We start from the raw sequence: 57671 nt of genomic DNA on the forward strand, positions 1-57671 counted from the left end.
CCCAATTCCCAATTCCCAATTCCCAATTCCCAATTCCCAATTCCCAATTCCCAATTCCCAATTCCCAATTCCCAATAACTTGAGTTATCATACAATCTGGACGTAAAGAAATGTAAAGGGATATGCAGGACAAAGTTGTGGTTGTGGTGGGTGCGACTGGCGGCATCGGTTCAGCCGTCGCCCGCAAACTCGCCGATGCGGGTGCGACGCTAGTGCTCGCCGCCAGAGACAGCAGTAAATTAGACGCTTTAGCAAGCGAACTTTCAACAACAGAGGTACTGTGCGTACCTACAGACATCACCGACTTGTCGCAAGTCGAGACGCTGATGCAAAAAACTGTCGAACATTTCGGACAAATTGATGCCCTCATAAACGCCGCCGGTGCCGGAATTCTCAAGCAGTGGAACAAGTTAGAACCCGCTGATTTAGATGCGATGCTTGACTTGAACTTGAAAGGCAGTTTTTACACATCTCAAGCCGCCGCGAATGTGATGAAAGAGCGCAAATCCGGTCACATCTGCAATGTCATCGGGATTTTGGGCAAGCATTCGATGGCGATGGGAACTGCTTATTGTGCTTCAAAGTTTGGAGTAGTTGGTTTTAGCAAGTGCATGGCAGATGAGCTGCGCCGCTACGGCATTAAATTTACACTATTCTATTTTGGCGGGGTGGATTCTCCGTTTTGGGATAATGTGAGTTTGAAGGTAGACCGCTCAAAAATGCTGAGTACCGAAACCGCTGCAAATGCGATTATGTTTGCTCTTTCGTCTGACCCGCAAGCTGTGCCGCTGGAGATTAATATTCAGCCGGAAAGTCATTTATTTTTCTAGTAGTTTGTAGGGTGCGCCGAGGCGCACCGATTCAGTTTTTATAATGTTCTTATCGCACCGATTGACCCCAAAATAGGTACAAACCCAGCCTTAATTCATAGATTATCCCAACATTTTAGACAAAACTTCAATGTTCCAGATTCATCTGTGGAGTAAAGCTAAAATCTCAAATCTACTGGGCTAAGGCATCGCCACCAAACTCAAGTTCTCCCCGACACCTATTTTTTTTTAGTGCCGATGTATTTATACCTTGAGAGGGAGTTATAATATTCAACCTTGAGGTTATTATTAGTAGCGCGCACGAGAAAAACATGAAAAATATCCCTTACTCTGTCTCTATCTTGCAGTTTTCCACTGAAAATCAGCCGATTTTCCATTCCTCAGTTTCCATTTTCAATTATTGATTATGGAATTCGATCGCATTCTGTTTTACGTTGAAAATGCTAAAGTATCCCGCGACTGGTTTGTTAGCCACTTAGGCTTTAAATCAATCGCAGGTTCTTCCAACAGCCACACTAGCACTGAATCTGTCAGCAGCGGTAATGTATGTTTTGTTTTATCTTCGCCGCTGACACTCGCTAGTCCCGCCGCTAGTTGGTTGAAGTTTCATCCTCCCGGAATTGCCGATGTGGGTTTTCGGGTAAAAAATATCGAATTAGCAGTAGCTAGAGCGGCTGCTGCAGGCGCTCAAATTCTGGAACCGATTCAAAAGAACCTAACAGCAGCAGGTTGTTTTAAGCGGGCAAAAATCGCTGGTTGGGGAGATTTAAGCCACACGCTGATTGAGCAAATAGAAGAAAATTTAGCGCTACCGGCTTCTGGTAAGCTGTCGCTGTTTACCTTAATCGACCACGTAGTTTTAAATGTTGAATCGGGCGATTTGTCAAGTGCTGTTAGTTGGTATCAAAAAATATTAGGTTTTACGCCGCAGCAAAATTTTGACATTAAGACTGAAAATTCGGCCTTGCGAAGCCAAGTTATGATGCACGCTGAAGGTGGGGCGCAATTCCCGATTAACGAACCGGCATCGACTAATTCTCAAATTCAAGAGTTTTTGACTGCAAATCGGGGGTCAGGAATTCAGCACATGGCTTTACAAACTGCTGATATTGTAGGGGTTGTTACCGATTTGCGATCGCGCGGTTTGCCTTTTCTACCCGTTCCTGCAACCTATTACTCCCAATTGCAAGAGCGGCAAAACTATTTGCCCGCAGATTGGCAAGCAATTGCAGCTTCTCAAGTTTTGGCAGATTGGCAAGAAAATACTCCCGCCGCAATGCTGCTGCAAATCTTTACTCAGCCAATTTTTGCCGAACCGACTTTCTTTTTCGAGATTATTGAGCGCCGAGTTTCTTTGATTAACGGCAAAAAGGTGCAAGCTGGAGGTTTTGGGGCTGGCAATTTTCGAGCTTTATTTGAAGCAATTGAACGGGAACAAATGAAAAGGGGAAATTTAATCGATAATTGATAAAACTCCCAATTTTGGGATCAAGCAAGCCTGTCTTTCAGCAATGCGAGATCGTTCCACCCGTAGGCAGTTTCTTTGACTGCAACTCCTGCTTTATTTGTTGGGTGTTCGTCCACTTTTTCACCTCCTAAAAACTCATAAAATTTGCAGGCTGAATTGTCTCCCAGTACCCAAACCAGCATCGAATTCAAGCTTGATTCAGTCAATTTTGTGACAACTGCTCGCACGAGTTGCTGTCCGATTCCCTGACGCTGATATTCCTCCAAAATATAGATAGCAAATAATTCTCCTTGATAAGCATATTTGCCAGTACGCTCGCAACCGCCGGCAGCAAAACCCACAATTTGCTCGGAGTCATTCTCAGCAACGCAGACAAAATCCCCAGTATTTTTGACGTTTGACAGGATTTCTTGCCAGTTGTTTTCTCGTTTTTGATATGACAGTTGCGCGAGGTAATCTGCTGGTAAAAATTTTCGGTAAGCTGTCCGCCAAGTGTCTAGATTAACTCGGGCAATTGCAGGTGCGTCAGCAATTTTAGCTTCTCTCACGATCATCAGAAAATACTCCTTTCGGGCCCTGAAATTCTTGATTGTATTCTAAGCAAACTATGCGATCGCGCCCTTCTAGTTTAGCTCGATACAGCGCGCGATCGGCTTCTCCAATTAACCCCTCAATGGATAAACCGACAGCAGGCACAACATTAGTGACTCCGATACTGAGAGTCACAAACTTACTTACCTTGGAATCAGCATGAAGAATTGCCGCAGCATTCAAATCGCTGCGAATTAATTCAGCTACCCGCATAGCTCCCTTAACCTCAGTCCGCGACAAAATTACCGTAAATTCCTCGCCACCGTAACGGGCTGATAAATCGCCTCCCCGCCTAGCATTTTTCTCTAAAATTTTAGCTACTTTTTTTAAACATTCATCGCCTCCTTGATGCCCGTAGCGATCGTTGTAAAGTTTGAAAAAATCGATATCCAGCAAAATCAAAGACAGGGGCGCTTTCTCTCTAGCCATCCGCTGCCACTCCGATTTTAATGCTTTGTCAAAACTGCGACGGTTAGCAATCTGAGTCAAACCGTCGAGAGATGCGAGTTCTTGCAATGTTTGGTTAGCAGCTTCTAACTCTAATTTCGCCTGTTCTAAAGCTAAGTTTTGCTGGGCTAATTCTTCGCTTTGCCGTTTTTCTTGCTCGTACAAAAATCGAATTGAAGCTTCGGCTTCTTGCAGTTCTTTCTCTGCATATTTGCGCTTGACAAACTGCCCTAATTGAGAACCGACAGCAGCCATCATCTCAAGCAAATCTTCATCGAGAGGCTGTTTTTCCTGGCAGAAAAAAGTCATTACCCCTACCACTTGACCGCTGGCGCGAATCGGGAAACCAAAAGCCGATTGCAATCCTGCTTTGGCTGCTAAGTGCGATCGCACAAAATTGCGATCTTTGAGAATATCCGTAATCCATTGCGGAAAACCAGTGTTCCAAACTATTCCCGGTAAACCCGCACCAGGCTCTAGATTAATCTGCTGGCAATTTTCCACAAACTCCCCAACTTCAGTCCCCCTGCGCCAAACTCCCACTCGCACCAAAAAAGGAATATTTTCAATAACATTATCTGGTGCAGCCAACAAAAAAGGTATTTTGTCGCGACTATTTTCCGCATCAAATTTACTCTCTTTTTCATCCACAGGCGTCCAAAGCTCGCCAACATCCCATCCCAAACTTTCACAAATAGCTTGCAAAAATTTCGGAGTGGCGCTCTCTAAAGAACCCGATTCTGACATAATACGAGCTACTGCATACTGTGCTGCTTGACGTTTTTTGATCCGCTGTTCCTCAGTGATATCCCTACCCACACAGACAAAATCTTGTATGCTTTTGTTGTCATAGTGCTTGCTGTCTATGCTTGTATCGATAGTAGAGCAGGAAAAAGCAACTGTCAGCTTTGAACTATTTTTAGTTGTACAAGTTACTTTTATTTGATGCCAAGATTCTGTTTTCAGTTCAGGAGGTAGCTGGCTAATTTGACGCAATAATTCCCCATCAGGGGTAATCATTGAGATTTGTTTACCGATTAATTCTGATTCGGTATATCCAAATAATATTTCGGTAGCTTTATTGATTTTTTTAATTTTTCCCGCTCCCGTTGTTACCAATAAAATATCGTTAAGTGAGTTAAGAATTTTATCAATATAATCACGAGCAGTAGCCAAATAATCGACTTTAATACTGTTTTCGTTGACTGCTTGAACCATAGTTTGCTGAAGAGAGGCACTGTCTGTTACGTCTTCGCAAAAAATAATTAATCTCTCAGGTTTAAGCTGCTCCTTATGACAAAAAATATATAGATCGAGATAGAAATAAGTTCCATCTTTTAAAATTCTGGTAACTGATTTTAAATGGAAACTTGACTGTCGTTGTTCTAGAATATCGTCAAGCAGTTCTTCAATTCCGATCAGTTCGGGAAAACAGTCGCGCACATCTTTGCCTTTTTCGATTTGATTGGGAATCTCGGCAAAGTCTTGCACGTTTAAGGATGTTTCTTGAATTTTCAGTTCTCTATCGACTGCGAGGAATTCTATGCGACGCAAAGATAACAGTTTGTCTAGAAGATTGTTAATACTTTTGGGGCATATCTGTAAATTCAATGGTGGCAGGATTTCGTTATTGTCTAACATTCAGGTCAAAGGTGAGTAGGAAAAATTATTTTTACGTTTTTTTTGCTGATGGAACTGTTAGGATAGATCGAGAGATTTCTGTTCTCACAGTTTGTAAGCAAGCAGGCTCTTAGCTGATTGCACAAGGGTATCATCTCAGTTTTACAAAAAGCATTTTTTTTATTATAGTGCGAGCTGTCGCGAGTTCGCGACAGCTCGCACTATAAATGCAAAACTGAGATGCTCCCTTGTACAAGCATTATTGGAGATGTCTGAGGTTTGTGAAAGCTTTTAGTGCTGGACGTATTACAGCCAAATAAACCGGGTTTTTTAACCTTACTGGGGGCCGGAATGAAATATTTTTGTAAAAAACCCGGTTTCTCACTATCCATGCGTCCAAGATTTACTTTGCTTTTCCTCGCAACGATCGATAAATACGCGCTGGATACGTAATATTATGCGCGATCCATTACCATACCAAAAACGTTTCGTAGTGCGGATTTTAGTCCGCTCTTGGGCTGCGGACTAAAATCCGCACTACGAACCAAATCTTATTGTTGTGAATTGAACGGACAGGATCTAATATCAAATCCGGTAGCATCGGAATGATTCAGATATATATTCTCGGACTCTGTGTACTCTGTGTTCTAGCGCCGGTTAAATCATTCCGATCCAACCGGAAACGATATAACTCCAGAGCTATTTATATGCGAGTTTTAACTTTTGACAGCAGACGATTAACAGTTATTTAATTGTCATTTATAACATTTTTTTTTGACAAAGCTAGCCGAATATAAGTTATAGCAAATGTGTTGAACAAGCATTTAAGCTCGGTCTGAATTAAGCGGTTAAGGGCTATAATGATTAATTAAACAAGCGATTTGCATTATTTATAGTGCAGTTTTCAATTGTAGACTTCCCGATATTACTAACAACTCTTAGAGTTGAGGATTGATACAATTCAATTCAACTGTTGCCTTTAATTAGCGCCATTGTTCTACAATTTACCTCCCCTAGGTATTGGTGTCAAGTTTGGCAAATAACCTGTTACCTTGAAGTGATATAATATTGAACAATTTGTATAAAAACTGGAAAATATTCTGCTAAATGCTGAGACTTATTACTGACTTTGACGGCCCGATTATGGACGTGTCCGATCGCTATTACCGAGTTTACCAGCAGTGTCTGGCCGAGACTCAGCGTGAGGGTCAAGCAGTGCGCGAACTCACCTTAGCCGAGTTTTGGGACATGAAACGGGCGCGGGTTCCTGAAACCGAAATCGCCCTCCTCTCAGGATTAGACGCAGATCAAGCTGTCGGTTTTGCCCTGAAACGCCGTCAAACTGTCCACACTCTCCCTTTTCTGATGTACGATCGACCCGCTCGGGGTGCAGTAGAAACCTTAGAGAAGTTGCAGCGCGCTGGAGTAGACTTAACGGTGATGACCATGCGCCGCGTCAGGGAACTAGACGAAGCCTTCACCCGCTGCAATTTGGCGCAGTTTTTCCCAGAAAACCGCCGCTATTGTCTCCCCAACGATTACGTCAAAACCGGGGATGTGAAGGATAAGCCCCTGCTGATGGCTAGAGCTCTGGCCGAACTGCCACCGGCTTCTGATTTTTGGATGGTGGGGGATACCGAGGCGGATATTGTAGCAGCAAAAACGCACGGTGTCAAGGTAATTGGTGTTTTGTGCGGAATTCGCGATCGCACCCAATTAGAAATGCACCAACCAGATTTTATTGCTAATAATTTGAGCGAAGCAGTTGAGATGGTTTTAGGGAGTCATTAGTTATTGGTTATTAGTTATTGGTTATTGGTTATTGGTTACTGGCTCTTAATTGTTGTTAGTTGTTATTAAGAATCAACAAATAACACTGAAGAACTAGGAACCAACAAATCACAAATAACTAATTACAAATAACCACTAACTACTGACTATCGCAAAAAACTGCTGACGAGCCACAGAGTTAAAAACGTAAACAAAGCAATCAGTTTCTCTGTTGAGACAAATGCTGTACTGAGCAAAGGGCCGAAAACACCTCCCAGCACCAAGCCTAAAACCAAGCCCGCCACAGTCAGCAGCACGGCCCGACCAAATTTTTGTTCCTTGCGATTAAGAAAATAAAGACAAGAGCCGACTCCAAGAGCCAGAGTCAACTGTAGCAAAGAATCATTAGCCGCCGGATAAATACTCAGTCCGCCCAACGCCACATAAACCCCAGCCGGCCACAAAATGTCCGATCGACTAGGAGTATCGATTAGCCGCTGCAACCAAGCAGGACTCCCCGACGGAGTAGACGGAGTAAAGCTTGCGGGTGGGGGAGTCAGCCGATCGGGAAAGCGGATGCCTTCGGGCACTTTAATTTTACCTTCCTGTCGCTGTCGCAAGCGATCCATGAGAATCGCGTCATAAGCAGCTTCGATCGATTCCAAACGTTTCTTGTCGCCACTGTGCTGCTCGGCTTGACGGGTGCGGGCCTCTTGCACTTCATCAAAGGAAGCATCTTCATCGACTTCAAGCAGTTGATAGGGAGTTGGCTCACTCATAAAACTTGTTGGTATGCGGAAAACTCAGCGTCTTTAGACCTGAGAGGGATGCGAGCGGGCGGTGTTAACCGCCGTGGTTTGAAAGTGTAGGATGATATCCTAAACCATTGGCGTCAATTTAAGTTTAAAAACCTTTGTTTCTCTCGTTTATAGCTGAGTCTCGATCCCGTGCTAATCTCCATTAAGAATGGGAGTAGGGTTGATGCAAGAGCGCTTTTTGTCCTCCCAAATAGTCGGGCGGCCAGGGGAGGTTCTAGGTTTTAATCGTCAGATAGTATACCTGTACTGCATTTGACTTGGTTGTTGACACCAATGATGGTTAACCTTGCGGTCGCTAAGCATTTTTTATCCACCAGTGCTCGGTCATTAAATTTAATAACCCGCTGAAGGCTCTCGTTAAAAATAGTGCAATTTTAACAAGAGATGAAAGCCGCGCCGCTTTCCCCAAAGTTTTACTGGTAGTTTTTAGTGCTTTGAGACAGAAACCAGCAAACATTAGGAAGGTAGAAGGCATTGGGCAACAGGAAATAAAAAATTATGAACCTAAAGATTTTTGTTTTTACCTTAGCTTAGCCGTCTACAATAATTTTACCTGTTGCCGAAGGCTTTCAACGGGGATTTGTCCCGCAGGCGCTGACAATTCCCGACCACTGGATTTTTTTTAGTCGATCGCGGCGGTAGGAAAAAAAGCGAGCCGAGTCAGAATAGGTACAGAAAGGAGCGATCGCCACTTGAGAAAGATCGATTCCCAATTTCTGCAATTGCAGAGCATTGCAGAGGCGAACATCCAAGCGTACTTTTCCAGGTTCTGGATCTGGTAGTACAGGAGATTCGGGCATTTGGTGCAAAAACTCTAGAATGCCCTCTGCTGTGGCACTAACAGCACTCTGGGGATTAATCGCGGCTAAGAGAGACGCGGCAACTTCCACAGATACCTGGTAAACCTCTCCAGAGATCGCCGGCCCCATAGCAATCTTGAGATTTTCTAGTTGACTGCCGACGGCCACAAGTCGATCGATTGCCTCTGGTAATATCTTAGCAGCAGTGCCGCGCCAACCAGCGTGAACTGCCGCAACCAGTCCAGTGCGATCGTCAGCAATCAGCACCGGCACGCAGTCAGCCGAGCAAACCCACAGCGCCTCACCCTCTAGTTCGGCCACCAACCCATCAGCCTCAACATAGCTTTGAGCCGCGCTTTCCGAAACCGGAGGCACAACCGGGGACAACTGACCGGTTTTGAGTACCGCATTGCCGTGTACCTGCTGAAGGCGGTAAACCTTGGCTCCTGGTTCGAGAATTTCCGTCAGTTCGATCGGGCCTTGGGGCGAGAAATCGCGAGTAAAAAAGCCGTGAGACCATCGAGAGAGCAAGCTACAAGTCAGATAAGGCAAACCTTGGGAGTTTTGCCACTCCCAACCGATCGCCGAAGGGGATCCAGTTGCCGGTGAGGAGTCAGGAAAATTTGTCAAGCGATCGCCAGCTACAGTCATTAAAGCCATCCATCCCCAAACGAATCAATTTGCATTCTATTCTAAGCAATCAACAATTTTGGCGGCTGAGGTTTAAATGCGCGATCGGCTTTCATCAAAAAAATCGGGATGAAAGAAGCCGCCCAGCGGCGGTGGACGCTGGCGAAATTTGGCATAACCCGAAAAATAGAGGCAAATAATTAACACAACAGATACTTGCTTGAAGACTCCTGTCGCCAGCAGCCCAAAACTTTAAACTTTAGTTCCGGCGACTGAGATTCACTCGTCTGCAAGTAAATCTAAAATCTAAAACTTGTTCGCTCGCGAAGTCGAAGAATCTAAAATCTAAAATCGACCGAGGCGGTGGAGGCTGGCGAAATTTGGCACGACCCGAAAAATAGAGCGAACTAACTAACACAGACGAACGTCAAAGCGCTATTATCAATGTGGCCTTCACAGACTCTGCCAGCCAGTGCGATCGTCGGCCAAAAAATCAGGGCATCGATCGCGAATCGACGCCACAGCATTCGAGCTGGTTCGACACGCCCAAAAATTGCCTCAAGCCCGGTAAAATCAGTTAAGTCTGTATTAAATATTGGGATTGCCATACAGTCGATCCAGGCCCCGCCAAAAAAAACAGATACTTGCTTGAAGACTCCTGTCGCCAGCAGCCCAAAACTTTAGACTTTAGTTCGGGCTCCTTTGATTCACAAAGTTGCAAGTAAATCTAAAATCTAAAATCTAAAATCGACTGACTTAGATATCCTTGCGTCCCCTGTTGAGTTGGGAAAAAAAATCGTGAAACCAGTTCCAGACAAGCAAATAGCAGCCCATTTGAACACCAAACATCACAAAAATAACCCGAAAGGCGCTCGGACTCGATCGCGCCTTTTGTCCGATCGCTCGCTGCTGGTAGGACTGGGCTGCATCGCCAGTCTGGGACTGCTCAGCAAAGGCCTAGTGTGGGCCCAGACCGAAACACCGCCAGCAGAACAAGCAGTCCCCGGCGCAGCAGAACTCCAGCCACTATTTGAAGCGCCTCTGGCCCCCCCGGAACCGGAAGTCAGCCAAGTAGAGCCAGAACCGTACTACCCACCGCAGGCAGAAGATCCGGCTCCCGAGCCTGTCTATGCCGAACCGCCTAGGGAGTCAGATTACGTCACCGAAGCACCTCCGGCCTATTATCTGCCGGAGCCTGCGCTGATTCCCCTGCCAGAAGCCACAGCCCAAGAGCCTCCTTTTGAAGCGCCAGTTAACCCAGTCCACGCTGAAGCAGACTATACAGACTACAACGCTGGCGCTGAGGGCGGCTACGAACCGCCGACCAGAATCGAGTTTGCAGAACGATCGAGCGGTTGCGAAGGTTCCGGTGGCGGTTCGTGCGGGCCTGCTGCTGTGGACGAGCCGGTCACTGCAGAAGCAGCCCCTCCCAGCTACAGCCCCCAAACCCCGATCGCACAAGAACCCAACGACAGCCCCCACAGCCCGATCGCCGGTAACTCGTATATTGCACCCCCGCCTCGAAATCTGCCACAAAACCTGGCGGAGAACGTTCCGAGCAATGTTCCGAGCAATGTTCGGGGAAATGCGGGCGATAACGATCGGGGTTATTCTGCCAATAAAGTCGATCGAGCCATTCAACAAGTAAGCAACAAGCTTTGGGGACAAGGAAGCAGCGGAGAATCTGCTTATGGGCCCAAGGGCTACTCGCCTAACTCTGGATATTCGGCTAACTCTGGATATTCGGCTAACTCTGGATATTCGGCTAACTCTGGATATTCGGCTAACTCTGGATATTCGGTCAACCCTGCATCCTACGGCGGCCCTCCCGAACCCAGCATGGGACTAGGGCCGGTGCAAGTCGGTGCAGTGAGTGTCAGCAGCGGCAGCAATACAGGTTTTGCTTACTACAATCTCACGCCGCGTCCTTTAGGAATGCCCGGAAACGGCAACACCAGCCTGTTGTTTCCCCTATCTATTGCTGCCGACATTACATCGCCCTTCGGGTGGCGGACTCATCCGGTTATGGGTTACGGCAGGTTTCACACCGGAACAGACTTGGGAGCTCCGATGGGAACGCCCGTACTGGCGGCCTATGCGGGTCAAGTGGCGATCGCCGATTGGTTGGGCGGCTACGGTTTGACGGTGGTTCTCGACCACAACAAACAGTCTCAGGAAACTCTCTACGGCCACCTTTCGGAACTGTTTGTCAAACCCGGAGAGTTTGTGAAACAGGGAGAAACTATCGGCCGCGTCGGTAGTACAGGAATGTCTACAGGGCCTCACCTTCACTTCGAGATCCGGCAAATGACCGATCGGGGTTGGGTGGCGATCGATCCGGGCGCTCAGCTAGAATTCGCCGTAGCCAAAATGATGGGCAGTTTAGAAACCGCCAAAGTACCCCTAATGCCGAAAATCGTGGAAACACTAAGCGCTAGGGGACTCAAGGATTTAGAAAGCGATCTGCCCATGCTTCCACCTCTGCCGCTGGGAATGGATATCGAAGTTCACAACCTCCAGCCGCCATTCCCAGAATTGTTAAAAGCTGACACTTCAGCACCCAAAGATCAGGAAGCTCTCAAACCCAAAACTCAGAAGCAAGCAAGTAGATAGGCTTTTGATAATGACTCGCATTCCTCACTACAAACCAGACAAGTTTGTAATGAGGAATGCGAGTCCTCTACCAAGAAGGCTCTCAATCGATTACCATCACAAAAACCACGAACCTGATAGATTTCTCGTTACCATTAAGAACCTGGTAGCTAGGAAAAACCCATAAAAATTGGTAAATAGTAGCTTATGCTAATAACGCAGCATTTGTGGGAATTAATTTTATTTCTAATAATTGTATTCGGGCCAATTCCCTTAAGCTTGTTTCTTGCTTTCGAGAATCAGAAAGCAAACAATAACTGTTCGTTTCCCCATTTTCTGCTCGTAATTCTGACGGGATGGAGCATCATACAAGTTTGTATCGGCTTGATTTTAGGAAGTGTCGATCGCCTAAATCTCGCTCAAGTAATTATAGCAGAAATTTTGATTTGCGCGATCGGCACAATCCCGATCTATACAAAAAAAAACAGAGCTTTTACCTTATCGCATTGGCAGATCCCCAAACTCAAACAACCCCTCAACAGCTCCGAAATTCTAATTATTTTGACAGTCGCTTTTGCAGGAATTGTACTGTGTTACACCCTAGCAACCAAACCCACAACCAATTATGACTCATTGTGGTTTCACCTGCCCGCGATCGCCCGATGGTATCAAACCCATTCCTTTACACTATTAGATGCCACCGGAAACTGGATTTTTGAACAGGAGCAAGCCCGAGTATATCCCTACAACTGGCACGTTTTATCTGCCTTGTGCGTGATCCCCTTCCGATCGGACTTTCTCGCAGCTTTTCCCCTGCTAATAGCCTGGGTGCTGGAAGGAATAGCCGTCTATCTATTAAGCGTAAAATTTGGAGCAACCAGAATTCACGCTATGGCAGCATCAACATTAGTATTGACAGTACCGATGGTGCTCAACCAAATTAACACCATTCACCCAGACCTACCGCTAGCTGCCATATTTACAGTAGGTTTGTATCTAGGTTTATCCTATCATAAAAGCCGATCCGTCTGGGAACTATCCCTATTTTTTGCATCTGTAGGAATGCTAGCCGGAATAAAAATTACTGGCCTAGTTTATGCAGCCTCACTCTTAGGAGGATTAGCAATATTAGAAATTACAAGATTCGCCCTTAATCAAGATTCCACACCAGCTAATTTTAGAATTCGCCACTTTCTCAAACCAGTCTTGCTGTGCGGTGTAGCTTGTTGCTTGCTTTTAGGATGTTTTTGGTATGCGAGAAACTTGCTGCAAATCAATTACCCTGTCGGCGAAGTCGGCGATATTAAAATTCCCTTAGAGCCTGTTCGCTTACAGTCTCCCATACCTGCACCAATACCTTCGGTAAAGCAGCCGCCCGCTTCGCCACTTCTAAAGATTTGGCAAAGCACTTTAGCAGCTCAATTTAATCCCAGCAATATTTCCCACTGGCAAACTTTCGGCTTACAAATCATTATTAGATTGCAACTGCCCTTTCTGGCGATCGCACTTCAAGTCTTAGCAGCACCTCTGGCTTTGTTGCAAACTAAAACCAGAACAATCAATCAAAATAATATCATTTTAATTGTACTTCTTGCCAGCACCGGAATTCTGTATCTAATTACACCTTACACCTCCGGTAGTGCTGGAGAGTCGATCGGTCAACTCAGCCCCATACTCGGTTTCAATCTCAGATACGGATTTTCCTTCCTAAGCTTGCTAGCTATAGCAGCAGCAGCTACAGCTAGCAAATTAAAAACTCCGAATCAACTTGTCGTAGCAGTTGTTTTAATTGGCAGTATTTCCGGCATTATTAGCAACATAATTTTTGACTTAATTAAAAATGCTTCTTTTACCGACAACAGTCTTGTTTGGGGAAGCGGGTTGATTGATCGGTTTAAATCCGAGCCTGTGGAAGCCCTCAATGTGGTGATGAAAATATTAGCTCCCTACGTGCTAGATTTAGCAATATACCTGTTAGCTTATATTGGCTTCATGCTGTTAGGTTGGATTTTGTTTGAGCAAAGTTCAAGTTTAACCGAGTTAAAAAATAAATTGGTAAACTTAAAAAAATCGATTTATATCATGATAATTTTTCTGTGTATAGCATTGATGGTAAGTGTTAGTTGGGTGGCGAGGGAAAAGCGAGATATTGCTAGAACCCAACTGTATCGAGGCATTTACGAGTATATCGATCAAAATACAGTACCGGATGAAAGAATCGGCTTCTTTCTGAGTTCCCGCAGCTACCTGTTTTACGGGAGAAATTTAGACAGAAAAGTTTTATACATACCCTTTAGAGCCGATAGACTTCCGGCATGGATTGACAACCTCCGAAAAAATAAAATTAGCATTGTAGGATTCGGGCCCATGACTGAGACAGACGAATACATCAAACAAGGTTTATCTTGGCTGACAAGTCCCGATGGCCCGCTACAACCAGTTTTCGGCAAAGATTTTAATACTGAGTCGGTGTTATATCGCTTGAAGAATTAAAAGTTATTAGTTATCATGAACCAAGCTAAAACTCTATTTTCAATTATTGTTCCAACGTACAATCGACCTGAGAAATTAGCGCAGTGTCTTCAGTCTTTTGTTGAACTAGAATATCCGCGCGATGGGTTTCAAGTCATTGTCGTTAACGACAGCACGGAAATATCTGTAGAAAGTACAATTTCTCCTTTTCAAAATCAGCTAAATCTCAGACTTTTGACACAACCAAATTCTGGCCCGGCTACGGCGCGAAATACTGGGGCTTTTGCAGCCGAGGGCAAATTTTTAGTGTTTACTGACGATGACTGTACTGTGGCGGTAGATTGGCTGCGAAATTTGGAACGGCGATTTATGGAAACACCAGATTGTTTGATTGGAGGTCGGACTGTCAACGCGCTGCAGGATAACATCTATTCTACGGCCAGCCAGCAATTGATCGACTATCTTTACAGTTATTACAATGCTATTGGCGATCGCGCGCAATTTTTCACTTCTAACAATTTTGCCCTTCCCGCTGAGGCTTTCCAAAAAATCGGCGGGTTTGACACGACTTTTTCGCTAGCGGCGGGAGAAGACCGGGAATTTTGCTTTCGCTGGCTCAATGCCGGAGGCTGCGCGGTCTACCGTCCTGAAGTTACAGTTTATCACTTTCACGCCTTAACTCTGGGCAAATTTTGGCGGCAGCAGTTCAATTACGGTAGAGGTGCTTTTTTGTTTGGGAAAATTATCTCGAACAGCGGGGCTAAGGGGAAATTGCAACATCCGTCGTTTTATTTGAATTTGCTAACTTATCCGTTTGGCCGCGCTGCGGGGTTTCAGAAACTATTAATTGCAGGTTTGTTTTTAGTTTCTCAGGTGGGAATTGCGGCGGGTTTGTTTTGGGAGAAAAACAATGTTGTTGAGGAATAGATTTGGATTTTTGAACCGCAGAGAGCGCAGAGAGCGCAGAGAGAGAGAGGTTAGTTTTAGTAAATGCGTCAGCTTTGAGTGGTCGATTATTGATGGAATAGTTCGCTGTCGAACCCTACAAGTTTATTCTTTAGTCCGCGGAGGCGGACTTCGTTTCTGTAGTAGCGGTTTTAACCGCCGAGTTCTGTCTGCCGAGTTATGCGATTACATGAATCCGTGTTCGGCTAAGAATTCTGGTGTAATTGTTCCTAAACTGTTAATGGCGGGGATTTCTTCCCAGGATTCGGGATGTATTTGCCGGCCGCTGCGGAGAAATTTTGCTACGTATTTGCCGAGTATATCTGCTTCTAAATTAACTAAACTTCCTGGTTGCAAATAACTGAGGTTTGTCTCACCAAAACTGTGGGGAATGACAGCAACTTCAAACCAATTGCCGTCAGCATCGCAATCTGCCACGGTTAAGCTGATGCCGTTGATGGCGATGCTGCCTTTGGAAACGATGTAGGGTGCGATTTGACGCTGCCATGCCGAATTGGCTGCTGGTGGGGCAGTAAAGCGCATCTCCCAAGCGTTGGCGGTTTGGGTTGATGTGGCTAAACTGCCGATCGCATCTACGTGCCCCGTCACAAAATGTCCGCCTAATTTGCTACCGGCGCGCAGGGAGGTTTCTAAGTTGACTAAAGCATCGGGGAACGATCCCAGAGTTGTGCGGCGCAGGGTTTCTGGCGAAGCGACGGCGACAAAACCTTGCGGCAGAACTTCTACTACTGTCAAGCAAACTCCATCCACGGCTACGCTGTCCCCAATGGCTAAATCTTGTAAAATCTGGTAGGAGTTGCTTGAGGTGCAGGAAATTTGGAAGTAGTCATTACCTAGCGACTTCAGTTTTCCGAGAGATTGAATTAGTCCTGTAAACATAAGTATTTTTCCTTAGTCGATCGCTTATTTCAGTCAAACCACAAACCAGACGCAGGAGCTTTTGCCGCCCCCTCTCCCCCCAAGTCAATCTAAAATCTAAAATCGACTCATGCCGATCCGTTGCAGATTCAGGCGAAGATCGAGTCATACTGGATTTAGCAGGTCATTTTTGTGTCCGAGTTCTTTACCGCCTTGCAGTGTCTTAATTCTGTCAGTAACCCAGCCCTAAAACCAGGGACTGAGCTTGTAAGAGCAATCGAAGCAAGCTGTGCTGACCAGCCTCAGCCTTAACTGGCTACGTTATTTGAGTCACGACACCGGAGAATGCGACGCTAGTTTTCCGCTCTGTCATTTGCAATTAAACAGTCTTAAGGTCACTGAGACAGTGTTGCAAGTCTAACAAGCTCTAATAACATTGGCGAAGCGAACATTACCCCGAAAGGGAGCCGGAGACAACCATATCTCCAAAGAGGGGCAACCATACCCCTCTACCCCCGAAAGGGGAAAGGGGATTCAAGGTGGTGCTCACTGAGCGTAGTCGAATGTGTTGAAACCGCCCATGTTGTTTCCCTCTCAGGACTAAAGTCTCTGAGTTTCCCACTTACCGAGCATTTTTATGATTGAAATGAAAGTCGCTGGAATTGCCTTAGATGCAGCCACGCGCAGCCCTATTGTCCTATTGAGAGACGCTACTGAGCGACGCGCTTTGCCTATTTATATCGGTCAGGAGCAGGCTAAGGCTATTATTAGCGCTCTCGAAGGCAACAAGCCTCCTCGACCCTTAACTCACGATCTGATGGTCACTTTTTTAGAGGCCTGGAGTGTTACTTTGGAGCGGATAGTGATTCACTCGCTGCAAGATAACACGTTCTATGCCGTGCTGATTGTCCGTCAGGGAGAAGTTAAAAAAGAGATCGATGCCCGACCCAGTGACGCGATCGCCCTCGCCCTGCGAACGAATAGCCCCATCTGGGTGATGGAAGAAGTTGTCGCCGATGCTTCGATACCGGTCGATCGAGATGCTGATGAGGCCGAACGCCGCGCCTTCCGGGAATTTATCTCAAACCTCCGCCCAGAGGATTTGATCAAGAGAAGCGGCTTTAGCTCCGGCGAAACTTCCTAAAATTTATGCGCTATCGACGGTTTGGCAAAACGCAGTTGCACCTGTCTGTATTTTCCTTGGGAACCATGCGCTATTTGGCTTCTGAGGAAATTGCCCGTCAGACTGTACAACAGGCGGTGTCTATGGGAATCAATCACCTGGAAACGGCGGCGGGTTACGGTTGCAGCGAGGAATATCTCGGTGTGGCCATCTCGGCTGGTTTGTCGATCGATCGATCGCGCTTCCACATCACTACAAAAATCCCCCCAACGGACGATGCTGCTGCAATGGAACGCTGCATCGATTCGTCTCTCAAACGCTTGAATCTAGACTATATCGACTGTCTGGCAATTCACGGTTTGAATGTTTGGGAACATTTGGCGATCGTGCGATCGCCCACAGGCTGCATGAGCGCCGTACAAAAAGCCCTCGCTGATGGCAGAATTCGGCACGTCGGTTTTTCGACTCACGGGCCTCTGGAGCTGATTTTGGCGGCAATTAATACAGATTTGTTTGAATTTGTCAATCTGCATTATTACTATTTTTTTCAGCGCCACGCCCCCGCAATTCAACTCGCCAAAGACAAAGATATGGGCGTTTTCATCATTTCCCCGGCAGACAAAGGAGGGCAACTCTACACGCCCCCGGAAACTCTCACAAAATTGTGTTCGCCTTTCTCGCCTTTAGAGTTGAACTATCGGTTTTTGCTGAGCGATACTAGGATTGGGACTGTGAGCGTGGGGGCTGCAAATCCGAGAGAATTGGAACAACCTCTGAAATATTGCGATCGCGACTTTCCCCTCACCGACAGCGAAATCGCTGCATTTGCGAAGTTAGAATCAGCTATGGTCGATCGTTTGGCAACCGACAAATGCAGCCAGTGCTATGCCTGTTTGCCTTGCCCGGAAAACATCAACATTCCCGAAGTGTTGCGCCTTCGCAATCTCGCCGTTGGCTGCGACATGACGGACTTCGGTAAATACCGCTACGCGATGTTTGAAAATGCCGGCCACTGGTTTCCCGGCAACAAAGGCAACCGCTGCACCGATTGCGGCGAATGTTTGCCCAGATGTCCCGAAGAGTTGGACATCCCAACTCTGCTAAAAGATACTCATCAACGACTAGGCGGTAAAGCAGGGAGGCGGTTGTGGGATTGAGGCGAAGCAGCCAAAACAGGGAAAAGCTCGATCGAGCCGATGTCGAGTGATGCCAGAATTAAGTTAGACTTTTTTTAAGTAAATTTACAATACAGTCGATCGCAAAAGTACCTAGTTTGGGGACTGCCTTCGCTAGTATCCCAATTTTGCAAAAAGCATTTTTGTTTGAGTGCGAGCATCCTACACAGCCCAGCCTACATCTAAGCGCAAACACTTTTGTGAAAGCGCCTGTTTGGATGCTTCCAACACACTTTAAATAAGAGCCAAAATAATATGTAAAAACAACTAAATAACACAATCAGATCGAACGAAAAAAACAACCATTTTCTGAAATACCGATTATTTTATTACTGGGTTAGGCAGGGCAAAACCGAAGAATTTTATGATGATTGATTAACCGAATTGGACTTCAAATCTCACGTCTCAAATTGATAATTCCAGATTAATGTATCGCGTGTCATCTAGAACCGATTCAGCATCTACTACTATGAATCAAACTCAGTTAAATGACAGTCAGCTAAATTGTCCGCAGCTAACTCAAGTTGCGACTTCTGAAAGATTTCAAGCAGGGTTTAAACCGTACACCTACAACTTATCTTTTACGAGAAAACAGCTAATCGGACTGCTGGCTTTACAAATAATCTTGCCAGTCGGATTAACGGGAGCAGCTTTTTTGCTAACATCAGCACTTAGCAGCAATCAACTGCAAAATCAAGCTAAATCAGAATTGAGCCTTAGTGAAATTAACGACAATCTCAAACTCGATCGCGCCGTCCACCATTTGCAAAACTCCTCTGACAGCAAAATTATCGCCCAAACAGCCTTAATTTATAACAGCGATAAAAACATTTCCAATTTACAAGAATCTGTTAAGAAGATTCTGGAAAATCAATTTAAAATAGGGGGGATAGACGGCGCGGTTTTAGTTGAAAAAAATCGGCAAATTGTGGTTAGTGTCAACTCCAACCTGAAGCTAGCAAGTTTTAACCTAGAAAAAATAGTCGATCAAGTATTTGCTGCAAAACAGCCAATTACCGCCACCGAAATTATTGCTCGATCGGAAATTCAGAAACAATTGGGATATTTGCCACCAGCGGGCGATCGCCCTGCGGTAGTCCGCTACACAGCAATTCCCGTAAAAGATCCCAAAAATCAGACAGTGATTGCTGCCTTAGTGTTGGGAAAAATTCAGAATCAAATGCCGGCAGTTGCTATCGGCGAAACAGTCAATTTACGCAGTGGCGGATATCGCGCTATCTACACAGCGCTGGCTGACGGTAAATTTGTTTTGGCAAGCGCGCAAACACTTACAAAAAATCAAGAGTTGCCAGATTTGCTGGCAGACAAATCTGTGCTAATATCTGCACTCGCCGCCGAGGGCAAACCAGTCGCCGCCCAGCTAAAAACAGGCAGTCAAACTTATACAGTAGCAGCCCGATCCCTGGACAATTTAGCCGGAAAACCGACAGCAATTTTAGTGCGGGGCATTCCCAAAACTTCTGAAATTTGGTGGGAGAACAATTGGCTGCTGCTGGCTTTGTCTGCGACAGTCGCCCCCGTAGTTTTGGCAGTTGCAGTCGCCCGCCGGATTGCCAAACCAGCTAACTCTGTTTTACTAACAACCGATGGGAATTGGGCATCTAATTCTAGGGCACAACCGCTGCTGCAATCGGGGAAGTTCGATCGCACTTCTGATAATTTATCCGATCGTATAAATTTGGCTGAATTTGGTTTATTTTCCAAAAAACCGAGTTTAGACGGTCAATTAGCGGTTGATTTTCAAGATAATTTTTTTTCGGGCGATGGAGGACAAATCGCCAATCCCGAAAGTCCGCTAACTTTCCCACCCGGAGAATTGCATGAAAACTGGATTTCTCAGCAGCCGTTGCTGGTAAGTACAGAACTAGAAAAAAGCGCGATCGCCTTAAATCAAGTCCAAGAAGCTTGGCAAGATTTAAATCGCCTCAACTGGGAATTGCAGCAAGAAATAGTCGAACGCCAAAACACTAAAAAAGCCCTGCGAAAGAGCGAAGCACTGCTGCAAGCGATTTTAGACAACTCAACAGCAATGATTTACATCAAAGATGTTGACGGAAAATACCTGCTCACAAACAGCCATTTTGACAGTTTGTTCCACAGGACAAAAGAACAAATAACAGGCAAAACTGACAGAGATATTTTTCCCGAAGACTCTTGGGCAGCCTTGCGAGAAAATGACCTAAAAGTTATCGAGACCTGTACGCCTTTGAGCATTGAAGAAGTCATCCCTCAAGACGACGGGCCGCACACTTATATTTCTCTCAAATTTCCCCTCTGCAACTCCAAAGGCAAAGTTTATGCAGTCGGTACAATTTCTACAGATGTCAGCGATCGCAAAACAGCCGAACTCACCCTAGAAAAAGCTAAAGCAGAACTAGAAATAGAAGTCGAACAGCGCACGCTATTCCTCAAACAAGCCAACCAACTATTGGAGTTTGAACTGGCGGCTAAAGTTCGCGGGGCGATCGCCGTCAGACAAATGACCGCCCAGGTAGCCCGACACGCCAGAACAGTTGACGGCATTCTCCGCGCTTCCCTCGATTTAATTTTTTTGGTCGATCGATCGGGAAAATACACCTATGTCAGTCGCATGGCCGCTAAAGCTGCCGGCATGAACGCCAGAGAAATGATTGGCAAAACCTGGCAGGAATTAGGCTGGTCGCCAAAAATTATGCAGCGAGTTCACCAAGAATGCGACACCGTATTTGCCACAGCCGAGTCGGTCAAAGGCGAAGTAATAGTCCCCACCGCCACCTGGGGAACCCGCGACTACGAATACATTCTCAGCCCGGTTGGGGGGACAGACGGCAGTGTGGAATCGGTGGTGGCGACGTTGCGGGATATCACGGATCGCAAAAATGCCGAGGAAGCGTGGCAGTTGGCCAAAGAAGCTGCAGAAGTCGCCAACCGCGCCAAGAGTGCTTTTCTGGCAAACATGAGCCACGAGTTGCGGACTCCCTTGAACGCGATTATTGGTTATAGCGATATGTTGGTGGAAGATGCCGAAGAGTTGGGCAATTTAGAAGTTGTCTCGGATTTAGACAAAATTCGCACTGCTGGCAAACATTTGCTGCGGCTGATTGACGACATTCTCGACATTTCCAAAATTGAAGCTGACAAGATGGATATTTACCTCGAAAGCTTTGATGTTGGCGGGTTAATTGAGGAGGTGGCGACAACTGTAAAACCGCTAATGGATAAAAACGGCAATACTTTGCAAGTGTTGATTGCTGAGAATGTTGGCGCTATGCACGGCGATTTGATGAAAGTGCGACAGGTAATACTGAATTTGTTGAGCAATGCGGCTAAATTTTCGACTGATGGGACGATCGTGCTTAATGTCGAAAGAATTACCAGCGCAGAATTAAAAAATAAATATCAACCGAGGGTTGCTCAAATGTTAATTTTGGATTCAGACTTTTTAGTTTTCCGAGTGACGGATACGGGCATCGGCATGACAAAACAGCAGCAAGATCGACTATTCCAACCTTTCACCCAAGCGGACAATTCGACTACTCGCAAGTACGGCGGTACTGGTTTGGGACTGACTATCAGCCAGCGTTTTTGTCAGATGATGGGCGGCGATATTGAAGTTAGCAGCGAGTTGGATTGCGGTTCTACTTTTACTGCTTGCCTGCCTGCTTCGCTGTTTAGGCGATCGGAATTTTAACTTTTTTGTCGCCATAAAATATGATGAATTACCACAAATTGCCCCACATAAATCAAGATTTCCCCCGCAGACCTAGCATTTTGACAAAAAGTTTATTTTTGTTCTCAATTGCCAGTTTTACCTGCATCACGGCCTTGCTGTGGGGACAATCTGCGGCGTATTCCCAGCAGCGGTTTTGCCCGACTGGTGACATTGCGAATTTCCCGTCGCCGCCGCTTTCGCAAGCCGAACCAAGCGTGCCGAGTCTGTGGTTAGCTGAAAAACTGTTTGGTGGCAAATTGCTCGATCGCTGGTTTGTCGATCGCGATAACGCTTTGGTAATCATCATCGTCAACCGCCAACTGTGGAGCTTGCTAGACTATATCGAACGCTATCAGTTTGTCAACCGCTTCGGCACGGTTTCGAGCGAATACGGTTACAATCTGCGAGTTTGCAACCGTCAAGGGAAGGCTTTGGCGGTTTATTCGTGCAAGGGCGATCGGCTTAACTGTAAAATTGATTTAGATTCTCTCTCAAATCCAGGACTTAGAGGCAAAAAGAAAGGCTTTTAGTAGGGTGCGGCAGCAGCGATTTGTTTTCGGGATAATCGATAAATCAAAAGCTGACGCACTCTACATTTTAGCTAACAAAATAACAGACAAAAAATGGCATTTCCTAAAAAAGCTTCACGTAGTATCACCATAAACGGGGAAAAATATCGTTGGCTTATTTCACGCGACGATTACGGCATTGGTTTGTACGTAGAGTTATATGATAATCCTGCTCAGAAATTGACGACAGGTTTTTCTGATGATTATCAAGCTATTACGCCTGTGCTGGTACGTGAGGTAATTCTCCATGCCTTAGCACAAGGATACACGCCTCACAAAAAAGGTCAGGATTTTTGTTTACCTGAAAATTCACCCTTAGTAGTAGTAGAGAATCTAAGAGCTGACGCACCATACAGGTACAACTGGTGACTGACGAACCCTACGGTTAAAGGTGTGTCAGTTTTGATGATTTTCTCGGCGCTTTTGGGCTGGCGACTGACGCACCCTAGATTTTAAGTTCTCACTACTTGCCGAATTTCTTGCCAGAGCGATCGATATTGCTGAATCCCCGCCTCCCCGAAAGGCAGCATAAAGTCGCTAGCAGCAAGAATTTTAGCAGGCGGCAACAGCACGGGATTAGCCCGAATATCCGCAGGCAAATCCTCGGGTTTCATGCCGACAATTATCGGCGAACTAGCCTTAGCCAGCAAAGATAACTGAGGCGCAATTTGAGGCTGCAAGCAAAAATCAATCCATTTTGATGCTAACGAAACTGCTTTTTTCGAGGCGGGTTCTACCCACAAATCCGTCCAAAGTGCAGTTCCCGAAACCGGAATTACTAAAGCAAGATCCTTTTGAGTTTGTAGCAGTGGCAGCAAGTCTCCAGAGGAACCGACAGCTAACCAAGTATCGCCTAAAACTAGCGGCTGCAGGTAAGCGTCGGAACTGTAAAATTTAACTTGTGCGTTCAGATTTGTGAGTTCTTTTTTGAGGTTTGGAACTCGATCTAATTGCTGCGTATTGTAAGATTTTCCCAGTTTTTTTAAGGTTAAACCGATAACTTCTCTGGCGCTGTCGGGTAGAGAAATTCGATCGCGCAATTCGGGCTTCCACAAGTCACTCCAATCTGTCGGAGTCCACCCCAAAGCCTTAAATTTGTCGGTTCGATAGGCAATTACCGTACTTCCCCAGCGGTAAGGTGCCGCCCAAATTTGACCTTTAGCGTCCAATTGTCCGTCATCGTTGCGCCGGACGAGTTTTTGCCATCTTTCGGGCAATTTTGACCAATTATCAAATTTAGCAGGATCGATCGGCTGAATCAATTTTTGCCGAATTGCCAAAGTCAGCCAATAATCTCCCAACATCACCAAGTCAGCTTGATTTTTGGCTTTCGGAATTCGTTTCCACTGCTGCAACAGCGCGAATAATTCTTTTAATTGTGCTTCCTGCGTTACCTGCAAAACCGGAGACGGTTGTAAGTCGCGGCTAAATTTGCTTGCGAGTTGGGCCGGAATACCGTTTTTGAGCGATCGAATTTTGAGAATGGGCTTCGAGTCGCATCCTGCCGCCAATTGACTTAAAGTTAGGGTGGCTGCACCCAATAGCAAAGACCTTCGTTTCACCTGTGAACCCGTTTTATCTAAATATTAAGCGATCGCGTTGTATTCAGCCACCAGAAAAATAATAGTTTATTGAGTCCGGTATTTGGCGCTGAGTTATTTTAGTCCAAGAGGCGCGGGCGTCCGTCACCTTTGTTTTTAGAGAAAATTATTCTCGCGCTACCCGCAGTCTGGGTAAAAAAACTCAGGTTTGAAGGTCTTCATGCGTCCGGGAGCGTGTTTTATTTCTTTCTGAAACACAGAGCCATTGTACTAGGTTTTGCTGCGATTGGAGTTTGTTTTACCGAAAGCGCTGGTGGGGCACAATTAATTTAACGGAAGACTCCGCCATCCAACTCGCAGAAACCTGATTGTATAATTCTCATTAAAGGTTAGAACGAAGTGTCGGGGTTAACAAACCTCGTTTCAGCCTCCAAGACAAGCTAAAATCTAAAATTTAAAATCTAAAATCCTGAAACTGAGTCCCTAAATCTACCGTCAGGATTTGAAACACAACAATTACCTCAAAAATTAAATAATTTAGTGATAAATGCCAGTTATGTAAAGATTTCCCTAGAATGTAAAGATATAAGTCACGAGCCAAAGGATGATGGTATGGAAGCGCTACGCCAGCAAGTTACAGTATTGAGTCAACAAGTCGAGGCCCTGTATAAACTCATAGAAAATCTCAATGAAAAGTTATTAGAGTCGGTCAAGGAGACGAAGTTGGCCCCGCAGCCGATCGACGATCGCCCCAGAACCGCAGCAAATGACCAAACCTCGTCAGATCAAACTTACAGCCGTCTCGACTTGTTCCTCGAACACAAGGACGTACTGTTAGATGACAGCTACTTCGACAAGAATTCTCAAAGCCTGGAAAAAGAACACAGCACAGAAATTCAAATCCAGCGCCTCACTGCTCAGCTAACAGCAGCATACAATCGAATTGCAGCCTTAGAAGAACAGTTGCTCTCCAAAAGAATATACTCGCACCACGTAGGCGGCGGGTCTAATTAGATATTGCTGCTGGCGATCGGGCATTAATTGCAGAAAAAATACAAGTAGCGTAAATTTCGGCTCGTCAACTTATAGAGTGATTGCATGGAGTTTTTTCTCTCCCGCAATTAGTATGAAAAACACTGCATCTCAGCGAAATATGGTGTAGGAAATTCTGTAAATCTGAGAGCCAAGATGCTACAGAAAATGATATAATTATTCTGCTAAAACGAAGCGGGTTGAGCGGCACAAGTAGCTTCACAGTTTGAGGGGCGCATCTGAATTTTTAATGTTTAATTCCTAAAAGTTGGATCTTTGCAGGCTGCTTCGAGCATCTCCGGCTTGGTAAAAAGTATTTTTTTTGCTTGAATGCTTGAGTGCGATCGCCCCCCGAAGCTAACCCTAAAATATACATCTTGCAAAAATTACAAATTATCTAAAATTATCTGCGTCGATTTGTGTTGCATCTGCGTTTCATCTGCGGTTTATGTATCAGATACCCCCCTGGCTTTGAGAGGATTCGTCTCATGTTTAATTTCGCATCGCGAGGCTAAAGCTTCAACAGCTTGGAGAAGTTGAGCCGGAGTCCAATTTGCACTCAGCCCGCTGGCGATCGCGCACGCTCCAGCACCCACACCCTCTTTAACATACCCGCGATCGTAAGCCTGCAGTTGCCCGTAACGAGAACCCGCAAAACTGAGCTGCGCTGCCAACAGAGGCACACCGCCGATATCCTTAGCAAGTCCTACCGTGTCCCCTGTCGGGTCTTCGACCACCCAGCGCGTAGTCCCCACCGTGACTTGTTCGGGACACCATAACAGAGCATATTCGCGGGCTAAGGCTTCAATCAAAGCGTAGACTGCCAGCATTTGTGTGCCGCCAGCCAAGAGCACCCCACAAGTCCGACTCGCGGCGATCGCCATTCCAGCCACCGCTATCTGCATCGGATCGCCCACCGCCGCTACCAAATCCAGGGGAGTGCTATTTTGTCCGCCAATTTTCCACTCAGCATTATTGAGTCCCGCTGTCACCGCAGCCAATTTTTGAGCGTGATTGCAGCGAGGGTGAGAACTGTTAACTTTGCCCGCCGCCGCAATTCCCAAACCCATTAACACCGCCAAAGCAGTAGTAGTTCCCCCAACTACGCACTCCCCTAAAATTAAATAACTGCCATTAGTTTCGGCGGCTAATTTAGCTCCCCAAATTAACCCTTGTTCCAGCAAATGTTTGACTGTTTCGAGTTCTAAAGCATTGCCCGAAATCAGACATTTTGCTGGAGTACCGCCCAAATCAATTGCAGGTACCGGAGGCGGCAGGGGTAAACCAGCATTAAATAGGTAAAGGGGAAGTTGCAAAGCTTCGACTACAGCGCGAGAGATCAGTACCGGAGAAGCACCGGCTTCTAGGGGCGGCAAAGGATATTGGGGCGAGGGTTGGGGGCCGTTATACAAAAATTCTGCATCCGCCAAACAAGTAAACTGTCGATCGCGCGGTGTTGCTCCGGCCGCCGAAATCCCCGGAATTAAGCCTGTCGCGGTGAATCCTAACACGCAGGCAAATATCGGTTGCTGTCCCCGATGGCGATCGAGCCACCGCTTCCCCTGTTCAATTTCTGTATAAATACCAATCATAAATTAGTTATTAGTTATTAGTCATTAGTCATTAGTTATTAGTTATTAGTTATTAGTTATTAGTCATTAGTCATTAGTCATTAGTCATTAGTCATTAGTCATGGGGAATTGGTAATTGCCGGAAAAACTAGAAAGAGGTAAAGCGGATAATTGTATTTTTTTCCTTCCCTCAACAGGCATCAGTTAAATCAGTTACAAAATCTTTCTTCCTTCTTCCCTCTTCCTTCTTCCCTCTTCTTTCTTCCTTCTTCCTTCTTCCCTCTTCCTTCCTATTACTCTTCATAATCAATTAAAACCTGCACCCAACGCGGCGGCCGCGGAATCGGATTTCCCAAACGATCGAGCAACAGCAAAGCTACTAAATGTACGACAAATAAATAAACAATATTGTTAACCAAAATCATCCCGGCGGCGATCGCCCCAATTGCGTCCAAACTCGGCACCATCAGCCAGCCCAGCTTCACAAACGCCCATTCCACCATCTCTGTTACCTGCACAGTGATGTAAACCCAGAGATCTTGGCCCACCAAAGCTGACAGCAGCCAAAACCGAAAAAAGAAGCCGACAGTACCAATTAGCGCGCCCACAATAATAGATAAAGACCAACTCGCTTTGCGCCTCCAAAGTCCTCCCAGCGCCACTCCCATAATTCCAAAAGGAATCACGTATAAAATGCTTCGCGTCGGGCCCATGAGTACCGAAAGCAGCAAACCCGATACCAAAGCTGACATCCAAGCGGCTCGGTTTCCCCAGCGCAGGTAAACCAAGGCGATGGGGAGCGGGAAAAAAACCCGCAGCAAAGGCCCCAGCGGAAAGTAATAATTTACCAGCCAAATCAAGCTAGCCGTACTTGCCAAAAATGCAGTTTCTACGAGCCTCAAAGGCGCTTCCCCGCCAGCGCGCGCCCCCCTATCTGGATTTGGGCGATCGCCAGCCAAATTTGAAATATCTGCAGTTTGGGGATCGTTATTTGTACTGGGTGAACTGCTCGAATTAGACGCGGCATCTGCTGACAAAAAATCACTCATCCGATTTTAGATTTTAGATTTTAGATTTTAGATTTTCAGGGACTTGGCGCTGGCTGATTCCCGGTTTTTGATTCCCGGTTTTTGATTCCCGGTTTTTGATTAGACTTGAGTTGCACAAGTCTTCGATCCAGAAACCGCAGATATCGGGCAGATGCAACACACCCTATAGCAGATAATTTCAGGGTATTTTCCGATTTTTGCAATTCAACTCTATTTGTAATTTTTGATTTTAGGAGAAACCGGGTTTAGATGCCTGCGCCAGTCTTATTTTAGATTAATTTTATCCGCCCAACTTTGGGGCAGTATCATTTTTCGGGTTGAGCGTCCTGAATTACAAAAACCGAACAAGATGCGTGGTGAACCACATAATTGCTGACACTGCCGAGGAAAGCTTCTGTGAAGCCCGTCCGGCCGCGCCTCCCCACTACTATTAAATCTGCGCCCCAATTTTCGGCAGCTTCACAGACAGAATGCCCTGCATCTCCATCCATTTTGCAGTCAAATTCTACTTGCAATCCTTGTTGAGTGGCAGCGTCGCAGTAATTTTTTAGCAAACCCGAAGTCTTTTCGATCTCTCTTTCCTGCCGCAAACGTTGAGCTTGATAAGCTCGATCCATTAACTCGACATTCATGCCCAAATCTACTGGAATTGGTACTGCCACCTCGCCCAGTGTGTTGACAGTAACGCAGTGAAATAGCATCATCTGAGCTCGATCGCCCACAGCTAATTCTAGAGCTTGACTGAAGACGCGCTGGCCCAGTTCAGAATCATCAACGGCGGCGAAAATTTTCTTAAAACTCACAGCTTTACCTCCAGCGGGAAATCATCAATATCAGTTAATTAACAGAGAGTGCTTTTTAATTAGATTCTCATTAGCAGTCTCTGATACTTCTAGACTAACAGACGCTCCAAGGCGTGAAGGTCGGGAATGCACAAAACGTCACGTTCGCGTTGAATTGTTCCTTTTTTTTCCAGCTTGCTGAGCACTCGCGTTACTGTTTCCCGAGCCAGCCCGCTGAGGCTGCTCAATTCTCTGTGTGGCAGGTTGGGAATTTCTGTGCCTCCTGTTTCCAGGATTTTTTTGCCTTGCCCTTCTGCCAAAAATAACAGAATATCTGCTACTCGCGAGGTACTGTCCGATTCTCGCAAACGCAGGCGGCGGTTGACTTGTCGCAGGCGGCGAGCCATCAGTTGAGCTAGCCGAATGCCTGCTAGCGGTTCGGTATGAATGAGCTGCACAAAATCTTGAGCTGGCATATTCCCGATCAGTGTCGGGGCTAGGGTGATGACATCTGTCGATCGCGGTGTTTCTTCGATCGCTGCCATTTCTCCAAACAATTCTCCTTTCCCTAAAATATTCAGTGTTACTTCTTTTCCGTCTAGGTTGTAGGTACGAATTTTTACCCAACCATCCAATATAAAATACACAGATGTTCCCCAGTCATTTTCCAGCAAAATCACTTGATTTGACGGATGACTCCGGGTAACGATGTGGACAGTTGCTCTTTCAATTACAGGATCGGGTAAACCTACAAAAAAAGGAGTAGAAACAATCAATTGATTTATATTAGACTGCGGATCTCGGGTGTTAAAGCGGTCTTCCATGAGGCCATTATTTTAATTTACGCGCTAGAGCTACGCTGGGCAGTTAGAAATAGTTGGCAGCCGAGTCATTCGATGAGAAATTCAAAATTTGAGAAACAACTATCTCAAATCGGCAATTTTACCTCTCAAGTTAGGCGGTCTATCGGTCGAATATGGAAATTAATACCTTCAAGTTCTGATTGCGAGCTAGAAACTAAAGAATATACCATAATTTTTTAGATATATACCGCAAAGCAAATTTTATTAACAAAATTTAAGCAGCGTGGCAAGCTGCTTGTGCCGATCGAGTTAACGAAGACCAGCACTTGACGAAAACAAGCTTAACACTGTTGAGAGATTTGTGGTCAGCCGGCCCAGCAGTCGATCGGCACGGAGAAACACCACAAGCGGGCACACCGGGTATACAGCGACCAAATCGACCGCAACCGCTGGGAGTCTAATGATACCATTAATCTCTCTAGCCACGAATACAGATCAAAAGCTATCATCGGAGGTTGTTCCCATCAACTGTAGCCGGATAAAGCTGAATTTGGGGCACCTAAATCCTACAATTTTAGATTGAAGATTAAAGAATTGAAGCATTGGGAATGAGTTACTGGATATGAGTTTGGGTTAGGGACATACAGTTGCATTGTTTTTTTAAAACGGTAAGTAGGGCAGGCAGAATTAATTACACTTGCAAATAGCCCCAAGGCCTAACCAGCTTCAAGAGTCTTTTTGTAATTAATGGGGCGTTTACCGATCGCCAATTGTTTGAGGTTTTTTCTGTCAGAGTAAGGCCTTCTCAACCCGGTTTTTGAGACAATCGCGGCCCGCGAGCCAGAGACGGGCGATCGAGAAACCGGGTTTTTGAACTGCGACGCGGGAACTGTTCTGCTTTCGGTGAAAGAGCGAGATAGAATGGCTGGTGGGTGCGGCACGCCATAGCCGCCAGCCGGTGCCAGCCTGCATTTCATCAAGTCCAGCTATCCCTCTTCGGGGATCATCCCTGCTGTCGATCGGCAAAAACGGAAAGCAGCCACAGAATTTGAGAACATTTGCAGTTGATAGAAGCCAGCATTTGATGCGGAAGTACCAGCTAACCTATGATGGGTAATAGAAGTCATCCGAAGGCAAAAGCAAAAGGTTAATTCCAAGTTGTCATAAAATATTAGTCGATTATTTACAGGCTCTCATTGAGATTATTCTATCTATTGGCATAGCTGCCGCCTGACTTCAATCTTTTTTCAACAAAATTTCTGCCAAGCCGCATTCCCAGAGGTTCCGCCCTTGAATTCTCAGAAGTACAAAATTCAAGCACTAATTGCTGAGATTGACGAGGTACTCAGCAAGCCCGCCCCCCGCTTGCCTTGGACGGGTTCGATCGATACTGTCCACCAGCGCCAACTGTTCGAGCGAGTTCGCGCTTATCTGTTTTCCCAAGACTCAAAGCTAGCAATTCCCAACAGGCCGCCGCCCCCAAACGTCCGCCCCGTACCAGTTCCAGTTCCAAAATTGCCGATGCCGCCCGCGATTCCCTCAGCAGCAGAGCAAATTATGCTTGCCGTCACCGGAGAAATTAGCAACCTGCGTTCGAGCCTGACGGGGCCGCTGCAACAAGACATCGAAGCTCTGCGACAAGAGCAGCAAGCTCTAATTCAAGAAATCAAACAGCTAGAAGCACAACGGCAGCAGCAACAATCCCTAGCTCAGCAACAAGCTAACCAACAGCAAATCATTTCTGAATTCTTGCAGGTGCTCAGGAGCCGCTTGACAGAAACCTTGGATCGCGATTTGTCCCAAATTTTCGCTACCCTAGAAAATCAGTTTTTGCCAAGCAGTGCAGCACAATCCGAACAATCGGCTTTAAACCCACAAACTTCAGAAGAACTCCCGCTGCTGACACCGGGTCAGAGGTTGGAGCAAATGCAAAATTTCCAAGCTCGTGCCGACAGCCTGCTGATGAGGCTAGATTCGACGATGAATATGGTCTTCGACGGTTTGGAAACAAATTTGCAAAGCTATCAAGCTTCCTTGGGACAAGGACTCGAAAATATGTACGGTTTGAGCCAGCAGAGCGAGGCAATGTTCGCGGCTTTTGTTAACCACTTGGCGACACAGTTGGGACGAGAAGCGTCTTCCTACGTTCAGCAGCCGATATCCGTGGAAAACCTCGAAACGGCAGCCCCAAACGCAACAGACAGCTCTGGTGCCGCTTCGGCTATCTCAAATCGGGCGATCGAACCGGATGCGCCTGCTACCCGTGAAAATCTGAGCGGCGAACTGCCAGAACAAGACAGATTTCCCTACGCCGGTACGGAAATTTCTCAGCAATTCGGACAGTTGAGGCACGATCGCGATCGTATTGAAACTCCTCTCTCTCTCTCGGATTGGGAAGATAATTTGTTCGGTTCTGCACCAGAAGAAGAACCAGCATCTGTAACTCTGTTGTCCGGCGCTGAGTCGGAAGATATGTTAGCAGAAAATGGCGAAGATGTTGAAGATTTGTACGCAAGTTTGTTTGCGGAAAAAGAAGTCGCAGAATTAAAATTAGAACTCGAAGAGTTTACTATAGAAAATACTGAAAGTGCTGCGACCAATAAAGCGGTAATATCTCAAAACGCAGGCGAGGAAACTGCCGAAATCCTGAATGATGCGGAAGATTTGTTTGTAAATCTGATGGATGAAGGTGAATCGCTGGAAGATTATTTGGGAGAAGATTCAGACTTTGTAATCGGTGATTCGATCGAGGATCTAACTTTAGATAGTGAAGATTTATTTGAACTGCAAGTTGCAACAGTACCTCAAGTTTCAGAACCGCCAGCCAAAAGTTCGATCGCGCCGCAACTTGATTCGGACGATCGACCAAATCGAGCAACGGCTAAAAACCTAGGCGATAGTTCCGACACTGCAACATTACCACAGCCGCCGACTTTGAGCGCGACTCCTGAAACTAGCCCGAAGCAAGCCAGTGCCGCGCGCGTCCCAAGTGCTCGTGATGTTCGCACGGGCGAGTCCGACGCATCTTCGCAGCTATTAGATGATGACTACATCCAAGCTTCGCCGGATGAGGATTTGCTGCCGGTTGAAGCATTAGAAGATGACCTCGATCGAGCTCTAAATTTGGATAACAATACTCTGGAACTGTTGGAGACAGACCTCTACAATCTGGAGGGATTGGAGGGATTGGAAAATACGGCCCAAGGGCGATCGAGTTCAAGTGCGGTTAGCAGCTTTAATTTGGCGAATTCCTCCGACGACGGTGCAGAAAATCCCTTTCCCGAAACCCTAGAGGAAGAATTCGGCACGCTGGAGGATTTGTTCTCCGATGTGTTGGAACTCTCATCTGAAGATGAACCGTTTGTTTTGGAAGACGAACTTGAGGATGATTTGTTTGTTGAGGAAGATGAGTCAAAGTTGACGCTAGACGACATTTTGGCTAGTTTGACTCAAACCGATCGAGAAACTGCAGAAACTGACGAATTGCGATCGACTCCAGCAGAAAGTAAAAAAAAAACCTAATTCCCACAGAGAATAAAACAAAAGCTGTTGAGGCGAAAACCGAGCCTAGGGAAAGCGCGCAGCAGCAAGAGTCGCCAGCAGATTTGGTTCCCAGCAAGATCGCCCCTTCCTCCTCTCAATCTCCAAAACGCCGGAATTCTCGCTGGTATTTGGGCATTGATTTGGCATCGGGCGGACTGTCGGCTGCTTTGGTCGATCGCACCAGCGGCAAGTTGCACCCGATTTACTGGGAAACACCGCAGGCCCCGGAAGCCTCGGCTACCTTTCGGATTCCCTCGGTTGTGGCGGTGGAGGAAACAGTCCCAAGCAATGCAGACCCGCAGGTGGCTTGGCCAGGGGAAGAATTTTTGCTGCAAAATTTTAAATTGCCTTTAAAAGTGACCATTCCTTATCAGCGAGAAGCTGCTGGGATGTACGAACCGCTGTTGCAGTGCTATGGCGGGGCTTTGTCGGTGGCTATACCGGTGCAAGGTGTGCGGGCGCTGCTGGCTACTTTGAATCCCCGCCTGCGGGGGCAAAAAGTTGGGGGATCGGGGGAAGTTTGTAAAGCTTCGGGACTGACTGCTGAAACTCTGGATGCGGCACTCTCTGAGTTGCAGGGTGTAATTTTGGGGACTCCGGCGGGCTGGTCGGATGCTTATCGGTTTAACTTGCGGGAGGCTGTTTTGGGCGCAGGTTTGGTGGCTTCGGCTTCGCAAATTTTTGTGGTGCCAGATGCGATCGCCACTTTAATTGCTGTTGTAACTCCTGTCAAAAATTCCACAGAAGTGCAATCTTCGGCGCTCGATTCTATTAGCACCAAAGTCGCAGAAGCTGTACCGCTAACTGTGAATGATGGGGCTTTTAGCGGGGGAACTTTGATTCTGAATGCGGGGGCGACAACGGTGGAATTAGCTTTAGTTGATTTGCCGTCCAATCTTGAAAGTTTAACTCGTGCTGATTTTACTTGCCAAAGTTTTGATGTTGCTGGCGATGCTTTCGATCAGGATATTGTCTGTCAGTTGTTGGCGAAAAATGAAACTTGGGGAATGTCGGTCGATTTGCCGCGTCCGGGGCATCCCGATTTGCCTAGTCGGTATCAATTGCAGCAGCGGTTGCAAGGTTCGGCTTTTGGGCTGCAATTGTTGGCAGCGGCAAGGCATTTGAAAGTTATTTTGCAACATCAAGAAAGTTTTGTTTTGAATATTGGCCAGCAGCATTGGGATGTGAAGCGCAGAGATTTGGAAAGTCTGGTTTTAGTGCCTTTTGTGCAGCAGTTGAACCGCGAATTAAATGCTTTGCTCAGCCGCGCGGGAATGTCGCCGGCGGGGATCGATCGCGCGATTTGTACTGGAGGTATGGGCGCTTGGCCTGCGATCGCCCGTTGGTTGCGACAGAAGCTGCCCAATGCGATCGTCGTTCAAGACAGGCTAGACAGGGAATTTGAGGGCGATCGCAATATTTCTGAGTCACACAATTCGGCTGTTGATTCTGTATTGCCAAGCACAAATTATTCAGAAAAAATTGGTTTAGTTGCCTGCGGGTTGGCGAGTTTGGCTCTTTATCCTCAAATTTTGGATGTGCCGCAGCAGTACAGCGACTTTTTTCTGCTGTGGGAATTAATGCAGGTTTTGAGTGCCCAAACTCAGAGTTTTGAGGAAATTTTGCAGTTGTTGGAACGCCAAGGCGTGAATACCCGCACCTGCAGGCCTAGGATTTTGGAGATTTTGGCTGGAAAATTGCCGGCGGGACTTTTGCCGGAGGAGCAAGATTTCATGTTGCTAGCCCAGGAGTCGAGGCAAAATCCTGATTGGCAAGCAATTTTGGCTGAGCCGCTTTTCTTTGAGGATGTCTCGCGGGGTTATCGCTTGAATATCGAGCACGCTAGGCTTGTGCGCGAATATTTAGGAAAACTCGCCGGATTCAGCCAGCAAAAATTTTTAGAACCGCTCACCATTGTTTGGGATGTTGACACACCGAGCGATGGGTGAAGGGGTGAAAAGCGGGTTTTGGGCGATCGGGATTGCTCGTTACCAGGCTCTTCCTGGTAATATCAAATCCGGTAGCATCGGAATGATTCAGATATATATTCTCGGACTCTGTGTACTCTGCGTACTAATAAGGTTAAATCATTCCGATGCAAGCGGAAACGATATAACGAGAAATCGCTTAAGTGATTAAATTTTCATTCCCGGTCAAGATGCTTGCTTGCAAGTAATATTGTTTCCGGTTGCATCGGAATAATAAAATCGAGTCAACAGTCAACAGTCAACAGTCAACAGTGAATTTACTATTCCGATGAAGATAGGATTTGATATGAATCAAGAATCCTCTCCCATGAAAGACAGAGGTTTGTCAAGAGATCAATCTGATTTGCGAAACAATTTGGGTTGTCTTAAATAAACAAGCTGCGTGTTAATATACCTGCTGTTTTGGGTTGTTAGTTTGTCGTGAGCTGTGGATGAAGATCGAGCTAAAAGCTGTTTTGCTAAAAGTAAAAATGTTACAAAAAAATGTTAAATTAAGGGCAATATTTTGTAAAAATATTGCCCTTAATTTTTGTTCATCTCCCTCTCCCTTGACTGATGACTGATGACATCATTTCTGGTCGATTGACAACGATAGGCCCCATGCCCCATGACCTGTTTAGCCCATTCCCAATTCCCAATTCCCAATTCCCAATTCCCAATTCCCAATTCCCAATTCCCCATTCCCAATTCCCAATTCCCAATTCCCAATTTCCCATTCCCAATTCCCAATTCCCCATTCCCAATTCCCCATTCCCAATTCCCCATGACTTCTATGATGAATTTACCTAATTTGATTACTTTTTCCCGCTTGCTGGGAGTGCCTTTTCTACTCTACGGTTTGTACGATCCAAGCGCCCAAAGTCGCTGGATTTGCACCGCAATTTTTGTGGTAGCTGCGGCTACTGATTGGCTGGACGGCTATTTGGCTAGGAAGCTGAATCAAATTACCGATTTGGGAAAATTTCTCGATCCTTTGGTGGATAAATTGTTGGTGTTAGCGCCGCTTTTAGTGTTGATTGAGTTGGGTAAAGTGCCGGCTTGGGCAGTGTTTTTAATTTTGGGGCGAGAGTTGACAATTGCGGGGTGGCGTGTTAATAAAACTACGATTTCTGGAGCTAATATTTGGGGCAAGTTGAAGACGGTGAGTCAGATTGTGGCGATCACGCTTTTAATCGCTCCTCTATCTGAGGCGTGGAACGTTCCGGCCTTAGTTGCATTTTGGATTTCTGTAGCTTTAACTTTGATTTCTGGCGCTATTTATCTGTGGCCACAATCGGCGGTTGAGACCAAGTAAATCGGTTTTTGGTAACAGCAGATTGACGGCGATTAATCCTGGTAAAAACTTCGATCTATTTGTAGGGACACGGCGCGGTGCCGTGTCCTAATCGCCGCTTAATAATGACTGCCCGATTTCCGGTAGTGCACCGCTGTTACCCCGTCATTTTTCAGCAAATGACCGTTTTCAACCGCTGCATAAACTACCCAGTGATCGCCGCATTCCATCCGACTTATTACTTCGCATTCGAGATAAGCTAAAGCTTCAGTCAAAACCGGACAGCCGTTGCTAGCTTCCACGGTTTCGACTCCGGCAAATCTGTCTTCTCCCGGAGCAAAGTTTTTCATGAAATACTTCCGCAACTGTCGCCCTTCTGCTAAGATATTGAGCACAAATTTATCTCCGGCGTACATCAAAGCTTCGATCGATCGATCTTTAGCCACCGAAATCGTCACGCCAGGGGGATTAAACGTGGCTTGCGATACCCACGAAGCCAGCATCGCACTCGTAAGATCTCCGCGCTTCGCCGAGACTACGCACAGCGAACCTACTAATCTTCCCACTGCTTGTTCCGTGCGATCGCTCCCACCGGTCAACTGTGGTTTCGGTGCCCGCAATTTTTGCGATCGCACCAAAGCTTGAGCAAAGTCTGTTCCCGCCTCTTTGCACTCGTAAATCGTCGCCGCCGTCGGCTTAAATTTGGCTCTAATCGGCTCAAATCCAATGCGGTAGCCAGCATCTTTCAGCTTGTTTTCTACTAAGTCGATCGCCTCTCCACTCCAGCCAAAGGAACCGAAAACCCCCGCTAATTTGCTCTTAGCCGCTGTTGAGAGCACAATTCCCAAAGCAGTTTGAATTTGCGTCGGCGCGTGTCCTGCTAGCGTCGGAGTTCCGATGATAAATCCCGCGCATTTCTCGATCGCCTCTTTAATTTCTCCCGGTTCGGCAAATTCGCAGTTGATCGTTTCTACAGCAACGCCTGCTTTTGTAATGCCTTTGGCGATCGCCTGCGCCAAAGTAGCCGTATTTCCGTAAGCCGAAGCATAAAGTAGAGCAACTGTCAAGTCTTTTGAATTTTGTTGCTGGCTCCATTCCCGATACAAATTGCTCAGTTCGTGGAGGCCGTAACGGACGATTGGGCCGTGGCCGGGAGCATAAAATGCTGTTGGTAAATCGGCTAATTTATCCATTGCCGTCAGCACTTGTTTAGCCTGAGATGCGTGCAGGGAATCGTAATAATAGCGCCGATCTTCGCTGTAAACGCTCCACCCTTCATCGAATACTTGGTCGCCGCAAACGTGAGCCCCAAAAAATTTGTCTGTGAACACAATTCGAGTTTGCGGATCGTAGGTGCAAAGTTCGTCAGGCCAGCGGGGAGTCGGAGTCGCGATGAATTTTAATTTGTGACCTTTTCCTAAATCGAGAGTTTCTTCTCCCCGCACAATCATAATGTTTAATTCTTGTTCGGGAAAAGCGCCTCGCAAACCAATCGCCGCTGGATTCGTACAAACAAAAGCTAGTTGCGGAGCCAATTCTAACAAAGCTGTAATTGTGACAGCTCTGTTAGCGTTGAAATGCCCTAAAATCACATAATCTAGCTTTGTCAAGTCCACCCGTTGCTGCAAAGAATCCAGATAATTTTGGGTGAAAGATTCCCCCGGCGGGTCAAACAAAGCTGTTTTGTCGGCTTGAATGATATAGCTGTTTGCTGTCGTCCCCTTTTGCAGGGAATATTCTACTTCAAATTTTAGTCTATCCCAAGTGCGCGATCGTACTGTTACCGTATCTGCCGCAATTTGGACAAACTGCACGTCGCGCGGTTTGGCATCAGATGCGGTTCTGGAAACTAGAGCGTTAGTCATTTATTGCACCTATGAGAAACTGAACAACAGAACTTCTTTTAATTTCGTGCCAAAATTTGGTATCTACAATATCAAATTTGGCACCTTGAACCTGTAAATTGGTATCCAGATCAATTAGAAATTTCTGGGTTTTCAAATCGTCCCCAATTTGGATAAAGCTCACACCAATTTCTTCATCTTTATCTATTTTATTAGCCGCACTTACAAGAATTTCGGCGATAGCAGCGCCATTTTCTGGTTTTTCATCTAGCACTACAACAATTATTGCTCCTTGTTTACCAGCAGCCTTTGTTTTGAGCTGAAAATAATCGCTAAAAGCTGTTGTTAGAGGTTCTGCCAAATTAATTGCAGTCGGTTTTGCTGCATCCGGTTCCGTATTTTGTCGCTGCAAAATTTCAGCCAACCGAGCAACATTTGAATTTTTATACTTCCACATAGGAGTAGAAGCTTCATAGACGGTAATGCCGTCGCTGTCAAATTCTTGACATTTTTTTGCCAAGTCGATCAGAGATGCCTGTGCTTCTACCCATTCCTCGTAAAAAGGATGTTGGGAGTCTCGGCTGCCATCGCTTCTGGCAATAATAATTGTGTAGTTTCTGTCTTCTAAAAGATTGGCGGGCATTAGCAATTCCCCTAGTTAAAATGGAGTCTAAATGACAACGGTTTGCCCGGTTTGCTGCTTGGGGCGCACCCAACACCGAGAACCTGGTAAGGTGCGCCACAAGCACAAAGTTGAGAGTTTTGGCTTAGCCAGTTGCGTCCTAGACTTTAATTGTAGGGTGCGTCAGTAGATAGTCGATGATGAAGTCGAATAAAACATCGGCTGACGCACCTTACTAATAAGTTTGGCCTGTGTTGACTCGGACAGTCGATCGATATATCGTTTAATTTCCCTCTTGCTCCTGACAACAGTCAACAGTCAACACTCAACAGTCAACAGTCAACTCACTTCCTAATAGTGATTGCCGACTTTGCGGTGGTGAACTGCCGGCAGCGCTTCGGGGTTGGATACGCGACCGCTATCGACCGTAGCATATACGATATGATGATCCGAAAGTTCCATCCGGCTAACCACTTCGCATTCCATGTAAGCCAAAGCATCTGTCAAAATTGGAGAACCGTTGCTGGCTGGTTGAGTTTTAACTCCGGCAAATCGATCGGCACCAGGAGCAAAACGCTTCAAAAAGTGCCTCATCAAGGTTTGATAGTTGCCTTCTTCGAGCACGTTGAGCACAAATTTATCGCCCGCGTGCATCATCGATTCGATCGCCCGATCCTTCGCAACTGCTATAGTTAAACCCAGCGGTTTAAAACTCGCTTGCGTCACCCAAGAAGCTAACATCGCACTGCTAACCGCGCCTTTTTGAGCGGTAATAATGTACAGTCCGCCGCTGATCCGTCCCAAAGCTTTATCCAAGTCGCTATCGAGGGATTTCATCTGTTTGACAGCCTTGTCCCGCGTCAACCACTGTCCCAAGTCGGTGCCGGCTTCGTCGCAAAGTTGATAAATCGCTTCCGTTGGCGCTTCTTTAATCAAAATGTTGGGAAATATTTCTTTCAAACCCAATTCTTTGAACTTGTTTCGCAGCGGGTAAATAGATGCGTCATCGCCGCCGCCGGATTCGCACAAACCGAAGGATTGTTTGTTGTTAGCTGCAACTAAAATTGTGTTGATGGCTGCTTCGGCATTTTCTGCAGCAGCGCCGTTACTAGGCGGCGAACAAATCACGATCCCCGCAGCAGTACCGACAAGTTCGCGGACTTCTTGCAAGTCGGCGATTTTCAAGTCCATCATTTCTACGGCGACACCAGTTTTGGTGATTCCGTGGGCGATCGCCTGACTGAGCCGATCGCTAAATCCGTAATCAGAAGTGTAAAATACCGCTACCGTGGTTTCTGCCTTAGCTTGGGCTTGGCTCCACTTTTTGTAACGTCCAGTAAGTTCAACTACATTGTACCTGAGCAGTGGCCCATGACCTGTTGCCACCGTACCGATTTCTCCCAATTCTGCCATCCGTTTCATGGCGCTGAGTACCGATCGAGCATTGGGAGCCATCAAACACTCATAATAAAAGTGATAATCTTCCTCAACCGCTGCTAAATCGTCATCGTAGGTACTGTCGGAACAGTAGTGCATCCCGAAAGCATCGCAGGTGAAGATCACTTGAGTTTTGCTATCGTAGCTGAAAATAGTATCAGGCCAGTGCAGGTTCGGCGCAGATACAAATTCGATAACGTGGCCGTTACCTAAATCTAATTTGTCGCCATTTTTGACTACAAGCCGCTCAAAAGGCTGGTGTACCAGATTTTCTAAAAATTGAATTGCTACTTTCGCCCCCACCACTATTGCTTGGGGCGCCAAAGCCAACACATCTTTAACTAAACCGCTGTGGTCGGGTTCGGTGTGGCTGATAATTAGATAATCAATTTGTTTCGGGTCAATTTCCCCCGCCAGAGTCTCCATATATTGCTGGCGAAACTTCTCGTGGGAGGTATCGACGAGGGCGGTTTTTTCGCCGCGAATGATGAATGAGTTGTAAGTTGTACCGTTTTGGAGTCCGAATTCAATGTCAAAGCGGTCTCTATCCCAGTCCAGGCATCGAATTGCCGTTGTATCAGGGGCAATTTCGACTTTTTCCACTGTCAATCTGCGTTGGACTCGTTCAGTCAGGGCTACCATACTGTGCCTCCTTGTCTGTTATCCATTACCTTATTGTTTCCATTCTGACACGTTTCTTTTGTAAATCTTCATAAAATTTCTTATGAAGGTGTTAAGTAACTTGAAAGTTATTAATGTATGGATGGGGCGATCGTCTACGGGATAGCTTCGTTTCGCGGGAATTTTGTAAAAAATCTACAAATTAGGTATTGACAAAATTACAATTTTACCTATCAAATTTTAAAATAAATGGGAAGCACCCAAAACTCAGAAACCCGGTTTCTAAGTTTTGGGTGCTAGTGATATCAATTCCGGTTGCACTCATACATGATGTTAACAGTCAACAGTTAACAGTTAACAGTCAACAGTCAACAGTCAACAGTGAATTTACTATTCCCATGAAGAGAGGATTGGATATGATGTGTTTCGGAAGATGTATTGGACTTCGCTTTATGTTTTTTGGGGGAAGATACGGTGTCGTATCGCCGTTTTCCGACACTACCTGCTGCTAATTTTCCGAATAGAGAACGGTTGTACAACCAGTTGACTAAGCAGAATGGTGATTTGGTAGTACCGAGTTTTGAGCCTGTGGCTTTGATTTATAGAAGCTAAGGCGATAAAGAGTTTTGAGTTGCCGGCTTCCAGGGAGGCGATCGCCTCCCTTTGATGCTTTTGCTAAGCGTTTTTTCCCAGCAATCTTACAAGAAAGAACCGCTATTAAGAGCAGATTGGTTCACATTATAAACCACTCCTAAGTAGTCATTCCCCGACTTAATTGCCGTTGAAGCTAAAGCCGTCGCCCCATCTAAAACGACGTTGACTGACTCAAAAGTTAATTGACTGAAACTAAAACCAACCAATCTGATTTTATCCTCAGAAGAATTGAAATCAGTAATCACATCAGCTTGAGATGGGTTAGTGTCAGTATATTGTAATACAAAGGTGTCCCTTCCTCCACCACCTGTGAGAGCATCGAAACCTCGATCGCCCCACAACTCATCATCCCCATCTCCGCCAAGCAAGACATCATTTTCCTTACCACCGCGTAAGATATCATTACCAGCACCGCCGGTGAGAGTGTCATTGTCATTATTGCCACTCAAGAAATCATTACCATTGCCACCTGATAATTGATCTGACTCTTTCCCACCAAACAAGGAATCGTTACCATCAGCACCATTAATGATATCAGCACCTCGGTCGCCAAAGATGGTGTCGCCGTTGCTACTTCCGGTCAAGTTATCATTGCCAGATAAGCCACGAATTGGTTGACCAAAGGCTGAAGTTGGGATGCTGCTATCATCTAGATCGGTGAGTAGATATTGACCCTCTACCACTTGATTTTGTGGGAAACCGGTGGGTTCGCCGCGATCGGTTAGACTGATTAGCGGCGTGTTAATTGCTAATGTGCGTGTTGGTGTCGGCGATGGCCCCGGCGATGGTGTCGGCGATGGGCCCGGCGATGGTGTTGGTATCGGTAATGGTGTCGGCGAGGATCCCTGTCCGGGTGTCTGCGGGGGTGTCGGTGCCGCATTCACGACAAGTTGGAAGAAATCGCTGGTTGAGGCTTTCCCGTCATTCGCAGTCAATTTTACCTTTAAGTTTCCGACATTTGCAGCCGCAGGTGTGCCACTAAAAGTCTGAGTCGCCGCGTCAAATGCTAACCAAGTCGGTAACGCCGTGCCGTTTTCTTGCGTTGCGGTGTAAGTCAACGGGTCATTTTCAGCATCCGTAAACGTAGTTGTTGGTACTGTAAAACTAAACACCGCACCGCTCGTCGTTGACTTATCGATAGTTGCACTGGCAACAACAGGAGGAGTATTGAGTTTATCGGATACCGTTAAGATAAAGGTATTGCCCGTAGAGGCTTTGCCGTCATTCGCAGTCAATTTTACCTTTAAGTTCCCGACATTTGCAGCCGCAGGTGTGCCACTAAAAACGCCTGTTGTCGCATCAAAGGTTAACCAACCCGGTAACGCTGTTCCGTCTTCTAGGGTGGCGGTGTAAGTCAAAGGGTCATTTTCAGCATCCGTAAACGTAGTTGTTGGTACTGTAAAACTAAACGCCGTATTGATTGTCGCTGACGTATCGTTGAGCGCAACGGCGACAACAGGAGGAGTATTGAGTTTATCGGATACCGTTAACAGGAAAGTATTGGTCGTAAAAGCTTGACCGTCGGAAGCAGCCACATTAACTTTCAGGTTTCCAATATTTGCTATTGCAGGTGTGCCACTAAAAATGCCTGTTGCCGCATCAAATGTTAACCAAGTCGGTAACGCAGTTCCGTCTTCTAGGGTCGCGGTGTAAGTTAAGGGGTCGTTGTTAGGATCGGTAAACGTACCTGTGGGTATTGTAAAAGTAAACCCCGTATCGATCGTCGCAGATTGATCGTTGATCGCAACGGCGAGAACAGGATCGCTGTTTTTACCAACAGTATAAACCTGTCCCTTAAAGTTTCCATCGTTCAGAGCCGTTCCACCTAGAGGAGCATTCAGGATATTAAGGATGCTGTTATCATCCACTAAATCCAGTTCCACCGTGCCATCTAAAGTCCCTGTGTTCACTGGGACATTATAGGTTGTGCCTGTACCCGTGATTGTTCCGATAGTTGCGCCGGTGACACCAGTTGTTACTAATGTGAAGTCCGCAGCATCTACGCCTGTTACAGCTTCATTAAAGGTGACTTGATAATTAACTGTTGTAGCAGCAGTAGGATCGGGATCGAGTTTGTTGATGGCGGTGACGTAGGGAGTAACCGGATTAAAGGTGACAGAATTATCCGTAGAGGTACTGACTGTATTACCATTTCCGGCTAAATCGTTAGCAGCATTGGCGGCAATAGTAGCAGTCAAGGTTCCTGGTTGGGTGAAACCTGTAACGGCTACGTTGTAATTTTGACCTGTAAGATCTCCTGTTACAGTAGCGGTAGCGCCAGCAACACCAGCAAAAGTAATGTCGGTAGCATCAAAACCTGTCACCGGTTCACTAAATGCAACGGTGTAGTTAATCAGGCTATTACTCGTGGGATCGTTAACTTGGCTGCTGGCTTGGTTGATGGTAACGGTGGGTGGGGTGGTGTCAATGACTAAGTTTTTATTCGCACCCAAGGAACTAGCTGCAGCCGGAGCGGGAAGAGTGAGTATCGCTGGGCTAGTCGTCACCGTTGCGTCATTAATCGTACCGCCGTTAAGGGCAAGGGATGCGATCGCGCTATAGTCGAGGTCAAGGCTGGTTTGACCTGCGGCTACGGTGTAATTAAAGATCAGTGTATTTGTAGTGGTACCACTGGCATAGGTAGCGGTTCCCCCTGAGTTAAGGGTAATCGTCGGTGTGCCGCCAGTGATATCGACGACGACGGGTTCGGTAAATGTGACGGTAATCGGAATTACTTTACCAGTCCCATAGCTGCCATCAGTTGAAGTTGAGCTAATGCTGGTGACTTTAGGTGGAACGTTGGCATTAACCAGCAGTGGCGGGGCTGCTGTATTGGGATTTAATGCTGCATCTGTCGCTTTAGATGCAGCGACATCAATGGTGACAGGCCCATCATTTGTAGGTGTGACATCAAAGGTGTAGTTTATACCGCTTCCAGCAAAGTTACTTACAGTACCATTGCCTACGGTGATATCACTAGCATCAAATCCGATGACACTCGCACTGGCCTCAGTAAAGGCAGCCGTGACGGTAAATTTGTCGGTGACAGTTGTTGTTGGGGTTGTTAAGAGGACTGTGGGTGCGATCGTGTCAATGACTATGGCTTTGCTATCTTTTAAAGACTGCCCCGCAGGAATAATTACTGTTGCAACATTGCCAGCAGCATCTGTTAAAGTTCCAGTGGGAGTTACAGATATTGAGTCAAGATCGGCGCTAGTTTGTGGGTTTGCTGGAATATAACTGCCGACAGCAGATGCGCTATTGGTGAAAGCTGGAATAGCCAAAGTAGCACCTGTGTCTAAGGCGACTGTTATTCCCCCTGCGGATGTGACAGGTTCACTGAAGTTGACTGTGACGTTGATGGGGCCATTTGTCAGACCGTAACTGCCATCAGCGGTGGTAGAAGTAACGCTGGTGAGACTAGGTGGAGTCGTGTCAATGACTAAGGCTTTAGTTGCACCCAGGGAACCTGCGGCCTGTGGAGCCGCGAGAGTGAGTGTAGCAGGGGTACCTAGGGTCGAATTAATTGTACCGCCAGCGAGGGCGAGGGCTGCTGTACTGGCATAATCTAGGTCGGCACTGGTGTCACCTGCGGCTACGGTGTAGTTAAAGGTGAGGGTGTTACTACCGGTACCGCTAGCATAGGTAGCGGTTGCTGTGACTCCTCCTCCCAAGGTTAGCGTTGGTGTGCCGGTGACGGCGACGGCTTTGCTAAATACAACGGTAATCGGAACTGTACCGGGAACAGTACCATAGCTACCATCGGCTAAAGTTGAGCTAACGCTGGTGACAGTAGGTGGCAAATCCGCAGTAATGCCAGTTAATTGAGGGGCGGCTGTGTTGTTATTTAAAGCTGTATCCGTCGCTCCATTCGCAGGGATATCAACAGTGATAGGCCCATCCGCTGTAGGTGTGACATCAAAGGTGTAAGCTAGCGGACCTCCAGCTAAGTTACTGGCAGTACCATTGCCTACCGTGATATCAGTAAGAGCAAATCCCAAGACACTCGCACTAGCCTCAGTAAAGGTAGCGGTGACACTAAATGGGGCGGTGACAGTTGCTGGTGCTGCGGTTGTTAAGAGGACTGTGGGTGGAGTCGTGTCAACGACTAAGGCTTTATTCGCACCGAGGGAACCAGCGGCAGCCGGAGCAGGGAGAGTGAGTGTAGCAGGGTTAGTGGCGATATCTGCGATCGTACCGCCAGCGAGGGCGAGGGCTGCTGTACTGGCATAATCAAGATCGGCAATGTTGTCACCTGCGGCTACGGTGTAGTTAAAGGTAAGGGTGTTACTACCGGCACCGCTGGCATAGCTAGCGGCTCCTGCTACTCCTGCTCCCAAGGCTAATGTTGGTGTGCCGGTGACGTTGACGATTTCGCTAAATACAACGGTAATTGGAATAACTGTACCGACTGTGTAACTGCCATCAGCCGTGGTAGCAGTGACGTTGGTAATAGTAGGTGCGGTTCCATCTCTGCTGTAGGTTTCGCCAGTAAATGGTGACGTGAGGGCATTAGTCGCACTATCAGTAATGGTGGGAGCCGCGGATAGGTTTAAGCCGATGGTGCCATCACCAGTACCTCCAACAGCCACATCAACAGTTACAGTGTTAGCGGCTGTTGCTGCTGCCACAGAGGTAACAGTGCCAGTAGCAAGACCGGTTACAGCGGTGGCAAAGTCAGTGACATCTAAGCCACTAACGGGTTCGTCGAATGTCACCGTGTATGTAACATTGGCGGTGGCCAGAGGAATTGATGGGGTTGCAGGAGTGGTGCGGGTAATGCTGAGGACAGTGGGTGCTTTGGCATCAATAACCAGGGCTTTATTTAAACCCAGGGAGCCAGCCCCACCTGCGGGGGGAAGAGTTAAAGTAGCAGCACTGCCATCGGAGACTGTAGTTATCGTACCGTTGAGGGTCGCCGAGGTATAATCGAGGTCAGCATTGTTGTTACCTGTGGCTACGTTGTAGTTAAAGGTGAGCGTATTTGTACCGCTACCGACACCGCTATAGATTGCTACTTCTCCTGTGTTGAGAGTGAATCCTGGGAAGCCCGGTGCGGTGAGGACGTTGACGGGTTCGCTAAATGTAACGGTAATTGGAACAATTTGACCTGCCTTATAAGTACCATCAGGTAAAGCTGAAGTGACATTGGTGATGGTAGCGGGCAAAGTATAACCATAATTGGCAAAATTCAGGGGTTGGGTTTCAATTTCCCCAAATCTCACTTCTAAATTCCAATCTCCCCCTAAGGCTGCAGCACCGGTTAAGTTGTTAGAAGCAGCTACAGCCGTACCCGTGATTTCACTTAATTTTTTGACAAATTTCTTACCAACTTCTCCGGCAGCAACATTACATCCATATAATAGGATGTCGCCTGTTTTAGTTAAGGCTTTTCCCCACTGTTTTAGCCGATCGCCCAAAGCTTCGATCGCACTTTCATCAAGTACCTCAGTACCGAAGGTGATACTCCCTTCATTCCCGTGAGAAATGATGTGCAATGCTTCAATATCACTTTCTTCGGCTAAGGATTGAGTGATTTGCGCGATCGCGCTGGATTTGTCATCTAAAATGACAACTTTACCGCCCTCGGCACTTTGAACAAGGCTTTGATAATCTTGTACAGAGGAGTCAACGAAAATGATTTGCTTAGTCATGCTTAGTTTCCGGTTAATGATTGATTGGTTTTGAATACACTTGAGTTAAGCTCAATATCCTCTAGCCCTATATCCTCCCTACCTAACCCCATTAAAAAAAGGGGGAGGAGAGTTCTTAAAGTCAATCCCTACTTCCCTTGAAAAAAAAGGTTTAGGGATATCTCCGGGGAACAGATGTCAAGGGTTTACGATTTATTGAACTTTTTCGACAATGGCACTAGCGCGGCTATTTGTGGTCTTATTCCAACAAAAATAATCTATCTAATCGCTCAATCAAGTCTAGTAATAAGATTGCTTTTCTCTCCTTGAAACTAGACTTGAGAACGCACCTGATGTAACCCTTGGGTTTTCAGTTCATTGTCAAATAATGGCTCGCCCTACTGCATATTATCGAAATCACGATCGAAATTTTCTTCTCCTAAAAATTGATAAATTAGCGATATAGTTTTCTCTGGTACTTTTGTTAATAAATTGTAATCAACTAATAGTAGAGATGCACTTTGTTCGCTATAGAATACTTCTTTCAGGGAGTTGTAGGCAAACCCTACTAAACGATTACCTTGGCTTAATGCTTCGGTACGACTATAAACTGTCGCTCGTTCCGCTGGATTATTAAATAACTAGGAAACATCAAACCCACATTCCGCACGTCTATTTGTAGTATGCCAAGTAATACGAAAATTCTGAGTTATTTGACGTTTTATTTACGTACAAATACTTAGTCTTTTCGATTTTAAGGTTGGGTAAATTACTAAGTCAATGTAATAATTGCATATTACATTTTGAAGTACAAAAGGTGGAATCAAAGGCATTACGCCGAATCAGTAACTCAATGCTATCCATTATCCAGGCGATGTTCCTGATAGGGTAGATGACTGTCGCTTGGGGAAATAGTTCCCAATTAAAGGTAATTTGCTACACCATAGGCGATTGGTATCGAAAATCACTTCTTTTTTATCAGCTTCCGGGTGATAGTAGGCTGAAAAGATGCTCAGAATGAGCGCCCGTTTTTGTTCATCGGAAATGAAGACATAAAACTCGTTATCTTCGTTCATGGCTTCCAACATTCGATAGACTTTAACCACCCACAGGGCTAGTCACGGCTGCGTGAAACCGGGGGTTTGGCTGCAGGATGGCAGCGATTGAGCTGGAACCGGATCGCGCGCGGCAATCCTGAATTAAAATGGATTTTCTGGGGCATCGAGTTGGAAGATGTTTCAGGTTTTCAAGTAGTTTACCCCGGTCTAGAAGAAGGCTGACGCTTGGTGGTAGACACTTGCTCTGACTGCGACACCTGTTAGAGCCTTAAATAATGTCTGGAGACAAGACTGTACATCTAGCATCTGAGACAGTATCTGCTTCAGGCTGGATGTTGCACAATTTTACGGCATTACCGCCGGTTTGTTGCAAAGTCTATCTGGCGGTAGATGCCAGTCAACGGATCCTCGCGATTATATGATGGTGAGCTGGACAGGAGCGCGATCGCGCTCATCAAAAACTCATGATCTAGATCGTTGCTTTTTGCCACGAAATATGCTAATACCCTATATTATAAAAAATCGGGAATTCAATAAAAGGTCGATCGACAATAAGCGCGATCGACAATAAGTGCGATCGCCCAAATACTGTGATTAAATGGCGCTGGGGCGATCGTCATTTAAGCATTGTTGGAAACAGAAACCCGGTGGCTTACAATAATAAGCTCGCCCAGCATTTAAATTGCACCTCAAAAAATAATTAAACCATCAGTGGGGTGTTAGTCTAGTTGCTAGCCAAAAATATGCAATTCAAATGCCAAAACAACTTACAACCACTAATCATTAACCCATCTCAACCCATCTGATTGGTCAACGGCAATTCAACAATCAACTCAGTTCCTCCGCCAACCTCACTGACGCACCGAATCCGGCCGCCGTGGGCTTGCACAACTACCTGATAGCACACAGAAAGTCCTAAACCAGTACCTTTCCCCACAGGTTTAGTAGTAAAAAATGGATCGAAAATCTTATCCTGAATTTCTGCAGGAATGCCATTTCCGGTATCGCGGACAGAAATTGCTACCCAGTCCGGCTCGCTTTGCCAACTGCGGATTGTTAATTCCCCCGGTTTGTCTGCAGAGTCGATCGCATCTAAAGCATTGTCAATCAAATTATAAAATACTTGGTTGATTTGGCCTGCATGACAGTTAACTCGTGGCAAACTTCCGTATTCTTTGTCAATTTTAATATTTGTTTTTAGCTTATTTTGCAGCATCAATAAACTGCTGTCCAAACCTTCATGCAAATCCACCGCTTTAAATTCCGCCTCGTCTAATCGAGAAAAACTTCGTAGCGTCGTCACGATAGATCGAATCCTACCGCTGCCTTCTCGCATGGAATTGAGCAGTTTGCCAAAGTCTTCTCGAACATAATCTAGTTCTAGTTCTTCATTGATTTTGACAAGTGCTTCCGCGGCTTCCGGGCAGGCTTTTCCGCATAATTCAAGAGCTTCGTTTAAGACTTTAAAATATTCTTTAGCATGAAACAAATTTGCGTGGATAAAATTGTTGGCGTTGTTGATTTCGTGAGCAATTCCCGCTACCATTTGCCCCAAACCAGACATTTTTTCGGTTTGAATTAATTGCTGCTGTGCCGATCGCAATTCTTGCAGCGCTGCTTGCAGTTGCTGGGTTTGAGCTTGAGATTTGACTGCTGCTTCTCGGACTTGGCTGTAAAGTCCTGCTTGCTGAATCGCGATCGCCATTTGGTCGGCTAGCTGCGACAGCAACTCCATTTCTTGTCGCTGCCAGTTGCGAGTATCCCGGCACTCGTGAGCGATCAGCAAACCCCACAGCCTACCTGGTTTTAAATTAGAAATTTCGGCTGGAGACTGTGAAGTTTCTTCGCTTCTATATGTAATAATCGGTACGATCAGATTAGCTTTTACCTGCAAGCGGTCTAAAAAATCAACGTGACAAGGCTCTAAACCCGAATTAAAAATATCATTAATTGCTTTGACTCGCCCTTGCTGGTAAAGAGCGGCGTAATCTCCTCTGAAACACTTATCTGCCCCCATATCTCCTAAAATTGAAGGCCAAGGAACCGTCATATCTTCAACGACAACTTTGCCCTGCCAGTTATCTTCAAACTGGTAGATAATTACTCGATCGCACTGCAACAGTTGGCGCACTTCTCTCACCGCTGTTTGCAGGATAGTTCCCAGATCCAAGGTACTGCGAATTTGGTTGCCGATCAGCCGCAGCAGCGATTCTTGTTCGGCTTGGCGGCGCGTTTTTCTGTAGAGTTTGGCTTGATTGAGCGCGATCGCCAATTGAGAAGCTACCCCTTCTACAAGTTGCCTTTCCCAATCAGTCCATTCCCGTTCGCGATCGCACTGATGCAAGCCAATTATGCCATTGACTTCACCTTGATAGCGAGTAGCTACTGCCAGCATTGACTTAATTTCCAAAGCTTCGGCAATTTTTTTGGTTTCTGGGTTCAACCCCGGAAAATCGAGAAACTTCGTCACTGCTAGCGACTCCTGCTGAGATATAACTTCTTCCAAGTGCGGGTTGTCAGCAATCGGTACTTTCATGCCCAGTTGGATCGGATAATCCCCCGCGTTGTACTCTCCCCGCGTGACTAAAATATTTCCTGTACTTGATTCTTTGACTAAAATACTCGCGCGGCTCGACTGCAGCACCTGCCCCAGCAATCGGCAGGCAGATGTCAAAATTTCTTCTATGTCAAGTGTGCTGCGAATTTCGTTATTAATTTGGTTGAGCAGGTTTGATAGCTGAACTTGCTGCTGCATTTGCACAATTAGGGCTTTTTGTTCGTCTATTTGCGGCTGCAAAAGACCTTCTTCCTGCCTCCAATTTTCAGCTTCCGGCAATTGCGAAGTGAAGATAGTGCAATGGTTTTCTTGTTGTTGTATTTTTAGAGACATATTTACTCTGCCGTTGTACTGTATTTCGATAGATCCTGGTTCTTTACAGATTTGCTTACCCTGCCAAGAGCGCGATCGCCACTACTAGGAATGTTGGAAGATATTAAAACATTATAAAGGATGCACCCCGACCCTTGCAATTATTTGCTTTACAAATATTTATAAATATAAATTAAGGGTTATGTCCACATTCTGCACCCTCAACTGTCACAATCGGTTTTTACTTACTTTTCTTGAACAATTAAGCTCTAGATTATACTTTATTATCGTATATATAGCCTTTCAATCTCTCATAAGAGGTACTATCCAGGATAGGGCATAAACCTCTGTGGGTATAGGGTATACCTCACTTTTTTGAAAACCGCTATAGACGGAAAAAAGTTTTTTGAGAGGCATAATTTATCACTTTAAAAATCGATTGCTCTGAGTAATTGTACTCTGTGACAGTTGAAGGTGCAGAATGTGGGTTATGTAGCCGAAAATACAAATTAAGCGCGCGCCATTGAAATTCCTTAGCTATCGGTCGATTTGAGATTTTCCATTTTTCGCTTTGAGATTTACTTCACAGATCGGTTAGCAGGAACAAAATTCTAAAACTTTGGAAGCATCCACAACAATTGTGGGGGGCGCGACACCTGTTTTTTGCAGGTAAATTAGACTTACTTGCTAGATTAATCGAATCAAATTAATCTAAAATCTATCTTTAGTTCAATGTTGGCGATCGCGCTCGATAAACATGAAAAACTCAATTGTCGATAATTTTCGCCCGCTAGTTGGTACAAGCAACCTGACACCTCTATTCACAGGTAAAGACGAGGTTAAAATAGCTTTGGCGATCGGCAATTCGCGACTCCACTGGGGATTATTTGCTGGGAAAACCCTAGAAAAAACATGGAATACAGAGCATCTGAAAGCTGATGCTGTTTCCAGGCTCTGTGAGACAGAAAAAGCCGAATATTTGGTAAAAACAGTCATGAGTTCGATCGGGCAAATATCAGATATAAATCTCCCTTTTATTCATGATACTCCCGCCGTTTCTAATTCTCACGCACTTTCTTTCATCGCGCCACCTCTGGTTTTGGCATCAGTAGTTCCCCAGCAAACAGCAATCTGGCAGAGTTATCCTAATGTCCGAATTATTACTTTAGACCAGTTGCCGATCGGGGGACTGTATCCTACTCTAGGAATTGACAGAGCTTTGGCTTTACTGGGTGCTGGCAACCAATTGGGTTGGCCAGTTTTAGTTATAGATGCTGGTACAGCTCTAACATTTACTGGGGCAGATGTCAATAGGTATTTAGTTGGGGGCGCTATCTTGCCCGGTTTGGGTTTGCAATTGTCGTCGCTAGGGAAACAAACCGCTGCATTGCCCTCAGTTAGCTTACCAGAAAATCTGCCACACCGCTGGGCAAAAAATACTGCTGGGGCAATTCACAGCGGAGTGGTGTATGCGACGCTGGCAGGAGTTAGGGATTTTATTGAAGATTGGCAGAGGTTGTTTCCCAATAGCAAAATTGCACTCACCGGGGGCGATCGAACTTTGTTATTGCAATACCTCACCGCGGCCTTTCCCGAGACGGCTTCCTGCATAATTGACGCGCCAGAAGCCATTTTTTGGGGAATTAGTTATTAGTCAGTTGGCAGTTGGCAGTTGGCAGTTGGCAGTTGGCAGTTGGCAGTTAGCAGTTGGCAGTTGGCAGTTGGCAGTTGGCAGTTGGCAGTTGGCAGTAGTTATTAGTTGTTAGTTGTTAGTTATTAGTTGTTAGTTATTAGTTGTTAGTTATTGGTTGTTAGTTGTTAGTCAACAGTCCACAATTCCCACTGACTACTGACTACTGACTACTGACTACTGACTACTGACTAATTCACTTAGCAAATTCGCGAATATACTTAGCAACAATATCCGGGGCTTCCTGTGGTAAATTGCTTTCTCCCCCAGTGACAGATTGCAGTTCGGCATTAGGAACTAGAGCGGCATAACATTGACACAGAGATAAAGCTGTGACGCTATCTTCAGAACCGTGCAACAACAAAACAGGCACTTTCAAAAATGGTAAATTATCATCAACTAACTCCGCTGTAGTTTCAGCCCGCCGCCGCCCCAACAGCAACTGCACTGCAACTGGGGACTGCACCAATTGCTGTCTAAAATTTAGCAGTCGGTCAATCTTTTTTTTGCCGCCCAACAACTTAGCAATGGGATAGATCGATCGCAAAAACCAGTAAGCCAACGGAGGTTTACCGATCAGCCAGCGAGCATTCTGCCACCGCGCCCGCCGGTGGCCAACCTTTACCCCTTCAGGGGCCAACAACACTAAACCCTGAACTCGATCGGGATATTTGATCGCGTAGCTGGCCGCCACCCAGCCGCCCAAAGAATGACCGACTAAATAAACCTGTTGCAGGTTCAAAGTGTCGAGGTATTGCGCGAGACATTCTACTTCTAGGTCGATCGAATAATGAACGTTCGGCCGTTCGGAATCGCCAAACCCCAGCAAATCCGGCGCGAAACATTGGTAGTAGGGGCTCAAATGTTCGATCGTCCCCAGCCACTGACTGCTGTCCTGCCAAGAACCGTGTAAAAATACTAAATTAGGGCCTTGACCGACTTCGTGCCAGAAGATTTGCCCTAAAGAAAGTTTGACCCGAGAATTGCGTAGCTGTAAGTACATCCGGTTAAAAATTTAGCTATAAAAAGATTATTAATTTAATGTTCAGAGATTTTGAATTCAAGTAGGAATGCACCTTGATGGCAAAAATCGGGTTTTTTTCCCAAATATTGGCTCTTTGTCTTTAAGAGCGGTGAAAAACCAGGTTTCACGGGCCCGCCATGCGTAAGTCCTACATTAAAAATTAATTCCACACTCATCACAGGCAAATGTTGACTCCGACCAAAAACGGATACTTGTTTTCTGACACTCGTCGCGGGGCGATCCTCTTCTGCAAGCTTCGCTCACGCAATTTTAGACTTTTTTTCAAGAACCCAGATCGATCGCGACGAGTTAATTCTTTAATTCCTCAATCGACGCTCCGGCCAAGTAATTCCCGACTTTACTCAAATTTGGACGGCCTAGTTTAAGCCAAAGTTGTCAGGCCTTGAAAATAGTCCTGCAAGTGCTTGTCGTTATCGTGGCTCAGCAGGTTCTCCGGCAGCGATCCCGGCGAAAAAGCCTCAACCTCGCTGATTTCCAGCGTATCCTGAATTTGCATCTTTCCTTCCACTTCTGCAGCTACCACGATACAAATTGAGTGCAGGCGCGGGTCTCTATCGGCAGCCGAATAAACGCCCACCAAGCGCAGGATTTTGACTAAATCGAGTCCTGTTTCCTCCGCCAATTCCCGCCGCACTGTTGTCGGAACATCCTCTCCCCAGTCAACCATACCTCCCGGCAGTCCCCAGCGACCGTTGTCGCGGCGGCGAATTAACACAATTCGCCCGTCAGGTAATATGGGAATCACCGCAGTACCAGTGACGGGATGGCGAAAAATCAGCCCCAGCACAGTTTGTCCAATTTGCCACAATCGACGCATAAACTCAAAAGCTTGTTTAGGAGAAAGTAATTCGAGGCCTCCTAGCTCGCAGCTCTGGAGTCTTAATTTTGCATTTGTCATTCAGGCGAGATTTCTAGCAAGTCTGCTAAAATCTCCGCTGCGTGAGATTCTGGTTTGATTTTGCAATAAACCTTTTCAATCCTACCATCTGGGTCGATCGCGAAGGTCGATCGAGTAATTCCCATAAATTCTTTTCCCATAAACTTTTTGAGTCCGTAACAGCCGTAGGCGGTAGCGACTTCGGCGTTTGAGTCGCACAGCAAGGGAAAAGGCAGTTGATATTTAGCTGCAAACTTGGCGTGGGATTGGGGCCCGTCTGTGCTGACGCCGAGGACTGCAATATTGCGCGACTCGCAGTCTGAGTAAATGTCGCGAAAGCCGCAAGCTTCTTTGGTACAGCCGGGGGTATTGTCCCGAGGGTAAAAATAAAGTACAACTCGCCGCCCTCGAAAATCTGCAAGGCTGACGACATTGCCTTGCGCGTCGGGCAGGCTGAAGACAGGAGCTACGTCACCGGGATTTACAGTCATTTGTAGTTTTTTTGTCAATAGTTTATGGAAATCTTCTGGAAGATCGAAAACATTGCGTCCGATCGCACCCAGATTCCCAGCGAGTTGAATCCCGGTGTTCTTTTTTCTGGGTCTTGTACCGGGTGTGTTATGATCGTCATCGGTCTAAAATTGAGTAAAACTAGACAACGTAAAAACTTAACTGGATTAGTTGAGTGCGTAGTCACACCTAACGGTGTTGCGGTTTAGCTAGGCAGACAGGAATCCCCACAGTATACTGATCGAAGGTTAGTGTGGGATAAAAGGTGCGTGAGACTCCTGATGCCACCCATTCACAATCTCACAAGCATAGCTTTGAGCCGTGGAGGGGTGGACAACGAGACGAACCAATTCCTTTTTATAATATAAGTGGGGCGGGACGTGTTCCTCACTTTAAAATGCCGTAGAGGGAAACGATTGGAGTACCTTGAAGGAAGTTCTCGATATCCTTAACAGGACTCAGAAGCCTAAACCATATCGCTTGCGATTGTTGTGGGAGCGTCACGAAAGCTAAATTTGAACAAAACCTAGCTACAGAAACAGAACCGATCGAGTACGGTATAGTATACCGGAATTTACGCTTCGGGAGAAGACACGTCTGCTTTAGCTGGAGAAACCCTGTCAGAAGCAAGTGACTTCGCCCAAGCAAGAATCTCAGTCACGCCTGAGTGCACAGAGTATCAATCTTAAGAATTCCCGGGCTTTCGGGCGCGGGGAGTGTCAATGTTTATTAGTGAGGTCATAATGGCTAAGCGCCGCAATCTCAAGAAAGAGAAGGCACAACGAAATCAAGCATACGCTCGCAAATTTCGCAAGCGGAGAAATCAAGATATGTTCTCCAACAAGAGAAGGCGATTTGACGGCGGCAACGGCGGCGGGATGGGCGCCATGAGCGGCGGCGGCGGACGGGACAAGGATATGGCTGCTGCTGAAGAGTAATAGAGTCAGGCTATCTGCCCAATTTAGAACCAGAGTGGAAAACACGATCGTTCTTTCGGAGAGATAGCCAGCCCGAATTTGTCCGAGAATTTAACGATGTTTAGGCGAGCCGATCGCGCGCAGCGATAAGTGATTTTCTCACTTGTTCAAACCCGGTACCTCCATAACTATTGCGAGCCGCCACCACTTGCTGAGGCGCGATCGCGCTGTAAATGTCTGTATCAAAAGCTGGGTGCAAGTCTTTCCACTCCTCAAGTGTCAAATCTTTGAGGAGTTTGCCCCCCGAAAGGCAACTTTTGACGACTTTCCCGACGAGGTTGTAAGCTTCCCGGAAGGGAACGCCTTTAGCGGCCAAGTAGTCTGCTACGTCTGTAGCGTTAGAAAAGTCTTCGGTAACAGCCACGGCGAGGCGCGATTTGTTAAACGCGATTCCTTCCCTGAGCAAAATCGTCATTGCTTCCAAGCAAGCCTGTACCGTTTTCACGGTATCAAACAAAGCTTCTTTATCTTCTTGCAAATCTTTGTTGTAGGCCAAAGGAAGTCCCTTCACTACTACCAACAAGGCTTGCAAGTTACCAAATACCCGTCCCGCTTTGCCCCGCACCAACTCTGGCACGTCGGGATTTTTTTTCTGGGGCATGATGCTAGAACCTGTAGCGCAGCTATCTTTGAGCGTAATAAATCCAAATTCGTGAGAAGACCACAAAATCATTTCTTCTGACAGGCGGCTCAAGTGTACCAAAATCAAGCTGCAGGCTGCGAGAAATTCGATCGCAAAATCTCGATCGCTCACTCCATCTAAGCTGTTAGCATAAACCTTGTCAAAATGCAAGAGTTCTGCCGTATAATCTCGGTCGATTGGGAAAGTCGTCCCCGCCAGCGCACCGCAACCCAAAGGCGAAACATTCACCCGCTTGGAGACATCGCCGAGACGTTCCCAATCGCGATCGGACATTTCAAAATAAGCTAACAAGTAATGAGCCAAACTGATTGGCTGAGCGCGCTGCAAGTGCGTGTAACCGGGGATTAAAGTTTCGACGTTAAGCTCGGCAATATCGAGTAAAACCCCTTGAAATTCTCGCAATTGCTGGCGAATTTCGGCGATGCGATCGCGCAAATACAAACGAGTATCAGTACCTGCTTGATCGTTGCGCGATCGAGCTGTGTGCAGCTTTTTGCCCGCATCCCCCACAATATCCGTCAGTCGCTTTTCTACCGCAAAGTGAACGTCTTCTGCATCAACTCCCGGAACAAAAAGACCTTCGCGGTATTCGCGGCGAATTTGCTCCAAACCATTGACTAACTGTTCGCCTTCTGCTGCAGAAATAATCCCCGTTTTGGCGAGCATTTTAGCATGAGCGACAGAACCAGTCAAATCGTACTCAATCAGTTCAATGTCGAAGCCAATACTAGCATTGAATCGGGCGATCGCTGGGTGCAGCGCTGATTCAAATCTTTGACTCCAAGTTTTTTGTTGTGCTGTCATTACTGAAGGTAAAACTAGATTATATGTCTGTTGCAGAAGTCTTTAAAAAAACCGGTTCTGGGCATCGAAATGCAAGTCTGCCGATTTGCAGCATCAAACTAAAATCCTGCTTCCCTAATTCGGCAAAAAAAGACTTTAATCCCGACTGCAAACTTTTTATACCTGTATTGACACTAAAAAACTGAATTCCTGACTACAAAATTATTAAAATTATACTGCATCACAAAAAAATGAAATCCCGCCTGCTAACTTTTCAAATCTTTTCCGGTTGCATCGGAATAATAAAATCGAGTCAACAGTCCGTAGGGGCGGTGGATGGTGCGGGCCCGCCCTCTTAACAGTCAACAGTCAACAGTCAACAATC

At 46.2% G+C, this 57671-nt stretch carries 43 protein-coding genes; 20 read left to right on the forward strand and 23 right to left on the reverse strand.

Going from position 1 to position 57671, the window contains the following annotated elements; all coding sequences use genetic code 11:
• The first annotated feature begins 122 nt into the window (after positions 1 to 122).
• Both QUA01_RS21455 and hppD read left to right on the forward strand, forming a co-directional pair.
• A complete protein-coding gene (locus tag QUA01_RS21455) occupies positions 123 to 830 on the forward strand; it encodes an SDR family oxidoreductase (RefSeq protein WP_194066755.1) in 708 nt (235 codons plus the stop codon).
• A gap of 406 nt (positions 831 to 1236) precedes the next feature.
• Positions 1237 to 2298: a 4-hydroxyphenylpyruvate dioxygenase gene (gene hppD / locus QUA01_RS21460; protein ID WP_333092664.1), complete on the forward strand. Its 1062-nt coding sequence runs from the start codon at positions 1237 to 1239 to the stop codon at positions 2296 to 2298.
• A 20-nt stretch (positions 2299 to 2318) separates the two neighbouring features.
• Here the strand turns inward: hppD and QUA01_RS21465 are convergent, their stop codons facing one another.
• Together QUA01_RS21465 and QUA01_RS21470 are read right to left on the reverse strand one after the other, a co-directional pair.
• Positions 2319 to 2852 carry a GNAT family N-acetyltransferase gene (locus QUA01_RS21465; RefSeq protein ID WP_333092663.1) on the reverse strand — a complete coding sequence of 178 codons (534 nt, stop codon included), beginning with the start codon at positions 2850 to 2852 and terminating at the stop codon, positions 2319 to 2321.
• Positions 2833 to 4977, reverse strand: coding sequence for a diguanylate cyclase (locus QUA01_RS21470; protein ID WP_333092662.1), 2145 nt, complete (start codon positions 4975 to 4977; stop codon positions 2833 to 2835). Before QUA01_RS21470 ends, QUA01_RS21465 begins: the two co-directional genes overlap by 20 nt.
• A gap of 1086 nt (positions 4978 to 6063) precedes the next feature.
• On the opposite strand from QUA01_RS21470, the gene QUA01_RS21475 reads away from it, so the two are divergent.
• Positions 6064 to 6747 carry an HAD family hydrolase gene (locus QUA01_RS21475; RefSeq protein WP_333092661.1) on the forward strand — a complete coding sequence of 228 codons (684 nt, stop codon included), beginning with the start codon at positions 6064 to 6066 and terminating at the stop codon, positions 6745 to 6747.
• A 146-nt stretch (positions 6748 to 6893) separates the two neighbouring features.
• On the opposite strand, the gene QUA01_RS21480 is transcribed toward QUA01_RS21475, so the two are convergent.
• From QUA01_RS21480 to QUA01_RS21490, 3 genes are all read right to left on the reverse strand, one after another.
• Positions 6894 to 7505: a CPP1-like family protein gene (locus tag QUA01_RS21480; protein ID WP_333092660.1), complete on the reverse strand. Its 612-nt coding sequence runs from the start codon at positions 7503 to 7505 to the stop codon at positions 6894 to 6896.
• Between the two features lie 608 nt (positions 7506 to 8113).
• Positions 8114 to 8995, reverse strand: a complete 882-nt coding sequence (gene pgeF, locus QUA01_RS21485) for a peptidoglycan editing factor PgeF (RefSeq protein ID WP_333092666.1) — start codon at positions 8993 to 8995, stop codon at positions 8114 to 8116.
• Positions 8996 to 9381: 386 nt separating this feature from the next.
• Positions 9382 to 9582: a hypothetical protein gene (locus QUA01_RS21490; RefSeq protein ID WP_333092659.1), complete on the reverse strand. Its 201-nt coding sequence runs from the start codon at positions 9580 to 9582 to the stop codon at positions 9382 to 9384.
• A gap of 190 nt (positions 9583 to 9772) precedes the next feature.
• Here QUA01_RS21490 and QUA01_RS21495 point away from each other — a divergent pair, with 190 nt between their 5' ends.
• From QUA01_RS21495 to QUA01_RS21505, 3 genes are all read left to right on the forward strand, one after another.
• Positions 9773 to 11587 (forward strand): M23 family metallopeptidase, encoded by a 1815-nt coding sequence (locus QUA01_RS21495; protein ID WP_333092658.1) that lies wholly within the window; start codon positions 9773 to 9775, stop codon positions 11585 to 11587.
• 186 nt (positions 11588 to 11773) lie between these two features.
• On the forward strand, positions 11774 to 14059 hold the full coding sequence (locus tag QUA01_RS21500; RefSeq protein WP_333092657.1) for a hypothetical protein: 2286 nt from the start codon (positions 11774 to 11776) through the stop codon (positions 14057 to 14059).
• Positions 14060 to 14074: 15 nt separating this feature from the next.
• On the forward strand, positions 14075 to 14965 hold the full coding sequence (locus QUA01_RS21505) for a glycosyltransferase (RefSeq protein ID WP_333092656.1): 891 nt from the start codon (positions 14075 to 14077) through the stop codon (positions 14963 to 14965).
• Between the two features lie 204 nt (positions 14966 to 15169).
• Here the strand turns inward: QUA01_RS21505 and ribE are convergent, their stop codons facing one another.
• Entirely contained in the window at positions 15170 to 15883 is a 714-nt protein-coding gene (gene ribE / locus QUA01_RS21510; RefSeq protein ID WP_333092655.1) for a riboflavin synthase, read from the reverse strand.
• A gap of 616 nt (positions 15884 to 16499) precedes the next feature.
• Here ribE and QUA01_RS21515 point away from each other — a divergent pair.
• The 5 genes from QUA01_RS21515 to QUA01_RS21535 all read left to right on the forward strand — a co-directional run bounded on the left by QUA01_RS21515 (position 16500) and on the right by QUA01_RS21535 (position 22810).
• On the forward strand, positions 16500 to 17006 hold the full coding sequence (locus QUA01_RS21515; protein ID WP_194011411.1) for a bifunctional nuclease family protein: 507 nt from the start codon (positions 16500 to 16502) through the stop codon (positions 17004 to 17006).
• A 5-nt stretch (positions 17007 to 17011) separates the two neighbouring features.
• Positions 17012 to 18142, forward strand: a complete 1131-nt coding sequence (locus QUA01_RS21520) for an aldo/keto reductase (RefSeq protein WP_194066746.1) — start codon at positions 17012 to 17014, stop codon at positions 18140 to 18142.
• A gap of 454 nt (positions 18143 to 18596) precedes the next feature.
• A complete protein-coding gene (locus QUA01_RS21525; RefSeq protein WP_333265891.1) occupies positions 18597 to 21851 on the forward strand; it encodes a PAS domain-containing sensor histidine kinase in 3255 nt (1084 codons plus the stop codon).
• Between the two features lie 20 nt (positions 21852 to 21871).
• Positions 21872 to 22402: a hypothetical protein gene (locus QUA01_RS21530; protein WP_333092653.1), complete on the forward strand. Its 531-nt coding sequence runs from the start codon at positions 21872 to 21874 to the stop codon at positions 22400 to 22402.
• A 93-nt stretch (positions 22403 to 22495) separates the two neighbouring features.
• Complete coding sequence (locus tag QUA01_RS21535; protein ID WP_333092652.1) at positions 22496 to 22810, forward strand: hypothetical protein; 315 nt, start codon at positions 22496 to 22498, stop codon at positions 22808 to 22810.
• Positions 22811 to 22893: 83 nt separating this feature from the next.
• Here the strand turns inward: QUA01_RS21535 and QUA01_RS21540 are convergent, their stop codons facing one another.
• Positions 22894 to 24003: an extracellular solute-binding protein gene (locus tag QUA01_RS21540; RefSeq protein ID WP_333092651.1), complete on the reverse strand. Its 1110-nt coding sequence runs from the start codon at positions 24001 to 24003 to the stop codon at positions 22894 to 22896.
• Positions 24004 to 24522: 519 nt separating this feature from the next.
• Between QUA01_RS21540 and QUA01_RS21545 the strand changes: the two genes are divergently transcribed.
• Positions 24523 to 24996: a hypothetical protein gene (locus tag QUA01_RS21545; protein ID WP_333092650.1), complete on the forward strand. Its 474-nt coding sequence runs from the start codon at positions 24523 to 24525 to the stop codon at positions 24994 to 24996.
• Positions 24997 to 25460: 464 nt separating this feature from the next.
• Here QUA01_RS21545 and cobT read toward each other — a convergent pair whose 3' ends face one another.
• The 4 genes from cobT to QUA01_RS21565 all read right to left on the reverse strand — a co-directional run bounded on the left by cobT (position 25461) and on the right by QUA01_RS21565 (position 29240).
• On the reverse strand, positions 25461 to 26606 hold the full coding sequence (gene cobT / locus QUA01_RS21550; RefSeq protein ID WP_333092649.1) for a nicotinate mononucleotide-dependent phosphoribosyltransferase CobT: 1146 nt from the start codon (positions 26604 to 26606) through the stop codon (positions 25461 to 25463).
• Between the two features lie 272 nt (positions 26607 to 26878).
• A complete protein-coding gene (locus tag QUA01_RS21555; protein ID WP_333092648.1) occupies positions 26879 to 27634 on the reverse strand; it encodes a DUF2232 domain-containing protein in 756 nt (251 codons plus the stop codon).
• A gap of 305 nt (positions 27635 to 27939) precedes the next feature.
• On the reverse strand, positions 27940 to 28437 hold the full coding sequence (locus QUA01_RS21560) for a universal stress protein (RefSeq protein ID WP_333092647.1): 498 nt from the start codon (positions 28435 to 28437) through the stop codon (positions 27940 to 27942).
• An 89-nt stretch (positions 28438 to 28526) separates the two neighbouring features.
• A complete protein-coding gene (locus tag QUA01_RS21565; protein ID WP_194011402.1) occupies positions 28527 to 29240 on the reverse strand; it encodes a Crp/Fnr family transcriptional regulator in 714 nt (237 codons plus the stop codon).
• Between the two features lie 305 nt (positions 29241 to 29545).
• On the opposite strand from QUA01_RS21565, the gene QUA01_RS21570 reads away from it, so the two are divergent.
• Positions 29546 to 29680: a hypothetical protein gene (locus QUA01_RS21570; protein WP_255515824.1), complete on the forward strand. Its 135-nt coding sequence runs from the start codon at positions 29546 to 29548 to the stop codon at positions 29678 to 29680.
• A gap of 255 nt (positions 29681 to 29935) precedes the next feature.
• Here the strand turns inward: QUA01_RS21570 and QUA01_RS21575 are convergent, their stop codons facing one another.
• Complete coding sequence (locus tag QUA01_RS21575; RefSeq protein ID WP_333092646.1) at positions 29936 to 30196, reverse strand: hypothetical protein; 261 nt, start codon at positions 30194 to 30196, stop codon at positions 29936 to 29938.
• A 313-nt stretch (positions 30197 to 30509) separates the two neighbouring features.
• On the opposite strand from QUA01_RS21575, the gene QUA01_RS21580 reads away from it, so the two are divergent.
• On the forward strand, positions 30510 to 32741 hold the full coding sequence (locus tag QUA01_RS21580; protein ID WP_333092645.1) for a hypothetical protein: 2232 nt from the start codon (positions 30510 to 30512) through the stop codon (positions 32739 to 32741).
• A gap of 83 nt (positions 32742 to 32824) precedes the next feature.
• The gene (locus tag QUA01_RS21585) at positions 32825 to 34711 is read left to right on the forward strand and encodes a hypothetical protein (RefSeq protein ID WP_333092644.1); all 1887 of its coding nucleotides are present in this window, start codon (positions 32825 to 32827) and stop codon (positions 34709 to 34711) included.
• A 655-nt stretch (positions 34712 to 35366) separates the two neighbouring features.
• Here the strand turns inward: QUA01_RS21585 and QUA01_RS21590 are convergent.
• A complete protein-coding gene (locus QUA01_RS21590) occupies positions 35367 to 35501 on the reverse strand; it encodes a hypothetical protein (protein ID WP_333092643.1) in 135 nt (44 codons plus the stop codon).
• Positions 35502 to 35525: 24 nt separating this feature from the next.
• Between QUA01_RS21590 and pgsA the strand changes: the two genes are divergently transcribed.
• A complete protein-coding gene (gene pgsA, locus QUA01_RS21595; protein ID WP_333092665.1) occupies positions 35526 to 36044 on the forward strand; it encodes a CDP-diacylglycerol--glycerol-3-phosphate 3-phosphatidyltransferase in 519 nt (172 codons plus the stop codon).
• Between the two features lie 98 nt (positions 36045 to 36142).
• Here the strand turns inward: pgsA and QUA01_RS21600 are convergent, their stop codons facing one another.
• The 3 genes from QUA01_RS21600 to QUA01_RS21610 all read right to left on the reverse strand — a co-directional run bounded on the left by QUA01_RS21600 (position 36143) and on the right by QUA01_RS21610 (position 40568).
• Positions 36143 to 37888 (reverse strand): diflavin flavoprotein, encoded by a 1746-nt coding sequence (locus QUA01_RS21600; protein ID WP_333092642.1) that lies wholly within the window; start codon positions 37886 to 37888, stop codon positions 36143 to 36145.
• Complete coding sequence (locus tag QUA01_RS21605; RefSeq protein ID WP_333092641.1) at positions 37881 to 38510, reverse strand: hypothetical protein; 630 nt, start codon at positions 38508 to 38510, stop codon at positions 37881 to 37883. Before QUA01_RS21605 ends, QUA01_RS21600 begins: the two co-directional genes overlap by 8 nt.
• Positions 38511 to 38840: 330 nt before the next feature.
• Entirely contained in the window at positions 38841 to 40568 is a 1728-nt protein-coding gene (locus QUA01_RS21610) for a diflavin flavoprotein (protein WP_333092640.1), read from the reverse strand.
• A 417-nt stretch (positions 40569 to 40985) separates the two neighbouring features.
• Between QUA01_RS21610 and QUA01_RS21615 the strand changes: the two genes are divergently transcribed.
• On the forward strand, positions 40986 to 41159 hold the full coding sequence (locus QUA01_RS21615) for a hypothetical protein (protein WP_442921579.1): 174 nt from the start codon (positions 40986 to 40988) through the stop codon (positions 41157 to 41159).
• An 86-nt stretch (positions 41160 to 41245) separates the two neighbouring features.
• Here the strand turns inward: QUA01_RS21615 and QUA01_RS21620 are convergent, their stop codons facing one another.
• Entirely contained in the window at positions 41246 to 46855 is a 5610-nt protein-coding gene (locus tag QUA01_RS21620; RefSeq protein WP_333092639.1) for a DUF4347 domain-containing protein, read from the reverse strand.
• 842 nt (positions 46856 to 47697) lie between these two features.
• Positions 47698 to 47910, reverse strand: coding sequence for a hypothetical protein (locus QUA01_RS21625; RefSeq protein ID WP_333092638.1), 213 nt, complete (start codon positions 47908 to 47910; stop codon positions 47698 to 47700).
• 66 nt (positions 47911 to 47976) lie between these two features.
• Between QUA01_RS21625 and QUA01_RS21630 the strand changes: the two genes are divergently transcribed.
• The gene (locus tag QUA01_RS21630) at positions 47977 to 48114 is read left to right on the forward strand and encodes a hypothetical protein (protein ID WP_333092637.1); all 138 of its coding nucleotides are present in this window, start codon (positions 47977 to 47979) and stop codon (positions 48112 to 48114) included.
• A 571-nt stretch (positions 48115 to 48685) separates the two neighbouring features.
• On the opposite strand, the gene QUA01_RS21635 is transcribed toward QUA01_RS21630, so the two are convergent.
• Entirely contained in the window at positions 48686 to 50782 is a 2097-nt protein-coding gene (locus QUA01_RS21635) for a GAF domain-containing sensor histidine kinase (protein ID WP_333092636.1), read from the reverse strand.
• A gap of 736 nt (positions 50783 to 51518) precedes the next feature.
• Between QUA01_RS21635 and QUA01_RS21640 the strand changes: the two genes are divergently transcribed.
• Positions 51519 to 52415, forward strand: a complete 897-nt coding sequence (locus QUA01_RS21640) for a pantothenate kinase (protein ID WP_333092635.1) — start codon at positions 51519 to 51521, stop codon at positions 52413 to 52415.
• 232 nt (positions 52416 to 52647) lie between these two features.
• On the opposite strand, the gene QUA01_RS21645 is transcribed toward QUA01_RS21640, so the two are convergent.
• The 3 genes from QUA01_RS21645 to bcp all read right to left on the reverse strand — a co-directional run bounded on the left by QUA01_RS21645 (position 52648) and on the right by bcp (position 54864).
• Entirely contained in the window at positions 52648 to 53454 is an 807-nt protein-coding gene (locus QUA01_RS21645; protein ID WP_333092634.1) for an alpha/beta fold hydrolase, read from the reverse strand.
• A gap of 403 nt (positions 53455 to 53857) precedes the next feature.
• On the reverse strand, positions 53858 to 54313 hold the full coding sequence (locus tag QUA01_RS21650) for an NUDIX domain-containing protein (protein WP_194010783.1): 456 nt from the start codon (positions 54311 to 54313) through the stop codon (positions 53858 to 53860).
• Positions 54314 to 54390: 77 nt separating this feature from the next.
• Positions 54391 to 54864, reverse strand: coding sequence for a thioredoxin-dependent thiol peroxidase (bcp, locus tag QUA01_RS21655; RefSeq protein ID WP_333092633.1), 474 nt, complete (start codon positions 54862 to 54864; stop codon positions 54391 to 54393).
• Between the two features lie 762 nt (positions 54865 to 55626).
• Here bcp and QUA01_RS21660 point away from each other — a divergent pair.
• A complete protein-coding gene (locus tag QUA01_RS21660) occupies positions 55627 to 55821 on the forward strand; it encodes a hypothetical protein (protein WP_194010773.1) in 195 nt (64 codons plus the stop codon).
• A 100-nt stretch (positions 55822 to 55921) separates the two neighbouring features.
• Here QUA01_RS21660 and argH read toward each other — a convergent pair whose 3' ends face one another.
• Positions 55922 to 57307 (reverse strand): argininosuccinate lyase, encoded by a 1386-nt coding sequence (gene argH / locus QUA01_RS21665; RefSeq protein WP_333092632.1) that lies wholly within the window; start codon positions 57305 to 57307, stop codon positions 55922 to 55924.
• Positions 57308 to 57671 lie beyond the last annotated feature (364 nt).

The organism is Microcoleus sp. S36a_B3, from assembly GCF_036700745.1.
Lineage (GTDB): Bacteria > Cyanobacteriota > Cyanobacteriia > Cyanobacteriales > Microcoleaceae > Microcoleus.

What these genes read in the sequence shown, in the direction of transcription:
- QUA01_RS21455 (WP_194066755.1), top strand. Translation starts at nt 123, where the DNA reads ATGCAGGACAAAGTTGTGGTTGTGGTGGGTGCGACTGGCGGCATCGGT.
- QUA01_RS21470 (WP_333092662.1), bottom strand. Translation starts at nt 4,977, where the DNA reads ATGTTAGACAATAACGAAATCCTGCCACCATTGAATTTACAGATATGC.
- QUA01_RS21565 (WP_194011402.1), bottom strand. Translation starts at nt 29,240, where the DNA reads ATGGAAGACCGCTTTAACACCCGAGATCCGCAGTCTAATATAAATCAA.
- QUA01_RS21620 (WP_333092639.1), bottom strand. Translation starts at nt 46,855, where the DNA reads ATGACTAAGCAAATCATTTTCGTTGACTCCTCTGTACAAGATTATCAA.
- QUA01_RS21660 (WP_194010773.1), top strand. Translation starts at nt 55,627, where the DNA reads ATGGCTAAGCGCCGCAATCTCAAGAAAGAGAAGGCACAACGAAATCAA.
- QUA01_RS21650 (WP_194010783.1), bottom strand. Translation starts at nt 54,313, where the DNA reads ATGCGTCGATTGTGGCAAATTGGACAAACTGTGCTGGGGCTGATTTTT.
- cobT (WP_333092649.1), bottom strand. Translation starts at nt 26,606, where the DNA reads ATGATTGGTATTTATACAGAAATTGAACAGGGGAAGCGGTGGCTCGAT.
- QUA01_RS21520 (WP_194066746.1), top strand. Translation starts at nt 17,012, where the DNA reads ATGCGCTATCGACGGTTTGGCAAAACGCAGTTGCACCTGTCTGTATTT.
- QUA01_RS21555 (WP_333092648.1), bottom strand. Translation starts at nt 27,634, where the DNA reads ATGAGTGATTTTTTGTCAGCAGATGCCGCGTCTAATTCGAGCAGTTCA.
- QUA01_RS21605 (WP_333092641.1), bottom strand. Translation starts at nt 38,510, where the DNA reads ATGCCCGCCAATCTTTTAGAAGACAGAAACTACACAATTATTATTGCC.
- hppD (WP_333092664.1), top strand. Translation starts at nt 1,237, where the DNA reads ATGGAATTCGATCGCATTCTGTTTTACGTTGAAAATGCTAAAGTATCC.
- QUA01_RS21515 (WP_194011411.1), top strand. Translation starts at nt 16,500, where the DNA reads ATGATTGAAATGAAAGTCGCTGGAATTGCCTTAGATGCAGCCACGCGC.
- pgeF (WP_333092666.1), bottom strand. Translation starts at nt 8,995, where the DNA reads ATGACTGTAGCTGGCGATCGCTTGACAAATTTTCCTGACTCCTCACCG.
- QUA01_RS21505 (WP_333092656.1), top strand. Translation starts at nt 14,075, where the DNA reads ATGAACCAAGCTAAAACTCTATTTTCAATTATTGTTCCAACGTACAAT.
- QUA01_RS21645 (WP_333092634.1), bottom strand. Translation starts at nt 53,454, where the DNA reads ATGTACTTACAGCTACGCAATTCTCGGGTCAAACTTTCTTTAGGGCAA.
- QUA01_RS21490 (WP_333092659.1), bottom strand. Translation starts at nt 9,582, where the DNA reads ATGGCAATCCCAATATTTAATACAGACTTAACTGATTTTACCGGGCTT.
- QUA01_RS21625 (WP_333092638.1), bottom strand. Translation starts at nt 47,910, where the DNA reads ATGAACGAAGATAACGAGTTTTATGTCTTCATTTCCGATGAACAAAAA.
- bcp (WP_333092633.1), bottom strand. Translation starts at nt 54,864, where the DNA reads ATGACTGTAAATCCCGGTGACGTAGCTCCTGTCTTCAGCCTGCCCGAC.
- argH (WP_333092632.1), bottom strand. Translation starts at nt 57,307, where the DNA reads ATGACAGCACAACAAAAAACTTGGAGTCAAAGATTTGAATCAGCGCTG.
- QUA01_RS21610 (WP_333092640.1), bottom strand. Translation starts at nt 40,568, where the DNA reads ATGGTAGCCCTGACTGAACGAGTCCAACGCAGATTGACAGTGGAAAAA.
- QUA01_RS21465 (WP_333092663.1), bottom strand. Translation starts at nt 2,852, where the DNA reads ATGATCGTGAGAGAAGCTAAAATTGCTGACGCACCTGCAATTGCCCGA.
- ribE (WP_333092655.1), bottom strand. Translation starts at nt 15,883, where the DNA reads ATGTTTACAGGACTAATTCAATCTCTCGGAAAACTGAAGTCGCTAGGT.
- QUA01_RS21475 (WP_333092661.1), top strand. Translation starts at nt 6,064, where the DNA reads ATGCTGAGACTTATTACTGACTTTGACGGCCCGATTATGGACGTGTCC.
- pgsA (WP_333092665.1), top strand. Translation starts at nt 35,526, where the DNA reads ATGAATTTACCTAATTTGATTACTTTTTCCCGCTTGCTGGGAGTGCCT.
- QUA01_RS21590 (WP_333092643.1), bottom strand. Translation starts at nt 35,501, where the DNA reads ATGGGGAATTGGGAATGGGGAATTGGGAATTGGGAATGGGAAATTGGG.
- QUA01_RS21635 (WP_333092636.1), bottom strand. Translation starts at nt 50,782, where the DNA reads ATGTCTCTAAAAATACAACAACAAGAAAACCATTGCACTATCTTCACT.
- QUA01_RS21535 (WP_333092652.1), top strand. Translation starts at nt 22,496, where the DNA reads ATGGCATTTCCTAAAAAAGCTTCACGTAGTATCACCATAAACGGGGAA.
- QUA01_RS21640 (WP_333092635.1), top strand. Translation starts at nt 51,519, where the DNA reads ATGAAAAACTCAATTGTCGATAATTTTCGCCCGCTAGTTGGTACAAGC.
- QUA01_RS21480 (WP_333092660.1), bottom strand. Translation starts at nt 7,505, where the DNA reads ATGAGTGAGCCAACTCCCTATCAACTGCTTGAAGTCGATGAAGATGCT.
- QUA01_RS21600 (WP_333092642.1), bottom strand. Translation starts at nt 37,888, where the DNA reads ATGACTAACGCTCTAGTTTCCAGAACCGCATCTGATGCCAAACCGCGC.
- QUA01_RS21530 (WP_333092653.1), top strand. Translation starts at nt 21,872, where the DNA reads ATGATGAATTACCACAAATTGCCCCACATAAATCAAGATTTCCCCCGC.
- QUA01_RS21500 (WP_333092657.1), top strand. Translation starts at nt 11,774, where the DNA reads ATGCTAATAACGCAGCATTTGTGGGAATTAATTTTATTTCTAATAATT.
- QUA01_RS21575 (WP_333092646.1), bottom strand. Translation starts at nt 30,196, where the DNA reads ATGAAATGCAGGCTGGCACCGGCTGGCGGCTATGGCGTGCCGCACCCA.